We start from the raw sequence: 57,671 nt of genomic DNA on the forward strand, positions 1-57,671 counted from the left end.
CGACTGAAAAAATTTAGGAGTCGCTTCAATCAATAATGCTATTCCTTCCTGAGTAGATTCATTTGCATTGTTTCCGATCCAAAATTTAATAAAATCCTCATTATTGTATTCTATCAAGCCAAAAGCAGGATCGGAAATATAGTAAGTCTTTTTTTTAATTTTATAGAGTACTACATAGTGATTTTTGTTCCAGTGCAGAACACAAGGCAATGGAGCCTCTTCTAGTCTTTCCAGATTTAATTTTACACCTAAAGTTCTAAAACCAATTTTCTCTGCCGCATCACTCAAAAAAAGCAAGTTACTTCCTTCACGAGTTGTTTCGCTGATGTCTCTCAACTCCTGGATGTTGATCGTTTTACCGTAATGTTTCGCTATTATTTTTAAACATGTTGGGCCACAATCTTTATAATCGGCCTGCTTATAATTGGTGAATTTTTTCAATTTAATTTAGAGTTAATCATTTTATGCACAAATAACCTTGTCATTCTTCCTCTTACAAAAATATAATATTTATACACCAAAAATTCGTAATTAATTGTTTTTCCTTTTGATTTATAGTTAAAAAAACTCAATCCGCTTTAAAAGATGAGATTAGTAAAATCATTCGTACCAGATCTAAAACTACTCCTCCCAATCTATCTTCTCAATTTACAAATAGGAGTGTAACAACATTTGCTCCGGTTGCATCATAAAAAAATGATCTGTTTTTGTTACTTTCTCCTTCACTTTTTTTTTCGAACAACCATCCTTTATCAATATTAAACCAATTAAATCATTAAAAGCTTTTCTTTTCCATTTTTTTCAATCTACGTCAATAACTATCAATTCTAAATTTCAGTTAATCAGATCTCTATTTTTTACTCCCTCCGTTGGTTATAGGAATACATTTAAAATACTGAAACAGAAAATAAACTTAACATACTATGGTCAACCAAAAAAAAACAGAGAAGAAATTAATCTTCTCTGTTAGAGTATTTAAAAACATATTTATTAGAAATACAATTTCTTTAGGACATGGCACTGGTTAACCCTAACCAATTAAAATCAACTCAGTGACCAATTTCCTAAGAATCCCTACACCAATCATCAATGTGGGGAAATTTGCTCAATGTTCCACGATCGAGCGCCTACAAATTAAAAAAAACATGACTAAATTCTAAAAAAGGCTATTTCGTACTTCTATTAAAACGCTAAAAATTAATATCAAAAGTGACTTACGTCATTTTTTATTCTTCTTTACTACAATTTCAGGCATTCTATAAACCGGAGTTTGTTTCTATCTCCTTATTACCAAACGCTCTTCAACGAAGTAAGAACTACAAACAATCCGGAAGTACTGCCGGTATTGTACCATTTGAACAAAACGAATCACACGCTACAAGAGTTGTCGAGCCTTTACCCGGGCAAACACAACATTTCTTTGGCGAATTAATCGGTTGGCCTCCCACCATACCTTTTTGCTCGTAAGCACTTAGCTTTTGAGCACCTTCTAAGTTTAAAATAATTTTTAACATAACTAAAGGTTTTTATTTTTGAATTCGCACCTCAGTCATTTTAAGACAGCTGAAGTTTCTGTCTGTTGTCACTATTTTTTAAATATCACGCCGTTTTTTCCAAAACAATCGTTTCTTTCTCTTCAATATAATCGTTCAGAAAATATTTTAGTTCACCCAGTTCATATTCTGCCGGAAAAACTTTATCGTTCACAATCTTAACAGGTGTATAATTAAAATCATTTTTAGAACACCATTCATATTGTTTGTTTATTTCCTGGCTTATCATCATACTTACGGAATCGACATGCCATTTTTTCAACCATTTTTTAAGACTCATATTTTTAATATGCCAGTCTGAGATAGCTTCAACTGTTTTTCCCGGTGTAGATCTGTTTATTGTTAAAAGTCTTTCGACAACCGCTTTATATGGATTTTCGATATTTTCCGGGTTCACGTTGAACAATACATTCAGATATATTTTATCCGGAAACCTCAACACTAAATCAAATGCTTCCTGAAATGTTTTATGACAATGTGCACAACTAGGACTAATAATTACTGATAATCTAACGGCCGCATTTCTATTTCCAAAATTCAATCCTCTTAAGTCGTCAAGTCCATTTATGTGAGGTACTTTTTTAGACAAGAAATTCAATAAAGAATAATTTCTTTTAAACTTCTTCATCTCCTTAAGCGAGTTTTCAGTTCCCAAAACATTAGTTATAATTGTTTTCAAAACCATCCAAATAGGAACTAAAAGTACCAGTGAGAACACGAATGGAAAGATTTCAGCAAAACTAAAACTCAACGTAAACAGATCTGAAGCAAACCATATAACACTTTGTACAAAAATCAAAGAAGACACCATTAAACACATTACACACCATCTTTGAATCTCAAATTTTTGAATCCAAATCGAGGATACTATAACCGGTATGGCCAGTAAGCTTAAAAAACCAACAAAAATTGATGACTCTACTGGTTTAACCAAAATTGCAATCAAGCTGGCTCCAAAGAACATTAATGGCAGGTCTGGAAAGCTAATCCATTTACTTTCATTTCCTTCCTTGTTATTGAGAACAGAACTACAGGAAGAGTTTGAACTCAAATTGCAAAGTTTCGAGACAACACTATTCTTGAATCCTAATTTTTCCTGAACAATAAAAACACTTACAATAAACCCTAAAATTGATGTCACTAAAAAAACAACACTAAATAAACTGTAAGTATTATAAAAAAATGACAATCCAACTAGCAATAAAAGTGGCAAACCATATTTCAACCAACTGAATTCAACTTTTAAATTTTCTTTTGCAACAACATTGTTTGGTTCGATTGCAACGATAACTCCATTCCAGTCTAATAAAAACTTTTCATACGCCATTTTATGACTTCCTTTTTTCACTGTATTGATACGAACAAAATTTTTTGCCTTTTCAACCAATATTAACTCTTCTTTGAAATAAGCCAAAAAATTTGAAGGCAAATCTACTATTTGCTCTTTCGGAACTCTTATCGCAGCATTCTCTACAGACAGTAAATCCAGAGAATCTGTTATCGCAAATAAACTAGGATAATTTGGATGAGAAAGAAACAAATCTTTAAACTCATTTTTAATCTCCGAGTACTTGTTTATTTGTAGAAATTTTTGGACAAGTTTTAACATCTTTTCGAGTCTTTAAAATCATAATTACACTGCAAATATTGTTGTTTTTATTGAGAAAAAAACGCTAGTAGTACACATTTTATTAATTATACTACATACAATTTATAAATTATATCAGTCTGAATAAAACAAACAAGTCCTTTATTATCAATACATTAAACAAAAAATGCTTTGTCAAAAACCCAAAAAACCCCATTCTCGATTAAGCGTTTTCCTTTTTGTCTAGTTTTGATATATCAATAATCCTAATACAAACAATCATGACAAATCAAGCACAAAAATTCGAAGATTTTCAATTAGAAAAACTATCCAATAAAGAGCAAAAAACTATTCAGGGAGGAGATGAATCTAATGTTCTTAGTGACACAATTAGAGGGAATGGAAAAGGGTCTAATTAATAAATTAAATCTAACAAAATGGCAAATAAAAAATTAAATATCGAAGATTTTACAAATAACACTCTTTCAAAAAAAGAACAAAAAACTGTTAGAGGAGGAGGAGACGAATCTTGTACTCCTGGTGACACAATCAGAGGAAATGGTAAAGGATCTAATTAATCATTAAAAATCTCATAAAAATGGAAACTAAAAAATTAAATATCGAAGATTTCAAAAGTAATACACTTTCAAAAAAAGAACAGAAAACTGTTCATGGAGGGGATGAACCTAATATTCCCGAAGACATAATTACTGGTATTGCTGGTGATACAATTAGAGGAAATGGTAAAGGATCTAATTAACCTTTAAGAATCCGGTAAAAATGAAAAACAAAAAATTAAATTTAGACGATTTTACGAGCACTGCACTTTCAGAAAAAGAACAAAAAACTATTCAAGGAGGTGATGGCGACACAATCAGAGGAAATGGTAAAGGATCTACACAACCAATAAATATTTAAAAAATGAAAACTAAAAAAATGGAATTAGAAAATTTTGGAAACGAAAAATTATCAAAAAAAGAGCAACAAACAATTTGTGGAGGTGACGGTGACACCATCAGAGGAAATGGTAAAGGAAGTAACGCTGAGAATCCTTGATCAACTTGTTTTCTAGATATTATTCGCAAACTGAGCTGGAGACACTCCAGTTCTTTTGCGAAATGATTTAGCAAAAGACACTGCGTTTTTAAAGCCTACACTTTCTGCAATTGCCTGAGTTGAATATTTGCGGTACATATGATTCGTAATCATTTCATTAATGACGTAATTAATTTTCAACTCATTTGAGTATTCTCCAAAAGATTTACCAAATCGCTTGTTTACAACATAAGATAAATAAGTGGTATTGGTTTTTATCTTCTTAGCCACATAAGGTAAAGTAAAATCGGCATGTAAATATTCCTGTTTACTTTCTAAGGCCAACAATTTTTCTACGATTTTGTTCTCTTTTGCCTCATCAATACTTAAATTGACATTCTCTTTCTTAAGTTGTACTTCTTCAGAGTCAAGAACAGTCTCCCGTTCTGGTTCCGGTTCATTTTTCTTCTCTAAGTTAGCTTTGAATTCTTCTATTAAAGCATTCATTTTTTTATGCGCTTTATTCTTATCCCGTATGTTCTTTATCAGCAAAAAGACAATCCCTATAAACAAAACAACATAAAATACTTTCAGCGCTTTGTTTAGAAAAACATCATACTTATATTTCTCCTGAATGGTAATCATCTCGTTGGTCAGATCTCCTACTCCAAGTTTATAATTTACCTCTAAAACCTCATCATTTAATTTTGATTCCGATTTTTCATAATTATCCAGGTAAATTTTTGAATGCTTATAAGCCAGTTCAGGCTCTTTACGTATGTTGTAAATTTTTGCCTGATAGTAATTGGACTTCAAATTGTCAACCTGATTCGTTTTCGTTATATCGCCAATCGAGTCTGATTTTTTAAAAAATACCAGTGCTTTATCATACTTCTTAATATTATAATATAAGTCACCCAAGTTATAATTAGTGGTACATAAAATATCGAGCATACTGTTTTGATTGGCCAGATAAATTATATCATAATAGGTTTTCTCAGCATCTTTGTACTCTTTTAGTTCATTATAAATGTTCCCTAAACTTAATTTTGCTACAATTTTATTATCGGGGAAGTTCTGAGAATAACTAATCGTTTTTTGATAAAAATATTTGGCAGAATCAAGTAAAACCTTCTTTTTAGGATCTTTCATATAAAAGCTTTCATATGATCCTGCTAAGCTAAGATTAATGTTACTCTTATTATTTAGATATTGCTGCTTGTTATAAACACTTTGATTCTTATCAACAAATTCATTAAGACTCCTCAAATCCTTTATCGCCAAACGATAATTACCTACAGCAACATTTATAGACGCGATATTACTCTTAAATTTTACAATTTGAATAATATCATCAATTTTTATAGAAAGCTTTATGCCTTGCTGATAATTTTCGATTGCGTCGCTATAGTTCTCTCTTTTCCATTCTGATAGTCCGGCATAATTATACAAATAAGACCTAAGCTGTATTTTTTCCTGACCATCCGGTATTTTATCTAAGAATTTTAATGCTAACTGATATTTCTCTTTAGATTTTGCTGTATTTCCTTTTAACTGACTCAAATAAGACAATGCTGCATTTGCAAAAGCCAAATGCTTATTATTATTGGATCTCGCCAGCTGATTGGCGTATACGATCGCACTGTCAACATTGGCATTTGCCGTTAGTCGAATTTTGTCTTGCAAGATTAAGTACTCTTGTTCTGTAAAAACCCTTTTCTCTTGAGAAACAGCAATATTTAGAACAAAAAAGAGTATAAAAGAGATGATCAGCCTCATTCATTTTGTTTTTGGAATCTCAAAAATAGCTTATAAATTTTCAATAAACTAAAATTAATTCGTGTTTATACTATTTTTCTTCTCTAGTATTTATAAAAATATAACAATTTAACAGTATTTTGTTATATTTTTATTGCGTAGATTTGTATTATAAAACTATCAAAAATGAAACCAGACCTATTTCAAGCCCCAGATTATTATAACCTAGATGACTTATTGACAGACGAACACAAATTAGTTCGAGAATCAGCACGAGCCTGGGTCAAGAGAGAAGTTTCTCCTATTATAGAAGAATATGCTCAAAAAGCAGAATTTCCAACACAAATTATAAAAGGACTCGGAGAAATTGGCGGTTTCGGACCTTATATTCCGGTAGAATACGGAGGTGCGGGTCTGGATCAGATTTCTTATGGTTTGATTATGCAGGAAATAGAACGTGGAGACTCAGGTGTTCGATCTACTTCATCTGTACAGTCTTCGTTAGTAATGTATCCTATTTGGAAGTATGGAAACGAAGAGCAACGAATGAAATACTTACCAAAACTGGCTACAGGAGAATTCATGGGATGCTTTGGTTTAACTGAACCAGATCACGGTTCTGACCCCGGAAGTATGATCACTAATTTTAAAGATATGGGAGATCACTATCTTTTAAATGGTGCTAAAATGTGGATTTCAAACGCTCCTTTCGCAGATATAGCGGTAGTTTGGGCAAAGAATGAAGAAGGAAGGATTCACGGTCTTATCGTTGAACGCGGAATGGAAGGTTTTACAACTCCTGAAACACATAATAAATGGTCACTTCGTGCCTCTTCAACCGGAGAATTAATCTTTGACAATGTAAAGGTTCCTAAAGAGAATCTATTACCTAACAAATCTGGTCTTGGCGCACCTCTTGGATGCTTAGATTCAGCACGATACGGAATCGCCTGGGGAGCAATTGGGGCAGCAATGGATTGTTACGATACTGCTTTGCGTTATGCTAAAGAAAGAATTCAATTTGGAAAACCAATTGGAGGAACGCAATTACAACAGAAAAAATTAGCCGAAATGATTACCGAAATCACAAAAGCACAATTATTAACCTGGCGTTTAGGTGTTTTACGTAACGAAGGAAAAGCTACCACTGCGCAAATATCTATGGCCAAACGTAATAATGTCGATATGGCAATACATATTGCACGTGAAGCAAGACAAATGTTGGGCGGAATGGGTATTACGGGAGAATACTCGATTATGCGTCACATGATGAATCTTGAAAGTGTTATTACTTATGAAGGAACTCACGACATTCATCTCTTAATAACAGGTATGGATGTAACTGGAATTCCAGCATTTAAATAATAAACAACTATTAAAATATATACAAAACCAATACAAAAAGCTTCTTCTTAACGGGAAGCTTTTTATATTTGCAGAAAAAATACGAAAATGAATATTGAAACTATAAACAATAGCATTCAACCCCAAAAAGATCAACTATTACAACATTCATTATACAATAAAATCCAAAGCATTGATGATTTACATCGTTTTTTAGAAACTCATGTTTTTGCCGTTTGGGATTTCATGTCATTATTAAAAGCATTACAATCGAAACTTACCTGTACTTCTACCCCTTGGTTTGCTACAAAAAATCCGGAAACAAGATACTTAATCAACGAAATTGTTCTGGCAGAAGAAACAGATTTAAGTATTGATGGAAAAAGACAAAGTCATTATGAAATGTATCTTGAAGCAATGGAAGATTGTGGTGCCGATACAAGCGGAATCAATACCTTTTTAGCTGAAGTAAATTCATTGCATAATATTTTTGTTGCCATAAAACAAAGCTCCTTACATCCTAATACAAAAGCTTTCTTAGATTTTACTTTTAGAGTGATTGAAGAAGGGAAACCGCATCAAATTGCAGCCGCGTTTACTTTTGGAAGAGAAGATTTAATTCCAAGTATGTTTACGGCAATCCTAAAGAACTTTCAGAAAAATCTTCCTGAAATAGATTTAAGTAAGCTTTTATACTATTTTGAAAGACATATAGAATTGGATGCTGATGAGCATGGACCAATGGCCATGCAAATGATTTCTGATTTATGTGAAGATGACGCCCAAAAATGGAAAGAAGTGGAAGAAATTTCGATTCTGGCATTAGAAAAACGTATCGGACTTTGGAACGCTATTGAAGAAGAAATTCTAATGAAAACGGAGATGGTCTAAAAACCAAAACAAGTTATTTAACGTAACTATTTGTTTAAAATGAGCCGAAACTTAATTTATCTAAGTTATGAAACAATTCAAACAAATAGTTATTGTTATCCTTTCTATATTCCTCTTAAGCTGTAGTTCTGACGAAACAGCTTCAGAAATTCCTGCCGCTCCAATTACTCCACTTACCGGTTCCATAAAATATTTGGCTTTAGGAGACAGCTATACCGTTGGGCAAAGTGTCTGCGAAACCTGCGGATTTCCTGAACAGCTAAAATCAAGTTTAAAGGCAATTTATCCGCAAGCCAGCTTTTCTTTAAAAATCATTGCAACCACCGGATGGACGACGACTAATCTAATTTCGGCAATAAATACTCAAAATCCCGATCCTGTATACGATATCGTTACCCTTCTTATTGGAGTTAACAATCAGTATCAGGGAAAAAGCTTTTCGATCTATGAGAAAGAATTCCCAGAACTCGTAAACAAAGCAATTATTTTAGCAAAAGGGAATAAAAAAAGAGTAGTTGTTATCTCCATTCCTGATTATGCCTATACTCGTTTCGGTAAAGTACAAATGGAAGGAGAAGGCGAGAGAATTTCAAGCGAAATCAACCAATACAACTCCTTTGCCGAAAACTACTGTAAACTCAACAATATTGTTTTTGTTTCGATAACCGATATTTCTCGTCAAGGTCTTGACAATCCTGATTTGGTGGCCACAGATGGCTTACATCCTTCAGCCAAAGCTTATACTTTATATGCAGAGCGTATTTTACCTAAGATAAGAGTCGCTTTAGAAGATTAATTATTTTGAGCTCTTCTGCAAAAAAATAACTCGGGCGGAGTATTCACCACATAATGCATCACTATGGAAAAGAACATCTACAAAGAGTCCGGAAAACTGTAATTGAAAAAATATCCTTAATTTTATCAAAAGTTATTTTCTTACCAATCAAAAATGATCTCCTAAAATTGACTCTAATTGATTGCACTCAATCAACTGTTTAAACCATGCAGATTTCGCCATCAGAAGAATTAGCGCCTTATATTAAACATTATCTCTTTTTAGATCATAATGAAATGGCTGTACAAAAACTTCGTTTGTTTTCTGATGGTAATACCGGTATCGTATTTTCCTTAAAAGGTAAACTCAGTTCTGATTTTAATGATTCCAAGATAAAAAATCATTTACCTGATTCTTTTCTCTACGGACAGCTTAGCGGATTTAAAGACATTTATTCGAACAGTGCAATCACTTTAGTTATTGTTGTTTTTCAGCCAAACGGAATCCACCAACTGCTAGGAATTCCGGCTCATGAGTTTCTGGATTCTATTGTTTCTATTGACGACATTTTTGACAAAAACGGTTTGATTCTTCAGGAGAAATTATCTGAAAATTATACGATCCCAAAGAAAGTCAATCTTCTCAATCATTTTTTCAGTACTCACATTTCCAATAAAGGGGTTTCTCACCAATTAATCGTAGAAAGTGCGATTCATTTCATTACTGCCCACAAAGGAAGTTTTAATGTAAACCAACTGGCTAAATATACTGGCTATACGGAAAGGCATCTGGAAAGGAAGTTTCAGGAATCTATCGGATTAAATCCAAAGAAATTTGGGAACATTATAAAACTGCATCATTTTTTAAAATTATTAAAAGATAAAACTGCCGACACCAATCTCACAAGTATTTGCTACAATGCCGGATTTTCAGATCAGTCTCATCTGATCAAAGAATTCAGAAAACATACGGGAATAACCCCAAAAGAATACCTAAACAATACCGGAAAGCTAACCAATAATCTTCTCAGAACCGCTCCGCCTATTGTTCTTTAAAATGTCGGTTTTATACAATTTTCAAAATAGGACTAGGGCTACTTTTGTCTCAAATCAATAGTATGCCTTATGAAAAATCTAAAAATAGCCACCGCACAGTTTGAGAACAAAAGCGGTAACAAAAACTATAATTTAGCTGTAATTGAAAAACTTTCTCAACAGGCAGCAAGCCAGGGTTGTGATGTTATTTCGTTTCACGAGTGCTCTGTAACCGGCTATACCTTTGCGCGACATTTATCTAAAGAACAAATGTTAGACTTAGCAGAATTAATTCCGAGTGGAGAAAGCATCTTAAAATTGACTGAAATTGCCCGAAACAATAATATTGTGATTCTGGCGGGGCTTTTTGAAAAAGACGAGAACAATAACTTATTCAAAGCTTATGTGTGTGTAGACCAAAACGGTTTAGTCGCCAAATACCGAAAATTGCATCCGTTTATAAATCCGTACCTTACTCCGGGAGATCGTTACTGCATTTTTGAGATTAAAGGCTGGAAATGTGGAATCTTAATTTGTTACGACAACAATATTGTTGAGAATGTTCGTGCCACAGCTCTTTTAGGAGCAAAGATCATTTTCATGCCGCATGTTACGATGTGTACTCCTTCTACCCGACCGGGTGCTGGTTTTGTTTCTCCGCAACTGTGGGAAAACCGTGAAGCCGATCCTACTTCTCTACGACTAGAATTTGACGGAATGAAAGGCAGAGACTGGTTAATGAAATGGTTGCCTGCAAGAGCCTACGACAATGCTATTTATGCCGTATTTTCGAACCCAATCGGTATGGATGATGATCAGCTGAAAAATGGCTGTTCGATGATTATTGATCCTTTTGGAGATATTCTGGCCGAATGCCGCTCTTTTGATGACTCTTTTACAACCGCGATACTAACTTCTGAAAAATGTACTCAGGCTGGTGGCAATCGTTACATAAAAGCAAGAAGACCAGAATTGTATCGGGATATTATTGGTCAGGAGCATCAATCCGAACAAAATGTGGTATGGCTGGACGCTAATAAAAAAAGTTAAAACTGATGTTTCATGGGACTTTACGCTCCTTAAAGATTTATCTTTGAAGCATTCATTAATCTACAGCATACAACCTAAGAATGGAATTTTTTAAAACTACAAATGAAGATATCGATGCCGTTTTCGATCTTTACAATGCCGCTACATCTTATCAAAAAACAGTCAACAATAAAAGCTGGAGAGGTTTTGAAAGGACTCTTATCGAAAAAGAAATTGCCGAGAATCGTCATTTCGTCATCAAAGAAGGAGATGAAGTTGCCTGTACATTTGTGCTAACTTTTAACGATTTGATTATCTGGAAAGAAGCCAGTGCCGATCCTGCAGTTTATCTTCATCGTATTGCAACGAATCCAAAATTCAGAGGGCAATCGTATGTCAAAAAAATCATTGCCTGGACCAAAGAATACGCCAAAGAGAACAACAAAGAATATATTCGTCTTGACACCCACAGCGGAAACGAAAGGATAAACAACTATTACACCAGCTGTGGTTTCGAATACAAGGGTATCAGCTCCATCGAATGGACAAGCGAATTACCGGAGCATTATAAAGAAGGTTCTTTTAGTTTGTTTGAGATTAAGCTTTAGTTTACTTACCTTCATTCATAAAATAAAATCTCAAGAAATGGACAAGCATAGTTTTTTAATTAAAAATGTCTTTATCGGGCTTGAAAATCTTAACAATGGTTTTGATTCTGAATCAATATATTATTTCTCTGAAAATGATTTTGAAATAGTTCTCGATAGAGTAGAAAAACTTGGTGTTGAAATTTTAGGAATAGAACCTTGGAAAAATGGAGCATTTTATGATGTCATAACAAACGAGGACTTTAACTCTGATTTAAAATGGTATCGAAAAGCATTTATTAAATTTAAAGAAAGTGGAGAAAATCTCCAGTATGCTGCAAGTTATAAAATACCATCTGAATTATTAGTATAGATACAATAACTTAAATAAACTCCTTGTAAACAACATTACAAGGGGTTATCAATTTGTTTAATATTAAGCTTTAGTTTAAGTTTACTTTTACTTTTTAGATTTCCAGATAAAGCCGTCTAAAATATAGTGTGTAAATTGAGGCACACTCAGAAGCGGCACTAATAGAAACTGCCATCCTGAAAAATCGAAACGGCTCAACGTTATATTTTCATTCCAGACAAAAAACTCCCAGAGAAACTCTTCTGAAAAAGCAATTAACACTAATATGCCAATATAAATTAAAACGCCATTGTATCTCTTTAAATAAGTCAAAGCACCTATTTCTTTTCTACTCTTCCCATCAATTTCTTTAAAATACACTAAAGCCATATAAGGAATTCCGTGTGAAACCACATTTAGCAAAGTAAAAATAAGATCGTCGTTGAAATAAACAATTCCGAAATACCACGAAAGCACAGTTCCTAAAATAATGCTGTTTTTAGGGATATTAAAGAATTTAGTTTTAACCGAAACGATTATAGTGCGAATAACATAAAGAGATAGAATGGCAATATAAACCCAAAACAAAATTTCTAAGACGGTTTTATTTTCAAAACGAAAGAATTCATTTTCAACAAACCAATTGAACTTTCTTTCAGAAGAAAGAAACCAAAATAGCATTGGGTAAACTGTAGCAGCATAAATTGCCAGATTATTCATCCACACAGAAACTTTCGTTTTCTCCTCCTTACGCGCATACAATCGCATGAAACCATATTGCTGTCGAATAAAATGAAAAACAGCCACATAAGCCAGAAAAGACCAAAAAACTAAGCTCCCGAAAGAGAATAAAACTAAGCCGGTAAGAAAACAAATAACAGGCAAAAGAATCAATCTTTTCCTGTCTTTTTGAAATTCACTTTTTACAAAATAGGTTTTAAATAAGGTGGCATAAACGTGTGCGACATCAATAAAAACAATTAGAAAAAGCCAGGTATAAAAAGAATAATTATTTTCGATCGAAGTGATATAGTTCTGAAAAACAAAAATAACTGCCAACACAAAAAATGAAGGGCCAATGATAAACAATGAGTCTGTTTTTGCTTTATGAATCCAGGGTTGTTCCATCTAAAATTTTATTTACGGCATTAATTCCCTGATGAAAAGCTTCTTCAAAAATTGAAATTCCCGACAAATCGGAGTGAGCAAAATAGATTCGATTTTCGATACTCTGTGAAGCCTTCTCTTTTGCTTCTCCAAAAATAAAATCAGGCACCGGAGAAATCATTCCGTGCCCTAATAAAAAAACTTCCATTTCTTCGGTATCATTTTCAATATCCGGATGGGCAATTTTCAAATCATTAAAGACAACCTGTTTCCAATATCCTTTGTCTTTTTTATAAATTTCTTTGCGCATTTTCCTTAAATCTCCGGATGAAAAACTGTAATAATACGTAACCACTTTTTTGTCCTGAATCTGATTTAACGTCTGATGTTGTGCGTAAACATAACCTAAGCCTTTTGCTTCATAAATTACGTTATCCCACGAAAGCGGGAAACTTAAATTGTCAGTCAAATTGTTTACAACTAAAGTCGCCAAAAGCCAAGGCGTGTAATGAAACTGTTTTGTAAATTGTTTTCGGTCTTTGATGAGATATTGGTTTACAAACTGCGGTGTTGCCATAATAACTTTATCTGCTATTATTTCTATTGTTGTCTTTTTGACATCATCAAAAGCTTTAACAATAACTTTTTCTTTTTCAATTTTCACCTCGTAAACCAAATGGTTTTTCAGTGCTTTTTGCTCTGTATATTTCTTAAGATGCTGTGTCAATCTTGCATTTCCTTCCGGCCATGTCAAAACACTATCCATTTTTTCTACAGCTGCATCTTGCTTTCTTCCGGCAAAGTAATGAATTCCTGCCCAGGCCGAAACAAAGGCAATTCCTAATCCAAAATCGTCCTTACAGCAATAATCAATATAATTAAACAAAGGTTCTGATTTGAAATTGTTCTCTTCAAACCATTGCTGCATTGTAATTTTATCCAATACTCTTGTTTTTTCATTTTTAGAAGAAAGAGAAAGAGGAATATCGAATAAGTACTTCTGATCTTCTCCTTTTGCAATTCGAAAGGCATCCATTTCTTTAAAGAAACGCAAAAATTCTTTATTTTCTTCCGGAGAGTTTCCTTCCTTTGGAACAACGCCTTCCTGCCAATTATTTTTATAAAACAACCGTTCATCCGGTGCAAAAGTCAGTTGTAATTCATCAAAAACAGGAAGTCCATTTTTATCGTAATCAAGAATAATTTTTTCTTCTTCAAGAAAACCGAGAAGTTCTTTATCATTAAAATTTGGAAGCGGCAGATAATGCGCGCCCAAAGGGTATTTAGAATATTTATTCTCCCCATTAGAAGAGTTCCCTCCCAAATGATCTGCCATTTCAATCAATAAAAAATCTGAGATTCCTTTTTTATGAAACTGACGTGCAGCGCTCAAACCTGAGATTCCACCACCAATAATTAAATAAGGGATTTTTACTTGTTGCTGTGGTTTCGGAAAGTCCTTTATCCACAAACGATGTCCTAAAAGATGATTTGTTCCTGATAACCGAATCATCAGAACTGCTATTTTATCGGAGCAAAATTGTAAAAAAGGGATTAAAAGCAAAGATGCCGTAATTCCTTTTACGAAATTTCGTCTTCCTCTATTGCAATTTTCCCCATTCTTCATCAAAATAGCGTACTAAAATCTGGTTATCTAAACGATTGATTTCTACTTGACTAGAAATCATATCGTTAGTAAAATAATTAAATCTGTCAAATTGATAATTGTAGAATTTCAATCCCGGGCTTTTTCGGTTTACTTCATTAAAAGTAGTTCCAAAACCATTGATTGCGATGGTATATCCCCATTCTCCAAACGAAGGAACATATGCATGATAAGCATCAACCTGCGGAAAAACCTGCATCACAGTTTTATTAATACACCAAAATGATTTTGGAGCAAAATAGGGTGAAGTAGTCTGAATCACAACTGCCGCATCCGGTTTTAAGATGTTTTTCATAGTTTGATAGAAATTCAGAGAATATAGCTTTCCTAAACTATAATTTGAAGGGTCAGGAAAATCTATAATCGCAACGTCAAACTTTTCGGTACAGCTTTTTGCCCAGATATAGGCATCGGTATTTACAACCGTAACTTTTGGATTGTTTAATGAATTTTGATTGAATTTTGTCAGAACCTTATTGATTTTAAAAAGTTTGGTCATTCCTTCATCCAAATCGACTAAGGTCACTTTTTGGACTTCTTTGTATTTCAGTATTTCCCTAACCGCTAATCCGTCACCTCCTCCTAAAACTAGAACGTTTTTTACCTCTTTAGCTATTGACATTACTGGATGAACTAAGGCTTCATGGTAACGATATTCGTCTACAGAACTAAACTGGAGATTGTTATTTAAATACAATCTGTAATCACTTTTATTGTGTGTTAAAACAATTCGCTGATAAGGAGTTGTACTAGTGTAAATTATATTTTCTCCATATAATTTTCCTTCTGAATAAGATAAAATAACATCTGAAAAAATAAAAACCGTAAGTAAGACTAAAAATGAAAAAATAGCTTTTACCTTTAAGAAGTAAGGCTTTTTTAATTCTTTAGTAAGCAAAAAGCACAACACAATGGCTATGCTAACATTGATCATTCCAAAGAAAAGAGACGTTCCCATTATCCCTAATTTTGGAACTAAAACCAAAGGAAAAAGTATTGACGCCAACAGAGCCCCGATATAATCGAATGTAAATACATTAGAGACCAAATCTCTGAATTCGACTTTGTCTTTTAAAATATTCATCAAAAGTGGGATCTCTAATCCGACCAAAAAACCTGTTACAAAAACAAACAGATACAATATGAATTGAAAGGATTCGACACTTTCGAACAATAGAAATAAAACTACCGAACTCAAACCGCCTATCAAACCAACCAAAATCTCGATTTCGACAAATGTATTGAGCAGGTTTTTGTGAAAAAACTTTGAAAAAAAGGAGCCAATACCCATCGAAAACAGGTAAACTCCAATTATAAATGAAAATTGTTTTACGGAATCGCCTAATAAATAACTTGCTAATGTTCCTGCGACAAGCTCATAAATAAGCCCGCAGGTCGCAATAATAAATACGGCAAACAGCAAAAGAAATTCAAACCTAAGAAACTTTTTACCCATGAATTGCCGCACTAATGATCATCGAAATCCCGATGATGAATGCAGCCAGAACAATTGCAACGGCAACATTATTTTTCTCCCCAACTTCTTTCCAGGTGTTTTCAGGAGTGATTTTTTCGATAATTAAGTAAGCTGCCAATAAAATGATAATTCCTAAAAAAGAAAAAATGACTGAATTAACTACTGGTTGAACATGTATTAAATCCATAGTAAAATGTTATTTGTGATAAAAACGGTTATAAGAAGTACGGCTTCCCGTTGACTTGTAATTTTCTGTGCTTTCACAGTCGCAAATTCGATTTCCTGCCATTGCAAAATAAAGATAAACTCCAAAGCAAAAAAGTCCTATTGCTAGTGAAGCGGCATTATTAAATATAAAATCCAAAAATTTTTTCATAACTGTTTATTCCTCATAGCGAGAATAAGAACTGTCTGCCCATCTCCCTTTTTCAAAATTATAATTAAAAAACCATATTATTAAGTAAATGATAATCATGCCAATAACAACCATCCATACATTTCTGCTTGAAGGCTCATTCCAGACCACATTTACACGCATTTCGCTATTAATAACATCTTCTGGCGCTTTCATTGGTGTTATTAAAAGATGGTATTTGCCTGCTTTTACACCGCAAATATTAAATTCTTCAGAATTATTCCCTTCTGTCCAGGACTCTCCGTCCGTATAGCCGTGATAATATTCGATGTCTTTGTTTGCATAAATTTCATCATTGGTCACTTCATTTACTAAAGCGACATTCAGATTGGCCCATGAATTATCAACATCTGTAGAAACTTTAATGGTCAATGGTGCCGAACCTCCGTTCAGAATAAAAGCATCACTTGTAACTTCTTTATTATCAAATTCGGTAAACTTTATTGATTTAGAAAAAACATTCTGTTCGAATTGATCCTTATAGATATACCAGTTGGCCGTAATGATCAATAAAGCAATAAAGCAGAAAATAATTCCGGTATTTCTGAGATCAAATCCATAAGGCTGAACCATATTTGTACCAGACTGATACGGTAAAGTAATCTTCTTAAAAGCCTTTTTTATTTCTCCTTTTTTAATGTATTCTCCGTAAAAAGCGGTTTCAACACCATTCATTCTTTCCACCGAAATCATATACGGTGGTCTTATGTACTCCACTAAATGAATATTCCTGTTCTGAGGCAATTCGAAATCGAAAAACCCCTGAGCATTTATAATTGCGGCATCTGAATATTCAAAAATATTATAGTCTTCCTTATTATGCTCCAAAATCAGAGGATGTTTTTTTACCTCAAAAACCTCTTCCATTTGAGTTAATAAAATCCAATGCCCTTGAGAAAGTGAAAGATAGACAAATTCATTTTTATGGTTTTGGAGTATAAACTCGGTCCATCTATAATCAGGATGAACCTTCTTTACCAAAATGCCTGTAACTTTATATTCGCTTCCTTTTAAAAAACCAACATCACCTATCGCTAAAGGAAAATCATTGATTGTCGTTTTATACTGAGTTTTTTTGCGAAACATCCCTTCTTTGTCCCGAGCATATAAACTCTGACAATTAGGACAGACAAAATTCACAACGTCAAAACCAACCTGTAATTCGGTTTCTATATTACAATCGTAACAATGAATTTTCATATACTATCGGTTAATTTCAAAATCTTTAATAATCTTTCCTTCAAAATAGCTGATATAATCTGCCATTACGTCTTTGACCTTTTGCGAGTTATCCTGAAGATAGTTACACAAATAAACATCCAGTGTTAATTGATTGTATTCTGGCCAGGTGTGTATGCAAATATGAGATTCTTTTAAACAGAATGAAATTGTAAAGCTATCGTTGTCAAAATTGTGTACAACCGCACCAACCTTCTCCAATTCATACTTTTCTAAAATTATATGGGTTGCATCAACAAAACCCTGACTATTGGTTAGTTTTTGAATTTCATCGACATGTAAAGTAACCAGTTTATGCAGTCCTGGCGAATAAGGAGGTAAATCCATTCTAGTTTTTTAGGTAACAAAAGGAGCCAAATATATAATAATTTATCTAATAAATTTAACTTAAAAATAAGATTTGAAAGCCTTCATCAAATTTCTGTTTTCAATGTATTTTTTAATATTACTACTACTGAAAATCTGATCAATTGCTTTTAATTTTTGATTAATTTATTGTAGACGAATCCGAATAACAGACTTGTACCAGAGTAGAAAAACCGTATTTTTGCATCAATAATGAAATCCGTATCTTACAAAAAAGAATCTGTTTTTTACTAAAATCTATTTTCTCTAAAATTTTTAAATATCTTTGATTTATGAGCACAGCAACAAAACCATATCATATAGGGCGAAAAATCAGCCGTATTCGTGAACTTAAAGACATGAAGCAAGAAGCATTGGCACAAGCTTTAGGTATATCTCAACAATCGGTTTCTGCTATAGAAAACAGCGAAACTATTGATGATGAAAAATTGAAAGAAGTGGCAAAAGTACTTGGAATGACTGTTGAAGCCATTAAGAACTTTTCTGAAGAAGCCGTAATCAATTATTTTAATAATATTTATGATCATGGAGCTTTTAACAAGCATTATAATGATTGTACTTTTAATCCTTTAGATAAATTGGTTGAAGTTTATGAAGAAAAAGAAAAGCTATACGAACGTTTATTACAGTCTGAAAAGGATAAAAATGAGTATTTGGAGAAATTGTTAAAAGAGAAATAAATTCTTAATACATACACGATCCTTTTTTGTATCACTATTTCAAAACGAGACATAAGTTCAAAATCATGATTAAAATAAATTATAAAATTCAATTTGTCTTATTTGTTATTTGCTTATTCTTTATTGGTATAGGCATATTTAAAACATTAGACGAAGGCTTAAAAACTGGAATTGGTCTTTTTGGGCAAATTTCACATTTTGTTCCATTTTTAATGGCTGCGATTATTTTTGGCAATAACATCTATTCTAAACGAATTGAAAAATTCAAAAAATAAAAGTACTTACAGAATTCGTCTACAATAAAATTTGAGTTGGTTTTTCTAATACGCAAATGACACATTCAAAATTAAAAGAAGTCAGTTTCTAGAATATCTAAAATCCAACAAAAAAGAGAATCAAAACTTTATCAAATTCAAAAGGGGCTGTCATATTGAGACAGCCCCTTTTTATTTCAGAGAGCACGAGATTCGAACCCTCGATACAGTCAACCCTTATACTAGCTTTCCAAGTTAAATCCTTCAACTATTCTAAGCTTATGCTTAGCGCTAAAATTTATTTATTGGCAACTGGTTTGGTTTTCATTGGATAATTAAAGAAGGTACTTGTTAGTATCGGTACAAAAAATACGGCAGCGGTAAGGACCGAGATTCCTATATCTGCGGCATGGCTTGCTAAGAATTTACTGAATGCTGTTTCGGGATAAAAATGTTCATATAAAGATAACGCCAGTTTAATCCCTAAAATGGCAATTACTACAAAAGCTGCGGTTTCCAGAAAATTGTATTTTTGCATAAGCCCCACAAACCACTGTGCTATAAAACGCATCGCCAAAATACCTATAAATACACCAATGCATACTAATATGATATTTGGCGTAAAGGCTACAGCTGCAAATACATTATCAATCGAAAAGGCCATATCCATAAGCTCCACAAGGCAAACAGTAGCCCAAAAATGGCCTATTGAGCCTACTGTTACACGGTATAACCAATTACCTTCCTTATTTACTTTTTCTTCTTCGCCTCCTTCTTTTTGCTTGTCTTTGTACCATGAATACACCAGATAGAGCAGGTAAAGCCCACCAATAGGTTTAAGCCACCAAATGGCAATAAGTGCCGAAGCAAATATCATGGCAACACCCCTAAAGAAATAAGCCCCCCAGATACCATACTTAAGCGCACGATCACGCTGATTTTCGGGCAAATCCATTACCATTGTAGCCAGTACAGCTGCATTATCAACAGAGAGCAAGCTCTCGATAAGAATAAGGTTTCCAATAATTGCCAGTGATGTACCGGGATGTGCAATAATATCTTGCCAAAGGCTATTAATAGTCGTAAGTAATTCAGTCATTTTGTATTATTTTAAAGAATGATGCCATAATGGCTTGTTTATTTATTTTGATATGGAAAGATCTATTTCGGGGTTTGGCTCAAAGTCTTTTTCATATTTAGAAATGATTATAACCGCTACACCATTGCCTATAAAATTAGTTATGGTACGGGCTTCGTTCATGAACTTATCAATACTGAAAAGCAGTGCCAATCCTTCTAAAGGAAATTTATTAAGTGTTGTAAACGTTATGGTAAGCGCTATAAAACCAGAACCAGGTATTCCCGATGCTACTTTTGATGTAACCATGATAACCAGCCCTATAGTTATGATATCGTGAAGCGTAAGTGGGATGTCAAACAACTGAGCAACAAACAATGTACATACTGGCAAAAATATAGACGCACCCGCAAGGTTAAAAGAATAGCCCAACGGTATTGAAAGCCCCACTACAGCTTTACTACACCCCGCTTTTTCAAGCTTTGCAACAATTAAAGGAAACGCTGTTCTGGATGACGATGTACTAAAAACAATAAGCAGTTCTTCTTTAATATAATTCAGAAACTTCCAGAGACTTATATTGTAATAACGCAGCAAAAGTCCCAGTACAACAAATACAAAGAGAGCCATTGTTATATAAGTAGTCGCTAGCAATTTGCCTAAAGGCAACAGGCTATGTATACCAAATCGCGATACTGCGTAAGCCATTCCGCCAAAAGCAGCAACCGGTATAAGCAAAAACAGGTACATCAGTATCTTATACAAAAAGGTCATAATTTTTTGCAGCGTGGTTACGTACTTTGCCCGGCCCGGAGAGAGGCTAAGCAAAACACCTGTTATAACTGCCAACAGAACCAATACCAGCGGTCGGTTAAGTATTATAAAGTTAAACCAGCCGTCATTAAGTGATTCGGTAGCTGTAAAATGTTTGGGTAAGGCCGCATCGATAAAGCTTTTTTCTATCTTGCCCGGTTCTATAAATAATGCTGCCATTATACCCATTATCATGGCAAGAGTAGTTATTATTTCAAAATAAACGAGCGCCTTGAACCCGACACGACTCACTTTTTTAAGATTATCAATACTACTTACACCTATAATTATCGTTAAAAATATTATGGGCTGTATAAGCGGTTCAATAAGATATAAAAATCCACTGCCTAAAAAATCCAGCTGAATACCCTGTTCAGGATAATAGTGACCCACAGCAATTCCCAACAGCAACGCTATGGTAACATAAGCTGCTAAATTTTTCAAATACTTTTGCGGTATTCCAGTACTTTCCGGATGTTGTTGTGTGGTATCCATTTTTTAAACCTTATTCATTAAATTGCTCCGTAAAGGTAATTTTAAAAAGTTATTAACCCGATAAGCAAGGCCGCAATAAGCATAGCAAGTGATGAGCCCAAAGCCCATTTTATAGTAAACTTTACGTGGTCAGAAAACTCAACACCTGCCAAACCTACTAAAAGATAAGTTGAGGGTACAAGCGGACTTAACAGATGAACGCCCTGACCAATAAGCGATGCCGCTCCTATTTCTAACTTTGTAGCGCCCAAGTGTAATCCCGTTTCTGTAATTAATGGCAGTATGCCAAAATAATAAGCATCGTTGCTTAAAAAAAATGTTAGCGGTGCACTGCTTACGGCTGTTAGTACAGGAAAAGCACTCCCCCAAGTATCTGGTACCACTGATATCATAGAAGCTGCCATAGCATCCATCATTCCAGTACCAGAAAGTATGCCTGTAAAAATACCTGCCGCAAATATCATCGATGCTACAGAAAGAGCATTGCCCGCATGCAGCCTCATTACTTTTTGCTGTTGCTCTACTTTTGGATAATTAATAATAAGCCCGATGCAGAATGCTATCATAAAGGAAACGGCCAATGGCAACACATCAAACATCATTGAGGCCAACAGTAGTATTGTAAGCAGAAGGTTGAACCATATCAGACCTGGTCTTCTGAGTTCACGCTCTATAACAACTTCTTCCTCATTTATAAGGTGCTTGTTCATGTCGCCTTCGCGTGCAATCCTTCTTTTTTCGCGAAGCCCAAGCCAGAATGCTGCAAATAGTACCCATAGTATACCACCAATCATGACCGGTATCATAGGCATAAACAATTCTGATGCATCCATTTTAAGAGTCGTCATCGCACGTGCTGTAGGTCCGCCCCAAGGTAGTATATTCATTACCCCGCCACCAAGCATTATAATGCACGCGAGAACAAGCGGATTCATGCCCAGTTTTTTATATAATGGCAACATTGCGGCTACAACTATCATATATGTAGTGGCACCATCACCATCAAGCGAAACCAATATGGTAAGCAAGGCAGTACCCACGGCTATTTTTAAAGGGTCGCCTTTTACAAACTTTAATATTAGGTTTACCAACGGGTCAAATAATCCCGCATCAATCATTATACTAAAGAAGAGTATCCCAAAAATAAGCATGATTCCGGTGGGAGCAATATTCTTTACACCTTCCATGATTATTGAACCAAGATCGGCAGTAAAACCACCTAAAATAGCAAAAAGAATAGGGATAAGTATTAGCGCCGTTAACGGAAACAAGCGTTTTGTCATGATCAGGTACATAAATACAATGATCATTGAAAATCCTAAGATTGTAAGCATGACTCTATATTTTTAAGTTTAATTATTTTCTGTTTTAGCCGACCAGTCAAATGAGTTTCTAAACCCCGCCAACACATAATTGCTTGTATCATCAGGGCTTACCTGATTGACAAATGAAAGTTCTATTGCTGATTGTTTACCAAGATTGATACCCAATCCAGCTGTAATCCGGTTGCTGTCAAATTGTTCCTCCTTTACCACATTCATCCTGATTTCATTTTTTAGAATGCCATACAAGAGGTTATTTCCCTTTTCTTTACCCAATGGGATTTTTAACGATATGAGATAACGCAGCCTCAAAACAAAATCATCAGGATTGGTTAAAAAACGTTCTTCGACACGATAACGGTGTAATAATGTAGTACGCCCAAGTTTACTTTTAATCGTTAACTGTTGAAACGGCCTGTTTTCATAACGTATCTTTTTATCGGTAAAACTTGTGTACGGTTGTAGCACCAAAAACATGAAACCCACAGCCGGATACAGGTCGTTGTCTAGCTTTCTTTCAAGATAGGTCGAAACTAAAAAAAGACGTGAATCTTTTACCAAATCGTATGCGCGATATTGAGAAAGGGCTGTAAAGCTGTACTTTTCGCTCAGTTTTGCCGACATTGTATATTGCAGCCACATGTTAAGATTATCTTGTTGTGCTGATGCTTTCGTAGAAAAAAGCATTAAAAAAAACATGATTGATATATATATTCTATACATTCTGATAAATTGTTAATTTATTTGTGTGAGGTAAAAGTATAGGATTGATTTTTTCAAAAAATTAATTTTCAACGAACGACTCATTTAATAAACAAACAACGCAAAGTGCCTATTATAAAATAATGATATTTGTATTTTAAATGATATAATTTTAACGGGTGAATAATTTTTAACACAAAAAAGTATGGTTTTACTAATAAACATCATTATCCTCCTTGTAGCTTTTAGATTACTGTTTGAACAAAAGATTATAGGCAGCCTCATGAAAAAACAATGGACGAACCTTATCAGGTTTCAACATGTTTTATTTTTTGTTATATATACCTCCTTTCTGATAATTTCAATGTTTTATTTTACCGACATGCCTTTTGCGCTGTATAGGATACTATTTATTATGACGATCAATACTGCCTTGTATATCGTTTGTTATGCCTATTTAGTTCCTGCCTATTATCAAACCAATAAGTATCCTGAATACCTGTTGTATGCCCTGATATTATTTATATCAACAACATTGCTACGACTGCTCGCTGAGCCTGAATTTTCAAAAGGAAGTGGTGTAGCACAAGACCAAACGCTTTTTTTGATAAGTGTATACAGTTCGCAAAGTATCGTGATTTTAGTAGCTTCCTTTTTAGGAATATCAAAACATAAGTTTTTAATAGAATATGACTATCTCGACCTTGAGGTAAAAAAAAATGAGACCGACCTCAACCTTATGAAGTCAAAGATAAATCCGCACTTTTTACTCAATACTCTTAATAATATCTATGCGGGCAGTTACAGCCAGCATGCTAATACGACCGAAGCAATACTACAGCTAAGTCAGTTGCTACAATATGTCATATATGAAACCGACAAAAAAACTATTGCCATACACAAAGAGTTTGAAATGATGAAAGCACTTGCTGGCTTATATCAGCTCAAATACAACAATACACTCCATATAGTATTTGAACTAAATGATAGTGAAGTGCAGGAACAGGTAGAGATTCCTCCTTCTATATATTTTACTCTTTTTGAGAATGCACTCAAGCATTCAGACATTGGAACAGACATGGATGCCTATATTTCTGTGAGGTTTGATAAGGAAGACGATAACTTGTTGTTCAGAATAGAAAACTCTGTACCAGAACACGCTCAAATTAGTAATAACAAAGGATATAACGGAATGGGACTGGTTGCATTGAAAAAAATATTAGCAATGGAATACGCAGAAAATTATGAATTGTTTGATGAATTATCAAATAAGACGTACTTTTCTACTCTCAAAATAAAGTTATGAACCAATTGCAGGTTGTAGGCGTAGATGATGAATACCTTGCGCTGGAACTGATAAAAAAGTATTGTACCAAAACGGATGACATAAAGTTGCTGGCTACCTACAGCAACCCAAAGGAAGCCATGGTTTTTTTGCAGCACAATGAAGTTGACCTGCTGATACTGGATATTAATATGCCCGGCATCAACGGGATAGAATTACTACAAAACACACACAACAAGCCGCTCTGTATTTTTATAACTGCCGAAGAGCAACATGCCGCCAAAGCATTTGAACTTGATGTTGTAGATTATCTTATAAAACCCATAAGTTTTGAGCGTTTTGAAAAGGCCATCACAAAAGCCAAAGAATACCACCGCTTTATAAAATCTAAAGACATTGTTGAAGATTACATTATGTTTAAATCAGACAACATTGTAAACAAAGTAAAACTGGATGATATTTTTTGGATAGAAGGTTTTGGAGAATACCTCAAAATTGTATCCCGCTATAAAAAATACATGGTCCTGGAACGTATGGCAAAGTTTGAAGAAATGCACCGTCCTCTGGGATTTATTAGAATACATAAGTCATACCTGATTTTGAAAAACCACATCGTATCATTCAATTCACGTATGGTACAGCTCAGAGACGGCAAGGAGTTGCCCATAGGCCGTACTTACAAGGACAACCTTAAGGAAATCTAAGATATAAGGTACTGGTGCAAAAAAAGAAAACCGGCAAGTTTATAACTTGCCGGTTTTTTTTAGCTTTTAATAAAATTTAAGCAAAATACATTGCTTGTTTTTTTGCAGAGAGGAAGGGATTCGAACCCTCGATACAGTTACCCATATACTAGCTTTCCAGGCTAGCTCCTTCAACCACTCGGACACCTCTCTAAATTGGTCTGCAAATAACATAAAAAAAAATGACTTAGAAAAACAAAATCGGATATTACTTTACATACTTTTTCTAAATTCTTCCATAAATAGTTTGACAGCCTTTTTTTGATAGCCTCCAATAGTCAGCATAAACGAGTCTCTCTTCGTGGGAACTCCTGTAATCTGAATCGCTTTGAGGTCATCCCAACCTTTTAGAGCTTTTTCAGCAACTATTGTAGCCCAATCACTATCCTGAACCATTTGCAACAAGGCATGAATTGAGTTTAGTTCAATCGAAATCTTGGGTCTCATTTTGTTCTTGGCAAATAAATCTTCTACAAATTCCCTCGAATTCGAACCTTTTCCAGGTAAAACAAGCGGAATTTCCTCTATCTTCTTAAACGCAATTTTGTCTAAAGCTGCCAGAGAATGTGTTTTCGAAACCACCATTACCATTTGCGAAGTAAACAAAGGCACTTTCTCAACGGGAATATTTATCTCATGTGATGAAATCACCAGAACCAAGTCTAACTCGTTCGTCAGTAATTTTTGTTCTAAAGCCTCTGTTGTACCGTATTCGACCACAATTTTCAGGTTCGGATATTGTTTGGCGAACGTATTGATAACGGGCAGAATCAAAAGTCCGAAAATATAGGTTACTCCGATTCGCAGTTCACCACCAATCATTTCGTTTAAATCTTCAATAGCCTGCTTCCCGTTTTCTACATTTTCAATGACTTTTTTGGCGTGAATCAGGAAAACGGCACCGGCTTCTGTAAGCTGCACTTTTTTCCCTATCCTTTTAAACAAAGGCATTTCCAGTTCTTCTTCCAGTTTTTTTATCTGTTGTGATAATCCGGATTGCGTTACAAAACACAACTCGGCCGCTTTTGTAAAATGCAGCACCTCTGCTGTTTTGATAAAATATTCTAACTGATAAATTTCCATATTGATAAGTTTAATTACTTATTACAAGTAAAATTATTAATTTTTCTAATGAAATCATAATCCCGAACTTTGTAAAAAAATATCAGGCATCATGTTTCAAGCGTTAAAATCAAAAAACTTCAAGTTATTCTTTTACGGACAATCTGTTTCTGTAATTGGAACCTGGCTTCAAAAAACAGCCGTAAGCTGGATGGTTTATAGCGTTACGGGGTCGGTTTTTTTACTGGGATTAGCAACTTTTTTAAGTATGATCCCGTCTTTATTTCTGGCTCCTTTAGCCGGAAGTATTATTGGCCGCTACGACAGACACCGTGCTATGATTTTATTACAATCTTTGGCCATGCTTCAGGCAGGTGCTTTGGCGCTGTTGATTTACCTGAAAATATATAACATCAACTTTATTCTGGCTTTAAGTCTGATTCAGGGTATCATCAATTCTTTTGACATGACCTGCAGACAAACGATGATGATTGATATTGTCGACAACAAAGAAGATTTACCCAATGCAGTCGCCTTAAACTCTACCCTGAATAATTTTGCCAGAATTGCAGGCCCTGCTCTGGCGGGAATTATTCTGCACAATTATGGAGAGGATATTTGTTTTATTGGGAACTTCTTAAGCTACATTCCGGTTTTGATTTCGCTGTTAATGATGAAAATTACGCCACATATTAAAGCCACTGACAAGATGAAAATGGTAGATGATTTTCTCGAAGGTCTGGATTATGTAAAAAAAGAAACCGAAATGGCCAAAATGCTTCTGATGTTAATGTGCAGCAGCTTATTTGTAATTTCTTTCAACACTTTAATGCCTGTTTTTGCCAAGGATATTTTTAACGGAAATGCGCAGACTTTCAGCTGGTTTGAAAGTGCTGCCGGGATTGGATCAATACTATCCGCTATTTACTTAGCTAACCTTAAAAAAGCCGACAATATGGGCAAAATAATGATCTCTGCAAGCTTATTGTTAGGTTTTAGCATTATCATATTGGCCTATTCAAATAGCTTAACAGTAGCGCTTATTTGCATGGCTTTGAGCGGTATAGGAATGATGGCGCAAACCTCATCAATCAACATTTACATTCAGACGCAAAGTACGGTAAATATGCGTTCGAGAAGTATTAGTTATTATTTAATGGCGTATCAGGGAATGATTCCTGTGGGAAGTTTGATTATTGGTTATGTCTCACACATTATCGGAACCCGAGAAACTGTCGCCATTCAGGGTGTTATCAGTATTATCTCGGTCATTGTTTATGTGCACTACAAAAAACAGAGTTCTGAAGAAGAGTTTGGAACTTGTGAGGTTCGTTATAAAGATTAAAATTTAAATTCCAATCTTTTTAAATCCCAAATTCCAATCTTGTAAAGCTGCAAATCCCAAACTTTTAAAATTCCAAAATAGAAATTCCAAATTCCAAAACGGAGATAATAACCAACGTAAAGTTTGGAATTTGGAATTTAAACAATTTGGAATTTTACAAAGAAATCTCCCCGCGTAAAGCCGTTTCGAAGATCGTTTTAAACTCGGACTGAGGAATATTCTGTCCTAACAAATACATTAATTTTGTTATGGCTGCTTCTGTAGTAATGTCTTTTCCTGAGATCACTCCAAGAGATTTTAAGGCAGTACTGGTTTCATATTGTCCCATATTGACACTTCCTCCAGAACATTGCGTAACGTTAACGATGTGCAATCCGGATTGAATTGCTTTCTCAATCAAATTTAAAAACCAATCTTCTGTTGGGGCATTTCCCGAACCGTAGGTTTCCAGAACAATTCCTTTTAAATCTTTAATAGCCAGAATGGACGCCAAAACCACTTCGCTCATTCCAGGGAACATTTTGATAATCGCAACGTGACTGTCTAAATTTTTATGAACGATTAGTTTTCCTTCTGTATTTACAGGAAGAAACAAGTGTGTGTTCAGCTTTAAATGAACTCCTGATTCTACCAATTCAGGATAATTTGGTGCTGTAAATGCTTTAAAATGTTCTGCATTTACTTTTGAAGTTCGGTTACCACGGTACAGTTTATATTCGAAATACAAACAAACCTCGTTGATTACCGGTCTTCCATTTTCCTGAAGTGAGGCAATCTGAATGGCTGTAATCAGATTTTCTTTGGCATCGGTACGTAAATCTCCTATCGGAAGCTGAGAACCTGTAAACACTACCGGTTTTGCTAAATTCTCGAGCATAAAACTCAATGCCGAAGCAGAATACGACATGGTATCTGAACCATGAAGCACTACAAATCCGTCGTAAGCAGCGTAATTTTCCTCAATAATAGTAGCAATCTTTGTCCACTCCTCAGGATTCATATTCGAAGAATCAATGGGAGTTTCAAATGAAACCGTTTCAATCTCACAATCTAATTGTTTGATTTCGGGTATCTTTTGCAATAATTTACCAAAATTGAACGCCTTAAGTGCGCCCGTCTCAAAATCTTTACTCATACCGATAGTTCCTCCGGTATAAATTAGCAGTATTTTAGGTTTAGATGACATCCTGATATTTTAATTTATTGACAACAGGATTGGCATACATTGCCAAAAATCCTTGTCTTGTCACTGGGTTATCACTTCCGATACGCATTTCTAAACGACGCTCAAACAATGATTTTTCACTTTCTTTGTACAAGTGAGCAAACCTATTTGTCTCATTTAAAATATCATAAGCAATAAAATTCGTTGGCCATAATTGATAATTTTTCAAAACCGAATCATCAATAACCTGTGCCAAAGCCTGCACTTGTTTGTTGGCATTGTCATTCTCAGCTACAATCTGATCGATCTCTGTATCTAAAACGTCTCCAACAGAAATATGTATTCTTTTTTTAGTTCCCATGACACCACTTATGATGGTCATGAAATCTTCATTTTTTTCTTTAATATAAACCTCATTATTGGCTTCTGCCATTAACTGTGGCATCTTCAGAACATCTGTTGGATCGTATTCGTATGAAATAGAAACCGGAACAATTTTTAATTTCTTAAAATAATCCATCAAATTAGGCTCATCAGACCCCATTCCGATCATTTTTAGGACTCCCGGATTGGTTTCGTCATTTCCGTCTTTTGTACGACCTTCTCTTTGTGCAATCCAAACCGAACGATTTTCGCGAAGTAATAATTGCCCGATATACTCAGATAATAATTTAGAGCTTTGCAACATTTCTCTTGGCGTTAAACCTCTTAAAACCAAAAAGTTTCGATTTAGTTTTGCCAGCGTACTCAGGAATGCTTTTTTAACCAGATTGTCTCCAATTGCAGATGCCGTCATGACTAAACCATGCTCGAAAAGACAAACATTTAATAAGGTTGTATCCAATAAAATATCTCTGTGATTGGAGATAAATAAGTAAGAAGTATTTTTTTCTAATTTCTCAAATCCTGAAGTGGTAAGTCCTTCTGAACTTTTCTCTAAAACCTTTTGTATGGTATTGTAAATAAAGTTGCATTGAAAATCACGAATCGAATGTGTTTTTTTAAGCTGCTCTTTCCAAACCTCATCTGCTACTTCCGGAAAAGTAAAGTTCATCATGGTTTTCATCATCGGATGATTGACAACATCATGAAGTGCTTCATTTATTTCAGAATCATAAAACGGTCGAATGGCATCAAATCTCTGCATTATTTATATTGGTTTTAAGTGGGCAAAAGAACAAAAAAAAAATTAAACTATTGTAAGGTATGGGTTAAATCCCAAAAACGTCTTTTGAATTTTGAGTTGTTCGCGCTGCAATTTCTTCTTCAGAAACATTATATATATCGGCTAATTTCGCAATAACATTTACTAAGTAACTGCTTTCATTTCGCTTTCCACGGTACGGAATTGGCGCTAAATAAGGAGAATCAGTCTCTAAAACAATGTGTTTCAAATCGATTTGATTTAAAAACTGATCAATCTTTCCGTTTTTAAATGTTACCACTCCGCCGATTCCCAACTTCATATTATAAGAGAGCGCCTGAAGTGCTTGTTCGTATGTTCCTGAAAAGCAATGAAAAATTCCAAATAAATCAGCTGATTTTTCCTCTTCCAGTACTTCAAATATTTCATCAAAAGCTTCACGGCAATGAATCACAATAGGCAATTTATATTGTTTCGCTAGTTGAATTTGTCTTTTAAAGGCAATTTGCTGCTCCTTAAGATGTGTTTTATCCCAATACAAATCGATCCCAATTTCACCAACAGCGTAAAACTTTCGTTTGGCTAACTCCTTTTCCACATGTTTTAATTCTTCTTCGTAATTATCTTTCACATAGGTAGGATGCAATCCCATCATCAGGTATACATAATCGGGATAATTTTGCTCCAAATCGTACATAGAAGGTGTTGCAGCAGCATCAATAGCAGGAATAAAAAAACGGGTTACTCCGGCATCTATCGCTCTTTGCATCATCTCGTCGCGATCCTGATCAAATTCTTCAGAATATAAATGTGTATGTGTATCGGTAATTATGGGCTTCAAATTCAATTGTTGTAATTTTTAATGGCCCAAAATTACGATAATATTAAAAACTTTCCCAATTTGAATGAAATGAGGAAAAATGGGACGCGAATTTTTACGGATTCACTTCGTGAAAACGCGGATAAAAACGGATTTTTTAAACACTGTCAGACTGAATGAAATCGAAGTCTATGAAGCTATGGTTATTATTTAAATAGTAAACCCGACAGGTTTTAGAAACCTGTCGGGTTTGAATCGGTACACGATACTAAATTATTTCCCTGTTTTAACAAACACTATGGCGCGATCTAAAACCTCATCTCTTCCTTCCTGAATTCCTTTAATGGTTGGTTTCACTTCAATGTCTGGAACAATTCCAATTCTTTGCGTTTCGCGTTTATCCGTATAATAAACTCCAATTCCGGTATATCGGGTATGAAATCCTTTAAATTCAAGATCGAATACATTACCGTCTGTCCCGGCAGTCTGGCTTCCGATTATAGTGGTATTCCCCGCGGCTTGAAAACACATTGCTGTCCATTCGGATTGACTTATGGATTTCTCATTAAGCAGCACTACAACTTTCCCTTTATAATTGTCTTTGTTTTCAAATCCGACCTTTATCCCTTCTTTCCACTTATAACGTCCCGGATAATTTAAATAAGGTATAGTGTAATCACAGAATTTCTTTTGCTGAGGGTTCAAAAAATTTGCGATGAGTTCAAAGGTTTCATTTGGATAGTTTCGCATATCAAAAACAATCGCCTGTGTAGATTTCAGAGCTTCAATCATATCGGGAATATGTCTGTTCTTTATGACCCCCATATCGACATAACCGATATTATTGTCTAACAGTTTAAATTTCTCCTTCTTTTTAATAGCTCCTTTTTTATATTCATTCCGATGAGAATCATGGTAATTAAACCAAATCATTGATTTCGTTTCGTATTTCCCCTCTTTTAAAAATTCTACCTCAACATTTTCGTCGTAACTTTTCAAAATAGGCAACGTAACTTTATCTAAAAGCTTAGCCTCGTTGGAAGCACTTATTAAGTCCCGATTCTCCTGAATTAGCTCTTTTATCGTTTTGCCTTTTATTTTTGTAATTACATCTCCAACTTTTATATTGTCTGCCTGAGCCAGACTATCCCCTACTATCTCTGTAACAACCAGCTTTTCTTCTATTATTCTACCCGTTGCAGGAAAGTAAACCGGCTTTTTCCCGGCAGCTCCCGCTCTATATGCTGTCGTTTCTACATGACTGTCGTTAAGTTTGGCTGTCAATTTTTTAAGTGCAATGAAAAAATCTGTTTCATTTTTAGCATCAAGAACAGATGGTAACGCCTGTTCTAAACTCAAATCCCACTTTTGATCCATTACATATTTATACGGAAAATAATATTCTATCACATTCCAATAGGCAAACAACATTAGTATTCGGGAGTTTTTACTAGTGTAATCAAGATCGAAATAGTTTTTTAGATTCTTAAAACTATCAAAATCATGGCCAAATTCCTGATCACTCTGAAACCTGTTTGCCTCTATAAATTTCAGTTTCTTTGAAAGTTTTTTAGAAAACAACTTACTATTAAACCAGCTTAAGTCAAAATTTTTATCGAAGAATTCAACCTCTTTTGGAATTACAATTGGCGCAACCATTTTAATTTCTCCTAAATCATTAATCCAATTTTCGAGAATTAAAGAAAACTCTTCTTTAGTTTGCGCTTTTTCTATTAATGGTAATTTTTCTAAAAGCTGATGGTCCCAATTCACTTGTCCACTGCCAATTTTTGGATGATAATATTTTAAAAATCCCCAAACTTTGCAGGTCGCAGCAAGCTTTTCGGTTTCTGTGATTTTGGTATAGCCAAAGATCGTCTGAGTGCATACAATAAGAAAAACTAAAGTAATTTTGTTCATGTAAATAACTGGTTAGGTTGAAATTGTTTTTTGGTAAATTTTTCTAAAAAAAAAATCAGCCGAATGTAAAACTAAAAATCCGGATTCGTTTACGACTTTACGTAAAAACCTTTTTTATATAAATAAACCGGACAGGTTTTAAAAAACTGTCCGGTTTGAATAAGTATAAAAATTCTTAGCGATTTTGATGTTCTAACAAGCAATTAATCCAAATCGTCCAGCAGCTCCTGAACATCGTCGTAGTTTTCATAATCCTGAGAAATGGTCTGCAGGATTTCTCTACAGCCATTGTAATCTTTTTGTTTTAATTTAGACAATGCCAGATACCATTTGGCTTTCTCTTTATAAGCAGAAGTACCTGATTTTAATTCATTAAAAATCGCTTCTGCCTGTTTATAATGGTCTTCTTCCAATAAAGAAATTCCGTAAAAATATTGCATTTCAGCGGTTTTATTTTCTGTTAACAGTTCTTCAAAAAACGGAATTGCCAATACATATTTTCCTTCATTGAAAGCCTTTTCAGCCTGTTTTAAGGTTTCGTCTGTATCGCCTCGTTCGACAAAAGAAGCTGTTTCCGGATGATTAAAATCCTCAAATTCAGGAGTCTGATTGTAATCAAAAAAGAACAGTCCGAATAAAATAATAATCGATGCCGCTGCCGCGAAATACCAAGGTCGCATTCGGACCACTTTGGGCTTGTTGGCATTGAAATGTTTCTCCGAAACCTTTGTCAAGTTTGCTGCAAAGGCTTCTCTCTCTTCTTCATGTTCAAATTTGTTCCTAAGCTGTGACTGTACTTCTTTAAAAGTTTCAAACTCCGAAGCCAGTTCATGATCCTCAGACAATTGTTTCTCAAAACTATCCCGTTCCTCAGCAGTCATTTCTTCCTGAAGATATTGATCGAATACTATATAGCGTTCTTCATCCATGACTATTTATTTTTTAGCGAATTAAAATTTTTAGCTTCCTGAATCCACTGTGTCAACTGCCCCACACACAACGATTTTTTCTTACGGACATACCCATAAGTTACATTGAGTTTAGCCGCTACTTCTTCCATCGTTTTAGTGGCAAAACTAAGTTTTAACAACTCCTGGCATTTGTCTCCCAATTTCTGAAACATGGCATCAAAGAGCTGTTGTTTTTCATCAAATTCTTCTGTTTGACCAATTAATTCCAGTGCAGATTCATTCATAGATACTGCATCTTCATTAATTGTTACCCCTCTGTTTGCTGTTTTTTTAAGTTCGTTAAGCCACTTCCTTTTACACAATAAAAAAAAGTAAGCATCAAAAGGACAAGTCAGCTGTAGTGTTTTCGCCTTGGCCTGATTAAAAAGCAAAATCATGACTTCCTGAACCACATCCTGTGCATGTTCCTTGTCTCCGGAATTATTCATGACGAACATCACCACTTTAGGAACGAATTTCTTGTAAATGATTTGAATGATTACAGAGTTGTTTGCAGCAATGCCATCAATATACATTTGATCGGGATGAGTTTTTGCCTTAGCCATAAAAAACCTTTTTGAAGCTAATTTAAAAAACAATTGGAAATAAATTTCATGCAAGGGGGTAACAATTAACAAATCAAGTTGATATAACACCAAAGGACTCATAAAAATTGTTTAAAAAAATGTTCCTACAACCATCAAAAATCAATAAGAATGGAAACCTGTCAATTTGTAAGCGAGAAGAATTTAGATCAATTTCACCAAATGATTTCTACCAAAACACGAAATGGTTTTGTGATTGTGGAGCATAACGAGAAACTTCCGTACGTCGTTTTATCCAAAAAACAAAAAGCAATCAATCATCCTTTACATCTCTTTCTTACCTGCATCACATTTGGGCTGTGGTTAATGGTATGGCTTTATTTTATTGTGACGCTTTCGCGAAAAACAAGTATTCTCGTTGCGGTAGACGAAGACGGCAATCTCTTTGAAGACAAGTGCCTATCTGCATAAATTCTGAAATACAAAAGCAGAGGTAACAATTGTTTAAAGGAATTGATATAACGACATCTCTGCAAATTCAAAAATAAACTTCAACAGTAAGGGTAACAATATCAAACCCAAATTGATATAAGTATAATTAACAACCGAAATCTGAAAACCACCTGATCATCAGGACAGATTTATAAAAACTAGAAATCATGAACACAAACTTAAAAAAAATCGGGCTTTTATTTTTACTAACAATCAGTTTTGCAAGCTGCGACAATGGCGACAGTGATGATAATCTTATTTTACCACCTTCTCCTGCAGCTTTTAAAAGCATAAGCACCAAAGGAGTAAAGTCCGCTACGCAAAAATTTACGATTACAGCCGGAACCGGTGTGGTTACTGTAACTTCAGTAAAAGGAGTAAAATTAAGTATCAATGGAAACTGTCTGACTAAAAACGGTGCAGCGGTAACGGGCGCAGTGGATATCGAATACATTGAACTTTTTGACAAAGGGAATATGCTAATTACGAACAAACCTACGATGGGAGTTATGCCAGACGGAAAGAAAAGTCTATTGATTTCAGGTGGAGAATTCTTCATCAAAGCCACGCAGGGCGGAGTAGAACTTAAAACTTCCTGCTCTATGAATTTAATTGTTCCCGCTGCTTTAACAGATGGTGTAGATAATGCGATGACTTTATGGACCGGTGTAATAGATCAAAATGACGAATTGACCTGGGAAGTACCTAAACCAAATGCAGACGGAACAGGTGGCAAAGGCGGTGTTCAGGGAGAAGGAACCAATTACTTTGTGACATTTGGAAACTTTGGATGGACAAACGTAGACCGTTTTTACAGCGACCCTAGACCTAAAACTACGCTGTTGGTTGATGCTCCCGATGGCTACAACAATACAAATAGTGCCGTTTACCTGTCATACGATGGTGAAGGAAATGCACTTGCGAAATTAGACACTTACACCGCAGCAGGATTATTCAGCGAGCACTACGGACAAATTCCGATTGGCTTAAAATGTCATGTGATTTTTGCAACCGAAGATAATGGTCAATGGCGATACGCAATCAAGGCCGTAACCGTTGCTGCAAATGATGTGTACACCTTTACACTTGCCGAAACAGTTGTAGGTACCGAAGCCCAACTGGTAGCCGCAATCAATGCTATTCAGTAACTTACAAAATTCTTTTTAAGAAAAAGTGGTGATTTGCTCATCACTTTTTTTTACATTTAATCCAGTTTTCAAATTAATTCTGATGCTTTTCAGAAGCTAATCCTGCTGTCCGCTGTATCTTTTGTTCCGAACCCCGGCACAAAAGGATGCCGCTCCCATCAGGGCTAAAACCCTCTAGTTATGAAACCACTATCGTCTATTTTATTGATGCTGCTTTCTGTTTTCGCAATGGGACAAACGAAGGTAAAAGACACCATAACGCGAAGAGCCAATATTGTTTTCATTCAGAACGGAAATGCGGTTACGTATAAACCCGAAACTCCGCCTTTAATTCCGATTGCGGGAGCTCCAAAACCAAGTTATTCTTATTTATGGGAGCTTGGCGACGGACATTACAGCAAAGAAGCAGAACCCAAACATGTCTACAAAAACAAGGGAACCTATACCACCAAACTTGCCGTGACCAACAATTACGACAACGGAAAACCTCCCGCAACACGCCCAAAAAAAGTGGCTATAAACGATATTACCGATACCAACTATAAAGACATTGCTTCTATAGCCGATCAAAACGGATTTGCAATCTTAAAAAATTGCGACCCTATTCCCGAACAGGAAATGGTAGTTGTAGTAAGTTATCAAAATCTTGAGAATTATGTCTCAAGCGGAAAACTGTATTTATTTTATAATGAAAAACAATTTAAGGATAACAATTTCGAACTGGTCGATTTTCGCACCTATGCCAATGAACGTGAAGTAAAAGAGAAAGCGGTAGCTCTTATTGACGATCTGGATGATTCTAAAAATTATGTGGCTTCGGCTGAAAACACTTTCAAAACCAAAAAATACAGAAATACAACCAGCGAAGAAGATCTGGATGCATCGTTGCTGGATGCCAATAAAATCTATCATAATGTTTCGGTTATAGAATTTGATGATGCCAATCCAAATGAGACCCGAAATGTTTTTTACACTTTTAAAACAACTCCCGAAATGATCAAAGACACCAGCGCAACGGTTACAATGCGTGGTATTTTTATTCCAAACCGAAGTTATAAAAACCATAAAATAAAGAATCTCGAAATGGAGATCGTAACGTCCCACGACCCCAATAAAATGGGTTCTAACGGAAGTTTTATGAATTACAGACTAGTTCGGTTTAAAAGGGTAAATTTTAAAACGCGCTTTCAGAACAACGGTGAAGGTCCTGCACGAATGATCAGACTTGAAACGGATGTCCCTGATATGTTTGACAAAAAAACTTTCCAGATTGAAGACATGTATCCTAAATGTCCCATCTGTCCAAAAGATGAAGTTCCAACGACAAGCTGTCTGGATACCATTATCAAAAAGAATCAAATCTTTTTTACCTTCAAAAACATTTACTTACCCGGGAGCGAACAGAAAAATGTACATGAAAAAGACAGTACAAAAGGCTTTGTAAAATATTCGATGAAGTTTGGTGAAGACTTTCACAAAGTGAAAACCCGAAGCCGAACGGCTATTATTTTTGATAAAAATGAACCTATAATCACCAACTATGCCACAACCCGATTCCTTCCCGGAATTTCGATTGGGGCAAAAGCAGGTTATAATTTATATCCTGATCTTGAAAAATCGACAAGTTATTTTGTAGGTGCCACTATTTCGCCTTTTAAATCCTATCGCTTTTACTGGCAGGCAGAATGGCTTAATGCACTGAACAAATACGAAAGCGGACTAACCGTGATTGATCAAACCGTAGTAAATGCAAATGGTGTAAAGCAATTTCAGCGCACGACCAGCACAACCGAAAACAAAAATGTAAACTGGGAAATTCCGGTATTGATTCGGTATAACCTTAACAATTATATTGGAATCGGAGTTGGGATTCAGGCCAATTTTGATGTTTCGTCAGAACAAAACCAAACTCAGAAATTTGAAACTTTTGAAGGCGGAACAGACCAATTTTTGATTAATACCCGAACGCAGTCAAACTCCGTAAAGAACAGTTTTGTGAATTTAAGAACTGGTGTTTTGTTTGATTTAACCGCTGGTTTTGCCAGAATCGGGCCCAGTTTTGGAGCGCGCTATGTGATTAATTTTGAACAGAATTTCAACTATTTTCAGCTTTATGGAATCTGGAAGTTTTAGGAGTTATCCCGCGGAGATTCACAGAGGGTTTTCACGAAGATACACAAAGATTTTTCACCGAGATACGTTAATTTTTTTGCCACGAATTCACGAATTTTCAAGTTTTTTGTATTTATTACTCCCTTTGTGCTACGTTATGCATTTGTAAAAATTCGTGAATTCGTGGCAAACGCCCTTTGTGAATCTCTGCGAGAAAACTTTGTGAATCTTTGTGAAACAAAAAAGCTATGAAAAAAATATATTGCTCTATATTATTCTTGACAACAATGATTCTATTAGGACAGAATCAGGAAGATCAAATATATACCGCAATTGACATCTTTATTGCTCACCCTTCAGCCAAAGCGCTACAAGATCTCACTAATACAGAATCTGCTTTCTGGAAAAATCCGAAGTCAAAAACCAAAGAAGAATTACTCGCAATTGTGGTTTTAAACTGCAATAAAGCCTACTACGAAAATCAATTTGGTAAAACGGAAAACGCTATTACGAGTTATGAAAACGCCTGGCAAATTTATCAGAAAAACAAACTTGGCGGTTATGACATTATCGAATACTGCCTGAAACCTCTGGGAAACCTATACACCGTTTTAGGCGATTACGACAGTGCTGAGAATACGATAAAGCAGTATTTTTTTATTGTAAATACGACTCCCGGTTATCCCGATTCCCAAAAACAAAAATTTGCTGCAATCCTGAATTTATCCAATGTATATCAGAGCTTGGGCAAGTTTAATCCGGCCATTGATTTATTAGAACAAATACTAAGAACCGAAAAACTGTCAAATGTTCAGAAAGGAATCGTACTCAATAATCTGGGAAACAATTATCTGTTGAGCTCGACCGAAGGTTTAATGCGTCCTGAGATTTATCAAAAAATCGAAAACAGCTTTGAGTCGTCTGTAAATTATCTGAAAAACGAAAAGAAACAATCGGAAACTTTGTCTAATTCGTATCGGAATCTGGCCGTGCTTAAGAGACAAAGGAATCAATTTAAAGCAGCAGATTCTTATTTAACAAAAGCTGAAAAACTTTTACTGGAAACGCCGCACGTACAAGTCCGAAAAATGGCGAAACTGTATTATGAAAAGGCTTTATTGCTTTTTGATGAAGGAAAATATGCTGAAAGCGCGCAACAGATTGAAGGCGTTTTTAAAATTTTAATCCCGAATTACAAAACCAAAGAGGTGCTTCCGAATCTAAATCAATTGTATGCTGAAACGGTTTTAATTGATGCCCTTGATTTGCGAGCGCAGATTTTTCTAAACCAAAATCAGCCTAAAAAAGCATTGGAGTCTTACCGGCTTTCTCTTCATATCGAAGATCTGCTGATGAATATTACACTGTATGAAAACTCCAAAATAATTACACAACTACGCTCCCGAAATCGTACCGAAAAATGTCTCTTGATTTATGATCGCTTGTTTCAAAAAGAAAATAAAACGGAATATCTGGAGGAAGCTTTTCAATTGGCAGAACGAACAAAATCAGGGGTTTTAAAAAGTTATCAATCGAATATTAAAAAGGCAACAACACAAGAAAAATCACTTCTACAGCAACTTCAAAGTTTAAACAATGCGATTGTAAAAGAACAGCAAAAAGGTCCTTCAGCCAATATTCCCAACCTCAACAACGCCATTAAAAAGCAGAATGAACTGATGCTTTCCCTAAAGCAAATTCAATCTAAGAATCCGAATTCGCTTCCTGACAATTGTGATTTAAAGAGGCTATTTTCAAAATTAGAAAAAGACAAGGCGGTCCTGGTTTACTATTTTATGGGTGCCGAAAACCTGTATTATTTCACCTTGCAAAATAACCGAATCAGTCTTAATCATCTCTATAATGCTCATACGGCGATGTCCAATATTCTAAAATTCATCAATTATTTTAATACTGCGGCAGCCATTACAAATGATATTTCCGGATACAATTATTACGGTAAAAAAGTATACGATTTATTGCGATTGCCTCAAAATGTCGTTTACAAAAACCTAATCATTATTCCTGACGGTATTTTGAACTTCCTGCCTTTTGAGGCGCTAATTACAAGTGCATCAAAAACGACAAATTTTGCCAAAATGCATTACTTATTAAATGATTTAAGGATCGCTTACAATACTTCGGCAAACCAGTATCTTAATGCCAAACCGATTTTACATTACGGAAATACAATTTTGGGCGTTTTCCCTGTTTTCAAAAATACTTCCTTTGAACTGCGCTACTCGAGGAAAGAACTCGAAGTCATCCGAAATAATTTCAAAGGAAAATATTTAGAAAATTCCGAAGCCAATTTCTCCAATTTCAAAAACAACGCTAACCACTACTCCATTTTACATTTAAGTACTCACGCCTCTTCGGGTGATGTCGAAACGCCGGCAAGCATCAGGTTTTACGACCAGGAAATCTTATATTCAGAACTGTACAATCTCAACATCAATCCCGATTTGGTAGTTCTGAGTGCTTGCGAAACCGGAATCGGGAAATTGTATAAAGGTGAAGGTGCAATGAGTGTAGCAAGGGGTTTTCAATTTGCGGGAGCTCAAAATTTACTGTTCTCGTTGTGGAAAGTGAATGATTACACTACGGCTGTTTTTATGGCTGATTTTTATAAAAACATCAAAAAGGGGCAATCTTATTTTGAAGCAAATGCAAACGCTAAACTTGCTTTTTTACAGGACAAGTCCATTTCGAATGCCAAAAAATCTCCTTATTACTGGAGTTCTTTTGCATACTACGGCGCTGTTTCGGCCGAAGAGAAATCCTCAAATTATATCTTTTATATCATTAGTTTATTGGCAGTAATTGGTTTATTTTTGGTTTTCAATCATTACCGAAAATGGAAAATCTTCACGAGATTCTCAAAAAAGAGAAATACAAAAAAATAAAATTCAAAGTCACCAAAACGCAGCATTTGCTAATTAAAGCAAAAATCAATGGTGTTTCGGGAAACTTCATTTTAGATACCGGAGCCTCTAATTCCTGTGTAGGATTTGAGAGTATTGAACGTTTTGAACTGACGGCAAAAAAGTCTAAAACCAAAGCCTCGGGAGCCGGAGGAACGGGAATGCGAACACAAATTTCGAAACACAATCACTTACAACTTGGCAGCTGGAAAAACCCTGATTTTGGTCTGGTAATTTTTGATCTTTCACACGTCAATGAGGCTTTAGAATCTTATAAAACAAAACCAGTTCAGGGCATTATAGGAGCCGACGTTTTGCTTGAAGGTAAAGCAATTATCGATTATTACAATCATTATTTGTACCTTAAATAATAAACTCCAAATTTTAAAATTCCAAATTCCAATACCAGAGTTTTAATACGCTTTTTATATATATTTGCTTGGCTATTTTAACAAACCTATACGTATGAAAAAAACTCTACTTTTTTTTATTTTACTGTTTTCTAATTATTTTTATGCTCAGGTCAATGATATAGAGCATTGTTATGGGGATACCCGATTTAATTTAACGCTCAATCAGTCCGCTTTACTTGGTAATTTAAATCCGGTAGAAACTACGATTAGCTATCACGTAAGCGCTCAGGAAGCTACTGCAAATACAAACGCAATTGCACAGCCTGCCTCCTACAATAGTACCGCACCGTCTACCACTATTTATGCCAGAATAGACAATAAAGGAACTGTTACAACAAACTATTTTAATTTAAAAATATACAATCAGATCAATGCTATACCCCTTACAACACCTGTAAGATGTAAAGGAGAAAACAATGGTATTTTAACTGTAGCTCCATCAGGAGGCAAAACACCTTATGCTTATAGTCTGGATGGAGGCTCTTTTACCGTTCATATCGGTAACCCCATAGGTACTTTTACTAACTTGTCAGCAGGCACACATACCATTGCTGTAAAAGATGCCTTAGGTTGTCAATCGATGCTTCAGACGTTTCAGATTACCGAACCTTCTGCTTTGACAGTAAAGCTATTTACTGAAAATCAAACGGTAGTGGTTAATGCCTCAGGAGGAACATCTCCTTATCAATATTCTTTGGATGGAATCAATTATCAAACGAGCTATGTTTTTTCAAATATGCCTGTCGGATCATACACTTTTAGGGTAAAAGATGCTCAGGGTTGTATAACATCAGAATCGGTGAATGTTTATTATCCACTGGCTGTAGGAACCCAGATATTAAAACCTATTGACTGTATTGAGAAGGCTAGAGTTAGTGTCTTTGCAGCAGGAGGAAGTGCTCCGTACCTTTACGCAGTCAACAAAGGTCCTTATCAACCTATAAATGTTTTTTCGAACCTTGCCGCAGGAGATTATGTTTTTGAAGTAAAGGATGTCCAAAATGTAGTACGTTATGCTAATGTCACGATAGCCGAATTTGTTCCTCTTTCAATAGCAACAGCAAAAACAGACGCTACAACTAACGATGACAATGACGGTACTATAACCGTTACCGCCAATGGAGCCCTTAAACCTTATACGTATACCCTAACCGATAACGCAGGTAATCCTCTTAAACCTTCTCAGCCATCAAATAGTTTTACAGGTTTGAAATCGGGAACTTATGGTGTTCTGGTGAACGATGCCACTAATTGTATCGCATCACAAACCAACATTTCTATTCTTAAAAAGCCCGCCGTATTAGCTGCTACTGTAAATATATCACCAATAACCTGCTCTATTCCAACAGGAACAATAACAGTGGTTGCGTCGGGAGGTAAAGCTCCTTACAAATTTTCGGCGGACAACGGAAATACGTTTGTTACTTTGAATATTTTTAGCGGATTGGCCGCCGGAATTTATACGGTAAAAGTACGTGACGCAGAAAACACCGAAATCCAGTTTATTCTCGAAATTTCTCCTCTAAATCGTCCATTGGTTAATGTAACTACTTTTTCAAATGTTCGCTGTAAAGGAGACAACACCGGTTCAGCATCGGTGGAAACAACCGGTGGAAAAGCTCCTTATAAATATGCCATCGATGGAGGTCCATTCAGTTCAGCTTCCACTTTTACGAATCTGCGTACCGGAACTTATAACATTACCGTACAGGATGCCAATGGCTGTACAGCATTAGCCAGCGTTCATATTTCAGAACCAACAGAAGGTTTGTCAGCAACAGCAATCCCGATAAATGATCAGGGTATCATTGTTAATGCAAAAGGAGGAACTGCTCCTTATCTGTATTCTTTACAAAACAATTTAGGAGTTGTAATCGCAGGCCCAAAAGATAACGGAGTTTTTACCAAATTACCACTTGGTGTTTATACGGCACAGGTTACAGATGTTTACGGTTGCGGTTATATGCAAGGAGGAATAAATGTGATTCCCGCTCCGCCTCTTTCGGCTACCACTGAAGTTATCCCTGCAACTTGTAGTTCTTTAGGAAAAGTAACGGTTACGGCTAACGGAGGAATTGCTCCTTACAACTATTCACTAGATAATGAAGCTGCAAAGACTTCAAATGTGTTTTCTAATTTAGCTCCTGGAAATTACTCGATAACCGTTCGCGACGCTAACAATGCTACCTACGCTCTTACTTTTAAAATAGCACCTTTAGATTCGTTTGTTGCGACTGTAGCGATTGTATCTCAGGTAACCTGCTTCTCAAAAGGAATAGCACAAGTTATCGCTAATGGTGGCAAAGCCCCTTATCTGTATTCGATAAACGGAGGTTCTTTTCAAAATGCCTTTCAGTCTACCACAACTTTTACGGGGCTAAATCCCGGTGATCATGTTATAACCATAAAAGATGCTAACGATTGTAAGCAGACTATCGCTATTCATTTGGCTCCGCCTGTACCTGTAACCGCGGTTGCAACTGTAAACAATCAAACCATAACCGTTACTGCTGCCGGTGGTTCTGGTAATTATCAATTTTCAATAGATGGAGCCGTTTTTCAATCCAGTAACATTTTTACCATCGCTACTTATGGAGTATATCGCATAGTTGTAAGGGATCAAAATGGCTGTGTGGAATCTATTTCGATTGTAGTAAATCCTCCAGCTCCTTTAATTAATGGCAAAAAAGAAATCGCGGTCGCATTTAAAACAGGGCAGACTTTAGGTGATTTGATCATTGAAGGTCAGAATATAAAATGGTACAGCACTAAAGGTATTTCAACTGGCAAAACGAGTAAAACTTCAGAAACTCCTTTACCTCCGACCACTCTTTTGGTAGATGGAGTTACCTATTATGCTTCTCAAACCATTGACGGAATCGAAAGTACAGAACGTCTTGCGGTTACTGCAAAAGTAAACGGATCGCTTGCTACATCAGATTTTGTTTTACCTGATTTTAAATTTTATCCAAACCCTGTTCACCATACTTTATCAATACATAATACTTCTGCTATTGATGAAATTGAGCTAATATCAGTATCCGGAAAATCTGTTTTAGCGAAGAAAATAAACGATACTCATTCTGAAATTGATTTGTCGAATGTTACCGCTGGATTTTATTTCTTAAAAGTAAAAGCAGAAGGGCAGCTTAAAACAATTAAAATTGTTAAGAAATAAAACCATTAAGTACTACAAACTTTCTATTAAAAATAAAAGGGACCGTCTGAATTCAGACGGTCCCTTTTTTAATTAAACGAACCTATCGTTAAGAATTTGCTCCTGGATTAGGAATAATACATCCTGCCCAATTGAAGGCACCGTTTGCAATATTGTTGTATGTTACATAAAAGAAACCGCTGCGTCCCCAACCTGATCCCCAAGAGTTTTGTACTTTAAAGAGTCCGGTCGCATCGTCATATCCTACGATACAAACACAGTGACCTCCCTGTCTGCTGCCGTAAAGACTGGACCAAACATGGTTGTTGTTACGGATATCATAAAAACTCTGATTCACGTCAAAACATACTGCAACAGCATAATTTTGGTTTAGATAATACTTAATATCTGCCGTACTTCTAGGATTTACGTTAAACCAGCCTCCTGATTTTCTGGCAGCCGCCCAGTTTTTCTGCTGTGTAGAAGGTTGTGTAAAACAGCCTCCGGCAACATATGGCATTTGAACATCTGAACATTCTCCCTGATTTTTGATCAAATTCATGGCGTCATTCGGATAAGAACCCGCTCCGCAATTGCCTAATTTTATTTGATTGTAAACATATGCCGCACTTCTCGAAGCACCACTCCAATTACTTTGATGAACAGTGTTATTAAGGTATCGGGCAATACTGTGTGCTGCGTATCCTACTCCCCAGCCTACACAGGAACCTTCGCTTCCCTGATCTCCAACCGGTGGCGTTGGTAAGTTTTTGGCTGCCGCAACTTTAGCCGTCAAAGACATTTTCTGAGTACTTGTAATTAAATCCGGTCTTAACTCAGCGATTCTGGCACGGTAATCAACAGGAGTTAAAAATTCGATACTCTTTAAATAAGCATCCGGCATCTGAGCAAGTCCGTATCTTCCTTTGTCCAAAAGATTGACATCACCGTCCATTAATTTTTCCTGAACATCGGCTTCAGCCTGATCATTACCTTTATCACAAGAGTACAAAGCAAGTAATGCAAACAGTACAAGAGCGATTTTTCTAATTGAGAATTTAATAAGTGGTTTTTTCATAATTATTGGTTTTTTGTTGTTAATTTTCAGCCTGTTAAATTATTTAACAAATTTATTAGTAATTTTGGCATAACATTAACAATAAAAAGATCACAACAATAACTTATCTTACACACAAATCTATAACCGGGATTTAACTAGCTGGAATTGTATTTAATTATCTTGAAAAAGAACCTCAATTATTAAAAAAATTCGCCCATGGAAATCATTATAGAAAAATTAATAAAAGGCATACAATCACACCCAATTATACAAAACAGCACCTTGTCTGGTGTTCAGGAGTGGAAAAGAGCACATTATATCATCCTGTCGGAAATAATTTCTGATGTTTTAGAGAAATCAGAATTTATGCAGGGAGCTAAAAGAAACGAACTTGGATGCTCTATCTCGAGTATGACCTTACAAAGGATTTTTACAAATGATTCTTCTAAAACCAAAAACTCTGATTTGCGTTTTTTAAAAAGTCTCGACAAACTGGCTATTTTTATTGGATATCCTTCTTTAAACCATTTTCTAAATGAGGAAGCCACAGATGCTGTTAAAGTGGAGAACAAAATTGAATCCGCCTCCTTTTTTGAAAAACTGGTTGCCGACTATTGTCAGGAAGAGTTTTATTCATTACAAAAATTACCACTGATTAATATTGAAAGCTTGTCTGATTTTGTGTTCAAAGAAGGACCTTTTGCAAAAAGGATTATGGATCTTTTCGAGAATTATTCAACCTTAAAATATCATCTCAACTGCGAGAACAACCGCTCTAATTTTGAGATTTTTGATTTTAAGATTTCAAGTATTACAGAGAGCATCGCTATTATCACAGCAAAAGAATTTTGGAATCTGGAGTGGAAGGACGAAAATGAAGTTACTTCAATAGTTCTGAATAAAGTAAACAGGCAAACGTATTTCATCAAAAAAAGAGACGATGTCTGGAAAATATGGGACAACTACAATCCTGATTATAACGAAATCTCAACAAGAATACACTCGGCTATAGAAAACCAACACATCAAAAAAGTTCTCATTTAATCATGCATACTAATAATCTATTAAGAGTAGTTATTTTTTACACATAGAGACATAGATGCTATATTAATTACACCCAAAAGATTCTCTAAATTTAAACCATAAAAAAATCCCAAACTCCTTTCGGAATTTGGGATTTTTTTTACCATTTCCTCCCGAAGTGTCGGGATTAGAATTTGGAATTTCTTTATTAAGATTTTAAATCTTAATGGGTATGTTTAGGATTAAAACCATCCTCGCTTACTTCTGTTGGCGTATAATCGGCCACCATTTCAGCTTCATAGTCGATTTTTTCTCCTTTAGAGAATTTATGAATAATTTTCTCCATGATATTATAAATCACCGGAACTACAATTAAGGTAAGGAATAAAGAAGAAATCAATCCTCCGATAATTACCCATGCTAAACCGTTTTTCCACTCAGCTCCTGCCCCTGATGCCAATGCAATTGGGAACATACCAAATACCATCGCAATAGTTGTCATCAAAATTGGACGCAAACGAGCGTGATTGGCCTGAATTAATGCTGTTCTTATTGATTCACCTGCAGCTCTTCTCTGGTTGGTGTAATCGACCAGCATGATCGCATTCTTACACACCAGACCGATCAACATGATGATCCCCAGAATTGTAAAGATGTTCAATGAGTTGTTGGTCAAAGCCAAGGCTAACATCGCACCGATAAACGAAAGCGGGATAGCAAACAATACCACAAACGGGTGAACGAAACTGTCATAAAGTCCAACCATTACCAGGTAAACCAAAATAATAGCAGCCAATAAAGCGATTCCTAAGGTACCAAATCCTTCCGATTGGTTCTCCTGATCTCCACCCCAGATGTAGTTTACACCAGCAGGTTTTTTCAGTTTGTCTAACTTCACTTGCCATTGTTGAACGATTGTTCCTGACGGTACTCCAACGTTTTGTCCTTTTACCGTTACCGAAGCCGATTTATCTCTTCGCTCTAACTGGCTAGGTCCTGATCCTTCTGTAATGTCTGCAAACTGAGACAATTTAATTTGTTGACCAGCTGCATTTACAAAAATCAAATTACTAACGTCTGTAATACTTTTTCTGTCAAAAGCATTGTATCTGATATTGATGTCATATTCGTATTCACCAGCTCTGTATTTACCATCGGTATTTCCACTAAAAGCAGTCTGCATGGTCAAACCAACTGTTTGAAGTGTTAAACCTAATGCTGCCATTTTATCACGATCTACCTTAACGTTGATCTCCGGGTTTCCGTCCTCAACCGTTAATTTAATCTCTGTTGTTCCCGGAATAGTACGTAATTCTGCCTCTGCCAATTTAGCAAATGCCATCGCACTTTCTGTTGACGGACCTGTTACGATCAATCCCAATGTAGCATCTTCAGCTGTTCCTAAGATACCTACCGGAACTGTTTTTACTTTAGCTCCAACCAGTACTTTCTCTAACTTACGTTTGATTTTTGCTGCATAGACGTTAGCATCATCTGTACGGTCTTTTTGCTCGATCATTTTTACGTCAATCTCTGCTTTGTAAGCTGTAGCCTGCGATGCTCCAAAACCTTCACTAGTTTGTCCCACGGTTGTAATCTGACTGTGTACATATTCCTGTGCTTTCAAATACGCTTCTGCTTTTTGGGTCATGAAGTTGGTTTGCTCTAACGAAGCGTCTTTCGGCATTTCGATTTGAACTAAAAACTCCCCACTATCAGAAGAAGCGAAGAACTCCCCTCCAATGAAACCTCCGGCCATTAAACCTATGGTTGAAGCAAAAAACAATACAATTACTACCGCAAATGTTTTAATATAATGATCCAGACACCATGTTAACAAGTGAGAAACCCAGTCTGTAAAACGTGTTAAATAACTTTCGAAACCAAGAATGATTCTTCCAAATAAATTCTTTCCTTCAATATGCTCTAATTTACCATAACGAGATGATAACCAAGGAATAATAGTAAATGAAGCCAAAAGCGACAACAAAGTCGAAATAATTACCGTAACACAGAATTGTGTAATGATATTAGATACTAATCCGGAACTCATAGCAATAGGCAAGAATACTACCACAATTACTAAAGTAATCGAAGTTACCGTTCCACCAATTTCTGCTGTTCCGTCGTACGAAGCACGAATTCGGCTTTTCCCCATCTCCATGTGTCTGTAGATGTTTTCCAGTACCACAATCGCATCATCGACCAGAATACCTACTACAAGAGATAATCCTAATAAACTCATTAAGTTCAGGGTATATCCCATTAAATATATACCGATAAAAGTAGCAATCAAAGATGCCGGAATCGATACCATTACAATCAATGAGTTTCTGATACTATGCAGGAAGAACAACATTACAAAAGCTACCAGTACTACTGCAATCAATAAATCGTGTACTACAGAATCTGCCGCTTCTAATGTAAAAACGGTACTGTCTTTTGCAACTTCCAGTTTTAACTGGTTTACTTTATAATCTTTTTCAAGAATTGCAATTGTTTTTAATAAATGCTCACTTACTGCAACCGCATTTGCATCTGATTGTTTTACAATTTGCAAAACGATCGCACTTTTCTGATCTACACGTGATATTTTTTCAGCAATTTTTTGCGTATCCTGAACATCTGCAATATCACTTAAACGAACCTGAATTCCGTTTTGAGAAGAAACCACTAAGTTTCTTAATTCTTCAACACTTTTGTATTTACCCGCTAAACGGATTAATATTTTTTGATCACGTGTCTGAATGTTACCCGTTGGGAAATCCAGATTCGAGGTCAGAATATTTTGTTGCACCTGCGGAACAGATAGTCCGTAACCCTGCATTTTTAATGCATCAAGGTTTACCTGAATTTCACGCTCTGAACCACCAATAATATTTACCTGAGCCACACCTTGTACACGGGATAAAATAGGTGCAATTTTTTTGTCAATTAAGTCATAAAATGCTGCTTCGTCCATTTTTCCGTTGGCACCAAGCGTCATGATTGGTAAATCACTCAGCGAGAACTTGGTTAGTGCCGGTGTTTTCACATCATCGGGTAAATCACTGATAATCGCGTTTATTTTTCGTTGTGCATCATTCAAAGAGAAATCGACTTTTGCATTTGATGTCAATGTAATTGAAACAATAGACAAACTTTCGTACGATTTTGAGTCAATTTTCTTGACATTCTCTAAGGATGCGATCGCATCTTCAATTTTCTTGGTCACTGTATTTTCTACCTCACTAGGAGAAGCTCCCGGATATATGGTAGAAATGGTAATAACGTTTTGTTCAAATTTCGGGATCAGCTCATAACCTAACTGGCTGTAGCTAAACAGTCCACCTAGTGTTAGAATTGTAAACAGTACAATTACTAACGACGGACGTTTTATGGATATTTCGGCTAATTTCATATTTGTTGCTTTAGGCTTTAGGCTTTAGGCAATAAGCTTAATGCTTACAGCCTATAGCTTAATGCTTTAATTTATTTAATAATTTCTACTGTGTTACCGTCTTGCAGGTTAATTTGACCTGTAATTACTACAGTTTCTCCATCAGTTAATCCGTTGATGATTTCTACTTTATCACCCAAAATTCTTCCAGCAGTTACTTTTCTTAATTTTGCAACACCTTTTTCTACTACAAAAATCTGGTTACTGCTCACACTACCTACGAATGCATTTCTAGGTACCACCATAAGGTGTTGTTTTTGTTGTTTCGATGCAAAGTTTGCAGTTCCGTACATACCTGCTTTCAAGTCGTTATTGGTATTGTTTGTAATTTCAATTTCAACCGGAAAGTTCAAAGATTCATCTGCTTTTGCAGCAATGAAAGTAATTTTTCCTGAAAACGTTTTGTCCGGGTAAACACTCGCTGATACATTAATGTGATCTCCAACTTTTAAACTCGCAACCTGATTTTCGTTTACCGTAACTACCAATTTCAACTTTGAAACGTTTACGATATCAAACAATGCTGTTGCTGGCATTCCTGTTAAGATAGATCCTGGTTCAATGTATTTTTTATTGATAAAACCATTGATTGGTGCTTTTACTCTGGTATCACCAACATTAATTTTAGCCTGTGTATAATGAGACTGAGCATTTGTCAAAGCCAGTTTTGCCTGGTCTAATTGCTGCTTGGTAACACCTCCGGTTTTAAAGGCATTTTCGTATCTGTTATAATCTGATTTTGCATTTTGATATGCTGCCTCTGCATTCTGAGCATCTACATTAATAATGTCTCCTCTCATCGTCAATAAAGTTTGACCTACTCTTACGTAGTCTCCTTCTTTAGCCAGAACCGTAATTACTTTTCCAGATTTCTCAGCAGAAAATGTCAATTGTTGAATTGGTTGAAAATTTCCGTTTGCTACGAAATCCAATGAAACTTCTTCTGTTTTTACAGGAGCTACTTTTACAGAAACGGCAGCATTCTTTTCTGCTACGATATCTGTTTTCTCTTTGTTCTCTTTCTTATTATTATTTAAGACATATCCAATCACACCCAGGGCTGCAATTATGATTACGATTGTTATAATAGTTTTCTTCATTGTAATTAGTTATTTAATAAGAGTTTTAAGTTGACCTTTTGATTTGATTAGTGCTACTTCGGCAATTTTGTAATTCAAAACCGCTCTGGTATAATTATTTTGTGCTTCAAGTGATGCGTTTTCTGCATCTAATAAGTCTGTTAAAGACGCCAATCCCTGAAGGTAATTGTTTTTTGTATTGCTTAAGATCTCAGTCGCTAAGCGCATGTTTTCTTTTTGATTATTAATGGTCACAAGGTTATTATCGATTTGCGCCATTGCATTTCTATAATCTAAATCAAGCGAAAGTTTGGTATCCTTGATGTCTTCCTCAAGCGATCTTAGTTCAACATCTGCCTGTCTTACTTTTGCACGAGTTCCAAATCCTGTAAAAATTGGCACATGCAGGTTTAATGCAATTGCAGAGAAATCTGACCAGTACACTCCCTGAGAAGGTTTGGCAAACCATGGCATTTGAGGCCCCTGACCAATATAGTTATACCCCGCAGTTAATGAAAGTGTTGGATAATATCCTGCTTCAACTGCTTTTTTGTTGAATACTAAAAGTTCTTGTTGTTTTTTCAAAAGCAGATACTCAGTTCTGTTTTCTATATTTGGTACTTCTGTTAAGGCAGCCGGTACCACTTCAAATTCTTCTTTTGGAATCTCTATTACAGTTTCAATAGGCATTCCCATGTAAAACTTTAAAGCGTTTTCCTGTAAGGTAATTTGATTTTTAATTTGTTGACGTTCTGTATCAATATTTGACATTTTTACGATGATACGATCTAAGTCAATTTTCTTAGCCAGTCCATTGTCAAATTGTCCTTTTACGATATCACGAACTTTAGTAGTATTCACATAATTGCTGTCTAATAAAGTCAATCTTTCGCGTTGCACGTAAACAGAATAATAGTTATTTGCAACTCTTTCGATTACTTGTTCTTCTGTTAACTGATCGTTTATTTGATAAAACTCACGAGTAGATCTTGCTGCTCTTAATCCTGTAAAAACAGACTGATCAAAGATAGCCTGAGTTAAAGAAACTCCGGCAGTTGAAACCCATTTTTGACCAAATGCTGCCTGAATTGTAGTTCCCGGTGCACCAAATCCTGCTCCATCGATTACGGTTGTCTGAATTATCGGATTGTGAGTTAGATTTCCGTTAGCAGAAATTTGAGGTAACGCTCTGGAGCGTATTTCCTGAATTTTATACTCACTGTTTTCAACCTGTAATTTTGCTTTTTTCGCGTCGGCTTTGTTTTCAAGCGCATACGTAAGAGCTTCTTTCAAGGTTAGGTTTTTGACTTGTGCGCTGGCAGACAAGCCAATAGAACACAAAAATATAAGAATTATTCGTTTCATAGATTGATGATTAAATAGTAATTTTTTTAAGTTGTTTTTCCAATTCCGGTATTCCTTTTTCTGTTGCCATAGCTCTGGTGTGATATTCCAGTGCCTCCAATTCTATTTTTTGTGCTTCCCGTTCTGAAACAGTCGTTTCATTGATGTGAAAAATAAGTGTATAATAAAATTTCACATAGATGTCTATATTCAGATCTTTACGATAAAGTCCCTCACGAATTCCTTTTTCAATATTCTCTTTGAACCAATGACTACACAAATCGATCTCCTGACTCAATATATTTTGATAAATTTCCGGATAGTGTTTTTTCAATTGATAAATGGGAGAAGTATCCATATTATTTTTAAACATATCTCTAAACATTTCTCTAATTTCAAAATTCTCATGAATCGCATTATAACCTTTCGCTACAATCGTATTAATTATTTCATGTACCTGTTTATGAACTAATGATGTGCTTTCTTCAATCAAAACTTCTTTATTGCAAAAGTATTTGTAAATGGTTTTTTTCGAAATACACATTTCTCCTGCAATATCATCCATTGTAACACTTTTAAAACCAAGTTTTAAAAACAACTCACTTGCTTTTGATATAATTTTCTCTTTCATTTTAATTTTCAAATTTCATTACAAATATACTTAGGAAACTAAAATCAAAAAAAACAGTTTCCATGATTTTTGTAATAATTTTACATTAATTTATTCATTAGGTATAATTTATATGCTAAACTCTAAATTTGCGATAAGCTTAATATCTTTTCCTAAAGCCAAACCTCCATTATGATTGAATGAATTATAATCTAAACCAAAATCCTGACGCTTAATATCTCCTTTGATTTCAAAAGCAACTTTCTTCTCGCCATTGTAGGTATTGACCCCTATAAACTCAGCATCAAGTTCTACTACCTTAGTAACGTCCTTAATGGTTAAGTCACCTTTGAAAAAATTTATATTGTTGTTTACTTTCTGAAAAGAAGTCGATTTAAAACTAATGATTGGGTGTTCGTTTACATCAAACAGATCCTGAAGCTGTAAATACGTATCGATTTGCTGAAAATTATCAATTTTGTTATTGATGTCAAGTGAAAACTCAACCGATGCATCTTCAATTTCATTGTCTTCAATGTTCACATAACCACCAAATTTATTTGTAGTTCCTCCCATATAAGCAATGATCGAATGTCTCATTTTGATTAAAACATCTGATTGGCTAGAATCTAAGGTCCATGTTGTTTTCATAAATTACTGATTTTACTGAGGTTATAAATTACTCAACTTTTCACGGAAACTATTACAGTGTTCTAAGTTTCCGTTTAACGGTGCAAATATAGACAGGAAACTCTGAATACCAAAAAAGTTTCCAAGTTTTTTTAAAAATAATTTTAACATCTTACAAATTAGAAGATTTAAAGCCCATTCTAAACCCTGTTAAATCATTTCAATTTTTAAAAAAGGAATAATTGATTAATGAATTGTATCTTTGGGCTTCGCAAATCAGAATTTCATTTTATGCACGATATTAGTCAGTACCAGGATTTTTTTATTAGTTATTTAAAAAAACAAAGCATACAGAAAGAACCCCAAAATCTTTACGCTCCTATTGAATACATTCTCGGCCTTGGCGGAAAACGAATACGTCCCGTACTTACTTTGATGGCCGCAGAAGTTTTTAACACTTCTTATACAAAAGCACTTCCGGCTGCGATGGCTGTTGAAGTTTTTCATAATTTCTCGCTTGTACATGATGACATTATGGATGATGCACCTTTGCGCAGAGGACAGGAAACGGTTCATGAAAAATGGGACCTCAACACTGGTATTCTTTCCGGCGATGCGATGCTTATTCTGGCTTATCAGTATTTTGAACAATATGAACCAAATGTTTTCAGAAATCTGGCAAAACTGTTCAGCAAAACTGCTCTTGAAGTTTGTGAAGGGCAACAATGGGATGTTGATTTTGAAAAAAGAAACGATGTTACGATTCCGGAATATCTTAAAATGATCGAATATAAAACAGCTGTTCTGGTTGCTGCAGCCATGAAAATGGGAGCTATTGTAGCCGAAACATCTGAAAAAGAAGGCGATTTAATTTATGATTTCGGATTGAATTTAGGGCTTGCTTTCCAGCTTCAGGACGATTATCTGGATGCTTTTGGAGATCCGGAAACCTTCGGAAAACAAGTTGGAGGAGATATTATCGAAAACAAAAAAACATATTTATACCTCAAAGCAAGAGAATTTTCTTCTCCTGAAAAGGCTTCAGAATTAGAGCAATTATTCAGCCTACAATTAGAAGACAATACCGATAAAATAGCGACTGCAAAAACCATTTTTAATGAATCAGGAGCTTCAAAAGCAACGCAGGATGCTATAGAGATGTATACTTTTAAAGCTTTTGAAACTTTAGAAAAAATGGATATTAATGCCGAAAAGAAAGATATTCTTAGAACTTTTGGCGAGAATTTAATGGGTAGAAAAGTTTAATTTTTTTGCCACGAATTACACTAATTTTCACCTATTTAATTATGATGGATTCGTGGAAATTAATGTGTTTTGACAAAATAGTAAACCCAACAGGTTTTGAAACCTGTCGGGTCTGTCATTTTAGAACATTAAAAAAGTGTATCAGGATCAACCAAATCCGATAATTTTTGTTTTAAATCTTCTTCCAAAATGGTTAAACCGTACTGGTACGAAGCGTTCATCCATCCAAAACCTTCTTCGGTTATAAAATCAAATTCGGTGCCTACGTTTCCGTATTCTGCAAAAATCTTGTGCGAACTGATCGATAAATCAAACTTCTCCGGAATGGTTCCGTTATAATCAACCGCATTTCTGGTAATCAGCCAAAGCCAGCGATATATCATTTCCTGCGCTTCTTCATTAAAATTATAATTCAGCAAACCTTCCCATAAAAGCATTTGATGCGGCGCCCATCCAAACGGATAATCCCATTGTCGAATTGGTGCGTTTTCGTCTATATCTGCAATAGATTCTTTGGTACTTCCTGCAATTCCACCTTTCATTTTAAATCTCGGAAGCGTCTTTTTTACCAGAATTTCGGCCTGTTCCGGTGTGCTTATTTTTGCCCACAGTGGGTAAAATGTCGGAGCTGCTTCAAAAAAATGCTGCTCCTCGTTTACAAAATTATAATCCAGATAACAGCCGTATTCTGAATTCCAACACAACTGATTGATTTTTTCTTTTCTGGAAGCTGCTTTTGAAAGCCAATATTCGCTTGAGAAAGATTTGTCTTCAAAATATTGAAATTCATCTTTAAAATACTTTTTAATCAAAAACGCAATATCCGTTTCGTATTTATAAAGCAAACTATTAATGGCAACCGTATTTAAGTTTGCACAAACTCCAACCAGTCTGTTTGTGGTATCATGGCCGCTTTCACGCATACTTCGATCGTGAATAAAATACTTATCCAATTCGGCATCAACAACTTCACGCTCCAGGTATTTTTTCTCGAATTCCCGAGTAGACAAATTGTACTTCAGCGCATATTGCTCCAGAATATCATCAAAATGACCTTCTTCTACTTCAAATGGCAAGCCAATACCTTCCGCCTTATAACGATTCAGTCCATTGGCCGTAAGCCTTTTGCCTTCCTCCATCCAAACCGTTCTGTATTCTTTAATCGCGGTTTTCAAATGCCTTTCGATCCAGAAAATATCAGGATTCGACTTTTCTAAAACATCTCTGATCAATGACGTATAAAGCGGTGGCTGGGTACGGGTTAAATAATAACTGCGGTTGGCATTTAGTATTTTTCCGTAGTGATCAATTTGGTATTTAAAGTTCTCGGCAATACCCATGGCAAGCTCTATTTTATCATCGATTAAAAGTCCTTTGGCAATAAAATAACTGTCCCAACCATACATTTCATTAAACCTTCCACCCGGAACGACAAACGGAACTCCCGAAATTTCATTGTTTTTAATTTGAAGTGCCAAAGCCAGAATACCCGGCTTTTGGTTCAGTGACAATACATACTCCGGTGAGATATGTTTCGGCAGCTGTACCACTTTTAACTTTGGCGTTATGGCTTCTAACTTTTTGAAATAATCAAAAACAATTTCATCACCAAAAGGCACATACAGATACGAAATAGCATTTTCTATTTTATTGTCTTCTAGTATTTTTTTGACACCATTGGTATCGATCGTACGTGTCAGCCCTTTCCAATACAGGTTTTTTATTTTTCCTGATATTCTTTTTACAGGATCTTCAATGATTTGATCCAGACTGATTTCAGCAAATTCAACATTATCTTTTTTAGCCAAAGCCAGTTCCTGCAATAAGTTTGAAAGTTGATAGGTTCCTTCAATAACAGTCGAATTTCCTTCCTCACCGTTCAGTAAAAATCTCTTTGGACCCTGATCATCAATCGTTATTTTTTTATCACCATCAGTATCTTCCTGAGCCAATAGTTTTTCGATAGTTTGGGATATATGTAGTTTAAATTTCATCTTTTGCAGTTATTTTTTTAAGAATAAAAAAGGATATTAATAATAAAGACATTGGAATCAAAGTAAAGTAAAATGCCTTTTCAGGCCCTTCATTTTTAAACAGCCAACCTGTTATTCTGGAGCCTAATGTTCCGCCAAGAGCCGAGAAAATCACGATTAATCCCGTCATTGAACTTTGCAGGTTTTTGGGCAGCGCACTCAATACAATCGAATTTAACAGAGGATAAATGGGAGCAATAAACAATCCGATTAAAGGAAATGCGAAACCTATTAAGGGGATATCTGAGAGCGTATTGATGTTCTTCACTTCCAGCCCAACAGTTTTTGGGAGTACAAAAATCACAATCAGCATGGCCGAAAGAATACAGAAACTCAACACCCAGATCCAATTTACTTTTTTGGTCACAATCCCCGCAATCAATCTTCCTACTGCCAATGAAA

Annotated in this window: 54 protein-coding genes, 1 tRNA gene and 1 pseudogene (1 of these 56 running past the window's edge); 25 read left to right on the plus strand and 31 right to left on the minus strand. The window is 35.3% G+C overall.

Going from position 1 to position 57,671, the window contains the following annotated elements:
* The 3 genes from FLA105534_RS06830 to FLA105534_RS06840 all read right to left on the minus strand — a co-directional run.
* A partial coding sequence (locus FLA105534_RS06830) for a cysteine peptidase family C39 domain-containing protein (protein ID WP_246253186.1) occupies positions 1 to 441 on the minus strand: 441 nt, incomplete at its 3' end.
* A gap of 875 nt (positions 442 to 1,316) precedes the next feature.
* Positions 1,317 to 1,514, minus strand: coding sequence for a hypothetical protein (locus FLA105534_RS06835; protein WP_173965286.1), 198 nt, complete (start codon positions 1,512 to 1,514; stop codon positions 1,317 to 1,319).
* An 85-nt stretch (positions 1,515 to 1,599) separates the two neighbouring features.
* On the minus strand, positions 1,600 to 3,162 hold the full coding sequence (locus FLA105534_RS06840) for a vitamin K epoxide reductase family protein (RefSeq protein WP_173965287.1): 1,563 nt from the start codon (positions 3,160 to 3,162) through the stop codon (positions 1,600 to 1,602).
* A 260-nt stretch (positions 3,163 to 3,422) separates the two neighbouring features.
* Between FLA105534_RS06840 and FLA105534_RS06845 the strand changes: the two genes are divergently transcribed.
* Genes FLA105534_RS06845 through FLA105534_RS06865 form a run of 5 tightly spaced genes read left to right on the plus strand, consistent with a single transcriptional unit; the run spans position 3,423 to position 4,197 of the window.
* A complete protein-coding gene (locus tag FLA105534_RS06845) occupies positions 3,423 to 3,560 on the plus strand; it encodes an rSAM-modified peptide (protein WP_173965288.1) in 138 nt (45 codons plus the stop codon).
* An 18-nt stretch (positions 3,561 to 3,578) separates the two neighbouring features.
* Positions 3,579 to 3,719 carry an rSAM-modified peptide gene (locus tag FLA105534_RS06850; RefSeq protein WP_173965289.1) on the plus strand — a complete coding sequence of 47 codons (141 nt, stop codon included), beginning with the start codon at positions 3,579 to 3,581 and terminating at the stop codon, positions 3,717 to 3,719.
* Between the two features lie 20 nt (positions 3,720 to 3,739).
* Complete coding sequence (locus FLA105534_RS06855; protein ID WP_173965290.1) at positions 3,740 to 3,901, plus strand: rSAM-modified peptide; 162 nt, start codon at positions 3,740 to 3,742, stop codon at positions 3,899 to 3,901.
* A gap of 20 nt (positions 3,902 to 3,921) precedes the next feature.
* A complete protein-coding gene (locus FLA105534_RS06860; protein ID WP_173965291.1) occupies positions 3,922 to 4,059 on the plus strand; it encodes an rSAM-modified peptide in 138 nt (45 codons plus the stop codon).
* 3 nt (positions 4,060 to 4,062) lie between these two features.
* Positions 4,063 to 4,197, plus strand: coding sequence for an rSAM-modified peptide (locus tag FLA105534_RS06865; protein ID WP_173965292.1), 135 nt, complete (start codon positions 4,063 to 4,065; stop codon positions 4,195 to 4,197).
* Positions 4,198 to 4,209: 12 nt separating this feature from the next.
* Here the strand turns inward: FLA105534_RS06865 and FLA105534_RS24010 are convergent, their stop codons facing one another.
* Both FLA105534_RS24010 and FLA105534_RS24015 read right to left on the minus strand, forming a co-directional pair.
* Positions 4,210 to 4,467, minus strand: a complete 258-nt coding sequence (locus tag FLA105534_RS24010; RefSeq protein WP_369769999.1) for a helix-turn-helix domain-containing protein — start codon at positions 4,465 to 4,467, stop codon at positions 4,210 to 4,212.
* A 573-nt stretch (positions 4,468 to 5,040) separates the two neighbouring features.
* Positions 5,041 to 5,955: pseudogene (locus FLA105534_RS24015) on the minus strand (tetratricopeptide repeat protein); the annotation flags it as partial.
* A 165-nt stretch (positions 5,956 to 6,120) separates the two neighbouring features.
* On the opposite strand from FLA105534_RS24015, the gene FLA105534_RS06875 reads away from it, so the two are divergent.
* The 7 genes from FLA105534_RS06875 to FLA105534_RS06905 all read left to right on the plus strand — a co-directional run bounded on the left by FLA105534_RS06875 (position 6,121) and on the right by FLA105534_RS06905 (position 11,967).
* Positions 6,121 to 7,299, plus strand: a complete 1,179-nt coding sequence (locus tag FLA105534_RS06875) for an acyl-CoA dehydrogenase family protein (RefSeq protein WP_173965294.1) — start codon at positions 6,121 to 6,123, stop codon at positions 7,297 to 7,299.
* An 87-nt stretch (positions 7,300 to 7,386) separates the two neighbouring features.
* Positions 7,387 to 8,169 carry a DUF3050 domain-containing protein gene (locus FLA105534_RS06880; RefSeq protein ID WP_173965295.1) on the plus strand — a complete coding sequence of 261 codons (783 nt, stop codon included), beginning with the start codon at positions 7,387 to 7,389 and terminating at the stop codon, positions 8,167 to 8,169.
* A 67-nt stretch (positions 8,170 to 8,236) separates the two neighbouring features.
* Positions 8,237 to 8,965 carry an SGNH/GDSL hydrolase family protein gene (locus tag FLA105534_RS06885; RefSeq protein ID WP_173965296.1) on the plus strand — a complete coding sequence of 243 codons (729 nt, stop codon included), beginning with the start codon at positions 8,237 to 8,239 and terminating at the stop codon, positions 8,963 to 8,965.
* Positions 8,966 to 9,171: 206 nt separating this feature from the next.
* The gene (locus FLA105534_RS06890) at positions 9,172 to 9,999 is read left to right on the plus strand and encodes an AraC family transcriptional regulator (protein ID WP_173965297.1); all 828 of its coding nucleotides are present in this window, start codon (positions 9,172 to 9,174) and stop codon (positions 9,997 to 9,999) included.
* A 69-nt stretch (positions 10,000 to 10,068) separates the two neighbouring features.
* On the plus strand, positions 10,069 to 11,028 hold the full coding sequence (locus FLA105534_RS06895) for a nitrilase family protein (protein WP_173965298.1): 960 nt from the start codon (positions 10,069 to 10,071) through the stop codon (positions 11,026 to 11,028).
* An 80-nt stretch (positions 11,029 to 11,108) separates the two neighbouring features.
* Entirely contained in the window at positions 11,109 to 11,615 is a 507-nt protein-coding gene (locus tag FLA105534_RS06900) for a GNAT family N-acetyltransferase (RefSeq protein WP_173965299.1), read from the plus strand.
* Between the two features lie 37 nt (positions 11,616 to 11,652).
* Positions 11,653 to 11,967, plus strand: a complete 315-nt coding sequence (locus FLA105534_RS06905) for a hypothetical protein (protein ID WP_173965300.1) — start codon at positions 11,653 to 11,655, stop codon at positions 11,965 to 11,967.
* An 87-nt stretch (positions 11,968 to 12,054) separates the two neighbouring features.
* On the opposite strand, the gene FLA105534_RS06910 is transcribed toward FLA105534_RS06905, so the two are convergent.
* From FLA105534_RS06910 to FLA105534_RS06935, 6 genes are all read right to left on the minus strand, one after another.
* Positions 12,055 to 13,074: a hypothetical protein gene (locus FLA105534_RS06910; protein WP_173965301.1), complete on the minus strand. Its 1,020-nt coding sequence runs from the start codon at positions 13,072 to 13,074 to the stop codon at positions 12,055 to 12,057.
* Positions 13,052 to 14,680 (minus strand): NAD(P)/FAD-dependent oxidoreductase, encoded by a 1,629-nt coding sequence (locus tag FLA105534_RS06915; protein WP_173965302.1) that lies wholly within the window; start codon positions 14,678 to 14,680, stop codon positions 13,052 to 13,054. The genes FLA105534_RS06910 and FLA105534_RS06915 overlap by 23 nt, the downstream gene beginning before the upstream one ends.
* Positions 14,655 to 16,175 (minus strand): polyamine aminopropyltransferase, encoded by a 1,521-nt coding sequence (locus FLA105534_RS06920; protein WP_173965303.1) that lies wholly within the window; start codon positions 16,173 to 16,175, stop codon positions 14,655 to 14,657. Before FLA105534_RS06920 ends, FLA105534_RS06915 begins: the two co-directional genes overlap by 26 nt.
* Positions 16,168 to 16,383, minus strand: a complete 216-nt coding sequence (locus FLA105534_RS06925; protein ID WP_173965304.1) for a DUF350 domain-containing protein — start codon at positions 16,381 to 16,383, stop codon at positions 16,168 to 16,170. The genes FLA105534_RS06920 and FLA105534_RS06925 overlap by 8 nt, the downstream gene beginning before the upstream one ends.
* A 195-nt stretch (positions 16,384 to 16,578) precedes the next feature.
* Positions 16,579 to 17,811, minus strand: a complete 1,233-nt coding sequence (locus tag FLA105534_RS06930) for a DUF4178 domain-containing protein (protein ID WP_173965305.1) — start codon at positions 17,809 to 17,811, stop codon at positions 16,579 to 16,581.
* Positions 17,812 to 17,814: 3 nt separating this feature from the next.
* On the minus strand, positions 17,815 to 18,177 hold the full coding sequence (locus tag FLA105534_RS06935; RefSeq protein WP_173965306.1) for an S-adenosylmethionine decarboxylase family protein: 363 nt from the start codon (positions 18,175 to 18,177) through the stop codon (positions 17,815 to 17,817).
* 311 nt (positions 18,178 to 18,488) lie between these two features.
* Here FLA105534_RS06935 and FLA105534_RS06940 point away from each other — a divergent pair, with 311 nt between their 5' ends.
* Entirely contained in the window at positions 18,489 to 18,896 is a 408-nt protein-coding gene (locus FLA105534_RS06940; RefSeq protein ID WP_173965307.1) for a helix-turn-helix domain-containing protein, read from the plus strand.
* Between the two features lie 65 nt (positions 18,897 to 18,961).
* On the plus strand, positions 18,962 to 19,171 hold the full coding sequence (locus FLA105534_RS06945) for a hypothetical protein (protein ID WP_173965308.1): 210 nt from the start codon (positions 18,962 to 18,964) through the stop codon (positions 19,169 to 19,171).
* A gap of 277 nt (positions 19,172 to 19,448) precedes the next feature.
* Here the strand turns inward: FLA105534_RS06945 and FLA105534_RS06950 are convergent, their stop codons facing one another.
* The 4 genes from FLA105534_RS06950 to FLA105534_RS06965 are packed head-to-tail and all read right to left on the minus strand — an operon-like array spanning position 19,449 to position 23,581.
* The gene (locus FLA105534_RS06950; RefSeq protein WP_173965309.1) at positions 19,449 to 20,249 is read right to left on the minus strand and encodes a TerC family protein; all 801 of its coding nucleotides are present in this window, start codon (positions 20,247 to 20,249) and stop codon (positions 19,449 to 19,451) included.
* A gap of 42 nt (positions 20,250 to 20,291) precedes the next feature.
* Positions 20,292 to 21,536 carry a cation:dicarboxylate symporter family transporter gene (locus FLA105534_RS06955; RefSeq protein WP_173965310.1) on the minus strand — a complete coding sequence of 415 codons (1,245 nt, stop codon included), beginning with the start codon at positions 21,534 to 21,536 and terminating at the stop codon, positions 20,292 to 20,294.
* 41 nt (positions 21,537 to 21,577) lie between these two features.
* Positions 21,578 to 22,870 carry a CitMHS family transporter gene (locus FLA105534_RS06960; protein WP_173965311.1) on the minus strand — a complete coding sequence of 431 codons (1,293 nt, stop codon included), beginning with the start codon at positions 22,868 to 22,870 and terminating at the stop codon, positions 21,578 to 21,580.
* A gap of 18 nt (positions 22,871 to 22,888) precedes the next feature.
* On the minus strand, positions 22,889 to 23,581 hold the full coding sequence (locus FLA105534_RS06965) for a DUF2490 domain-containing protein (RefSeq protein ID WP_246253187.1): 693 nt from the start codon (positions 23,579 to 23,581) through the stop codon (positions 22,889 to 22,891).
* A 184-nt stretch (positions 23,582 to 23,765) separates the two neighbouring features.
* Here FLA105534_RS06965 and FLA105534_RS06970 point away from each other — a divergent pair, with 184 nt between their 5' ends.
* Together FLA105534_RS06970 and FLA105534_RS06975 are read left to right on the plus strand one after the other, a co-directional pair.
* Entirely contained in the window at positions 23,766 to 24,866 is a 1,101-nt protein-coding gene (locus FLA105534_RS06970; RefSeq protein WP_173965312.1) for a sensor histidine kinase, read from the plus strand.
* Positions 24,863 to 25,549, plus strand: a complete 687-nt coding sequence (locus tag FLA105534_RS06975; protein ID WP_173965313.1) for a LytR/AlgR family response regulator transcription factor — start codon at positions 24,863 to 24,865, stop codon at positions 25,547 to 25,549. Before FLA105534_RS06970 ends, FLA105534_RS06975 begins: the two co-directional genes overlap by 4 nt.
* Positions 25,550 to 25,654: 105 nt before the next feature.
* Here the strand turns inward: FLA105534_RS06975 and FLA105534_RS06980 are convergent.
* Together FLA105534_RS06980 and FLA105534_RS06985 are read right to left on the minus strand one after the other, a co-directional pair.
* Positions 25,655 to 25,741 (minus strand) — tRNA-Ser (locus tag FLA105534_RS06980).
* 60 nt (positions 25,742 to 25,801) lie between these two features.
* A complete protein-coding gene (locus FLA105534_RS06985) occupies positions 25,802 to 26,671 on the minus strand; it encodes a LysR substrate-binding domain-containing protein (protein WP_173965314.1) in 870 nt (289 codons plus the stop codon).
* 91 nt (positions 26,672 to 26,762) lie between these two features.
* On the opposite strand from FLA105534_RS06985, the gene FLA105534_RS06990 reads away from it, so the two are divergent.
* Positions 26,763 to 27,995, plus strand: a complete 1,233-nt coding sequence (locus FLA105534_RS06990) for an MFS transporter (protein WP_173965315.1) — start codon at positions 26,763 to 26,765, stop codon at positions 27,993 to 27,995.
* Positions 27,996 to 28,149: 154 nt separating this feature from the next.
* Here the strand turns inward: FLA105534_RS06990 and FLA105534_RS06995 are convergent, their stop codons facing one another.
* From FLA105534_RS06995 to FLA105534_RS07020, 6 genes are all read right to left on the minus strand, one after another.
* Positions 28,150 to 29,181, minus strand: coding sequence for an asparaginase (locus tag FLA105534_RS06995; RefSeq protein ID WP_173965316.1), 1,032 nt, complete (start codon positions 29,179 to 29,181; stop codon positions 28,150 to 28,152).
* Positions 29,171 to 30,307, minus strand: coding sequence for a 1-acyl-sn-glycerol-3-phosphate acyltransferase (locus FLA105534_RS07000; protein WP_173965317.1), 1,137 nt, complete (start codon positions 30,305 to 30,307; stop codon positions 29,171 to 29,173). Before FLA105534_RS07000 ends, FLA105534_RS06995 begins: the two co-directional genes overlap by 11 nt.
* Before the next feature lie 64 nt (positions 30,308 to 30,371).
* The gene (locus FLA105534_RS07005; protein ID WP_173965318.1) at positions 30,372 to 31,151 is read right to left on the minus strand and encodes a TatD family hydrolase; all 780 of its coding nucleotides are present in this window, start codon (positions 31,149 to 31,151) and stop codon (positions 30,372 to 30,374) included.
* Between the two features lie 246 nt (positions 31,152 to 31,397).
* The gene (locus FLA105534_RS07010; RefSeq protein WP_173965319.1) at positions 31,398 to 33,044 is read right to left on the minus strand and encodes a S41 family peptidase; all 1,647 of its coding nucleotides are present in this window, start codon (positions 33,042 to 33,044) and stop codon (positions 31,398 to 31,400) included.
* A 203-nt stretch (positions 33,045 to 33,247) separates the two neighbouring features.
* Complete coding sequence (locus FLA105534_RS07015; protein WP_173965320.1) at positions 33,248 to 33,973, minus strand: tetratricopeptide repeat protein; 726 nt, start codon at positions 33,971 to 33,973, stop codon at positions 33,248 to 33,250.
* 2 nt (positions 33,974 to 33,975) lie between these two features.
* Positions 33,976 to 34,560 (minus strand): RNA polymerase sigma factor, encoded by a 585-nt coding sequence (locus FLA105534_RS07020; protein ID WP_173965321.1) that lies wholly within the window; start codon positions 34,558 to 34,560, stop codon positions 33,976 to 33,978.
* Positions 34,561 to 34,710: 150 nt separating this feature from the next.
* Here FLA105534_RS07020 and FLA105534_RS07025 point away from each other — a divergent pair, with 150 nt between their 5' ends.
* The 6 genes from FLA105534_RS07025 to FLA105534_RS07050 all read left to right on the plus strand — a co-directional run bounded on the left by FLA105534_RS07025 (position 34,711) and on the right by FLA105534_RS07050 (position 44,806).
* The gene (locus FLA105534_RS07025) at positions 34,711 to 35,010 is read left to right on the plus strand and encodes a hypothetical protein (RefSeq protein ID WP_173965322.1); all 300 of its coding nucleotides are present in this window, start codon (positions 34,711 to 34,713) and stop codon (positions 35,008 to 35,010) included.
* Between the two features lie 188 nt (positions 35,011 to 35,198).
* Positions 35,199 to 36,179, plus strand: a complete 981-nt coding sequence (locus tag FLA105534_RS07030) for a hypothetical protein (RefSeq protein ID WP_173965323.1) — start codon at positions 35,199 to 35,201, stop codon at positions 36,177 to 36,179.
* 180 nt (positions 36,180 to 36,359) lie between these two features.
* Entirely contained in the window at positions 36,360 to 38,312 is a 1,953-nt protein-coding gene (locus FLA105534_RS07035) for a PKD domain-containing protein (RefSeq protein ID WP_173965324.1), read from the plus strand.
* Positions 38,313 to 38,539: 227 nt separating this feature from the next.
* Positions 38,540 to 41,197, plus strand: a complete 2,658-nt coding sequence (locus FLA105534_RS07040; RefSeq protein ID WP_173965325.1) for a CHAT domain-containing protein — start codon at positions 38,540 to 38,542, stop codon at positions 41,195 to 41,197.
* Positions 41,149 to 41,586 (plus strand): retropepsin-like aspartic protease, encoded by a 438-nt coding sequence (locus tag FLA105534_RS07045; protein WP_173965326.1) that lies wholly within the window; start codon positions 41,149 to 41,151, stop codon positions 41,584 to 41,586. Before FLA105534_RS07040 ends, FLA105534_RS07045 begins: the two co-directional genes overlap by 49 nt.
* Positions 41,587 to 41,680: 94 nt before the next feature.
* The gene (locus FLA105534_RS07050) at positions 41,681 to 44,806 is read left to right on the plus strand and encodes a T9SS type A sorting domain-containing protein (protein ID WP_173965327.1); all 3,126 of its coding nucleotides are present in this window, start codon (positions 41,681 to 41,683) and stop codon (positions 44,804 to 44,806) included.
* An 88-nt stretch (positions 44,807 to 44,894) separates the two neighbouring features.
* On the opposite strand, the gene FLA105534_RS07055 is transcribed toward FLA105534_RS07050, so the two are convergent.
* A complete protein-coding gene (locus tag FLA105534_RS07055; protein ID WP_173965328.1) occupies positions 44,895 to 45,863 on the minus strand; it encodes a C1 family peptidase in 969 nt (322 codons plus the stop codon).
* A 198-nt stretch (positions 45,864 to 46,061) separates the two neighbouring features.
* Between FLA105534_RS07055 and FLA105534_RS07060 the strand changes: the two genes are divergently transcribed.
* The gene (locus FLA105534_RS07060; protein ID WP_173965329.1) at positions 46,062 to 46,889 is read left to right on the plus strand and encodes a hypothetical protein; all 828 of its coding nucleotides are present in this window, start codon (positions 46,062 to 46,064) and stop codon (positions 46,887 to 46,889) included.
* A 202-nt stretch (positions 46,890 to 47,091) separates the two neighbouring features.
* On the opposite strand, the gene FLA105534_RS07065 is transcribed toward FLA105534_RS07060, so the two are convergent.
* The 5 genes from FLA105534_RS07065 to FLA105534_RS07085 form a co-directional block, all read right to left on the minus strand.
* Entirely contained in the window at positions 47,092 to 50,268 is a 3,177-nt protein-coding gene (locus FLA105534_RS07065) for an efflux RND transporter permease subunit (protein WP_173965330.1), read from the minus strand.
* 71 nt (positions 50,269 to 50,339) lie between these two features.
* A complete protein-coding gene (locus tag FLA105534_RS07070; protein ID WP_173965331.1) occupies positions 50,340 to 51,407 on the minus strand; it encodes an efflux RND transporter periplasmic adaptor subunit in 1,068 nt (355 codons plus the stop codon).
* Between the two features lie 9 nt (positions 51,408 to 51,416).
* Positions 51,417 to 52,751 (minus strand): TolC family protein, encoded by a 1,335-nt coding sequence (locus FLA105534_RS07075; protein WP_173965332.1) that lies wholly within the window; start codon positions 52,749 to 52,751, stop codon positions 51,417 to 51,419.
* Between the two features lie 10 nt (positions 52,752 to 52,761).
* Entirely contained in the window at positions 52,762 to 53,361 is a 600-nt protein-coding gene (locus FLA105534_RS07080; RefSeq protein ID WP_173965333.1) for a TetR/AcrR family transcriptional regulator, read from the minus strand.
* Positions 53,362 to 53,469: 108 nt separating this feature from the next.
* Positions 53,470 to 53,991, minus strand: coding sequence for a YceI family protein (locus FLA105534_RS07085; protein WP_173965334.1), 522 nt, complete (start codon positions 53,989 to 53,991; stop codon positions 53,470 to 53,472).
* Positions 53,992 to 54,261: 270 nt separating this feature from the next.
* On the opposite strand from FLA105534_RS07085, the gene FLA105534_RS07090 reads away from it, so the two are divergent.
* A complete protein-coding gene (locus FLA105534_RS07090) occupies positions 54,262 to 55,236 on the plus strand; it encodes a polyprenyl synthetase family protein (RefSeq protein WP_173965335.1) in 975 nt (324 codons plus the stop codon).
* Positions 55,237 to 55,364: 128 nt separating this feature from the next.
* Here the strand turns inward: FLA105534_RS07090 and FLA105534_RS07095 are convergent, their stop codons facing one another.
* Positions 55,365 to 57,230, minus strand: a complete 1,866-nt coding sequence (locus FLA105534_RS07095; RefSeq protein WP_173965336.1) for a trehalase family glycosidase — start codon at positions 57,228 to 57,230, stop codon at positions 55,365 to 55,367.
* On the minus strand, positions 57,220 to 57,671 hold the 3' portion of the coding sequence (locus tag FLA105534_RS07100) for an MFS transporter (protein WP_173965337.1). 769 nt of this gene lie beyond the right edge of the window; only the last 452 of its 1,221 coding nucleotides appear in the window; its start codon lies off the right edge, out of view — the gene reads right to left on this strand; the stop codon is at positions 57,220 to 57,222. The genes FLA105534_RS07095 and FLA105534_RS07100 overlap by 11 nt, the downstream gene beginning before the upstream one ends.

The organism is Flavobacterium collinsii (assembly GCF_902804485.1).
GTDB lineage: Bacteria > Bacteroidota > Bacteroidia > Flavobacteriales > Flavobacteriaceae > Flavobacterium > Flavobacterium collinsii.

Excerpts from the sequence above, each read along its gene's own strand:
- FLA105534_RS06835 (WP_173965286.1), bottom strand. The coding sequence starts at position 1,514 with ATGTTAAAAATTATTTTAAACTTAGAAGGTGCTCAAAAGCTAAGTGCT.
- FLA105534_RS06840 (WP_173965287.1), bottom strand. The coding sequence starts at position 3,162 with ATGTTAAAACTTGTCCAAAAATTTCTACAAATAAACAAGTACTCGGAG.
- FLA105534_RS06845 (WP_173965288.1), top strand. The coding sequence starts at position 3,423 with ATGACAAATCAAGCACAAAAATTCGAAGATTTTCAATTAGAAAAACTA.
- FLA105534_RS06850 (WP_173965289.1), top strand. The coding sequence starts at position 3,579 with ATGGCAAATAAAAAATTAAATATCGAAGATTTTACAAATAACACTCTT.
- FLA105534_RS06855 (WP_173965290.1), top strand. The coding sequence starts at position 3,740 with ATGGAAACTAAAAAATTAAATATCGAAGATTTCAAAAGTAATACACTT.
- FLA105534_RS06860 (WP_173965291.1), top strand. The coding sequence starts at position 3,922 with ATGAAAAACAAAAAATTAAATTTAGACGATTTTACGAGCACTGCACTT.
- FLA105534_RS06865 (WP_173965292.1), top strand. The coding sequence starts at position 4,063 with ATGAAAACTAAAAAAATGGAATTAGAAAATTTTGGAAACGAAAAATTA.
- FLA105534_RS06875 (WP_173965294.1), top strand. The coding sequence starts at position 6,121 with ATGAAACCAGACCTATTTCAAGCCCCAGATTATTATAACCTAGATGAC.
- FLA105534_RS06880 (WP_173965295.1), top strand. The coding sequence starts at position 7,387 with ATGAATATTGAAACTATAAACAATAGCATTCAACCCCAAAAAGATCAA.
- FLA105534_RS06885 (WP_173965296.1), top strand. The coding sequence starts at position 8,237 with ATGAAACAATTCAAACAAATAGTTATTGTTATCCTTTCTATATTCCTC.
- FLA105534_RS06890 (WP_173965297.1), top strand. The coding sequence starts at position 9,172 with ATGCAGATTTCGCCATCAGAAGAATTAGCGCCTTATATTAAACATTAT.
- FLA105534_RS06895 (WP_173965298.1), top strand. The coding sequence starts at position 10,069 with ATGAAAAATCTAAAAATAGCCACCGCACAGTTTGAGAACAAAAGCGGT.
- FLA105534_RS06900 (WP_173965299.1), top strand. The coding sequence starts at position 11,109 with ATGGAATTTTTTAAAACTACAAATGAAGATATCGATGCCGTTTTCGAT.
- FLA105534_RS06905 (WP_173965300.1), top strand. The coding sequence starts at position 11,653 with ATGGACAAGCATAGTTTTTTAATTAAAAATGTCTTTATCGGGCTTGAA.
- FLA105534_RS06910 (WP_173965301.1), bottom strand. The coding sequence starts at position 13,074 with ATGGAACAACCCTGGATTCATAAAGCAAAAACAGACTCATTGTTTATC.
- FLA105534_RS06915 (WP_173965302.1), bottom strand. The coding sequence starts at position 14,680 with ATGAAGAATGGGGAAAATTGCAATAGAGGAAGACGAAATTTCGTAAAA.
- FLA105534_RS06920 (WP_173965303.1), bottom strand. The coding sequence starts at position 16,175 with ATGGGTAAAAAGTTTCTTAGGTTTGAATTTCTTTTGCTGTTTGCCGTA.
- FLA105534_RS06925 (WP_173965304.1), bottom strand. The coding sequence starts at position 16,383 with ATGGATTTAATACATGTTCAACCAGTAGTTAATTCAGTCATTTTTTCT.
- FLA105534_RS06930 (WP_173965305.1), bottom strand. The coding sequence starts at position 17,811 with ATGAAAATTCATTGTTACGATTGTAATATAGAAACCGAATTACAGGTT.
- FLA105534_RS06935 (WP_173965306.1), bottom strand. The coding sequence starts at position 18,177 with ATGGATTTACCTCCTTATTCGCCAGGACTGCATAAACTGGTTACTTTA.
- FLA105534_RS06940 (WP_173965307.1), top strand. The coding sequence starts at position 18,489 with ATGAGCACAGCAACAAAACCATATCATATAGGGCGAAAAATCAGCCGT.
- FLA105534_RS06945 (WP_173965308.1), top strand. The coding sequence starts at position 18,962 with ATGATTAAAATAAATTATAAAATTCAATTTGTCTTATTTGTTATTTGC.
- FLA105534_RS06950 (WP_173965309.1), bottom strand. The coding sequence starts at position 20,249 with ATGACTGAATTACTTACGACTATTAATAGCCTTTGGCAAGATATTATT.
- FLA105534_RS06955 (WP_173965310.1), bottom strand. The coding sequence starts at position 21,536 with ATGGATACCACACAACAACATCCGGAAAGTACTGGAATACCGCAAAAG.
- FLA105534_RS06960 (WP_173965311.1), bottom strand. The coding sequence starts at position 22,870 with ATGCTTACAATCTTAGGATTTTCAATGATCATTGTATTTATGTACCTG.
- FLA105534_RS06965 (WP_246253187.1), bottom strand. The coding sequence starts at position 23,581 with ATGTATAGAATATATATATCAATCATGTTTTTTTTAATGCTTTTTTCT.
- FLA105534_RS06970 (WP_173965312.1), top strand. The coding sequence starts at position 23,766 with ATGGTTTTACTAATAAACATCATTATCCTCCTTGTAGCTTTTAGATTA.
- FLA105534_RS06975 (WP_173965313.1), top strand. The coding sequence starts at position 24,863 with ATGAACCAATTGCAGGTTGTAGGCGTAGATGATGAATACCTTGCGCTG.
- FLA105534_RS06985 (WP_173965314.1), bottom strand. The coding sequence starts at position 26,671 with ATGGAAATTTATCAGTTAGAATATTTTATCAAAACAGCAGAGGTGCTG.
- FLA105534_RS06990 (WP_173965315.1), top strand. The coding sequence starts at position 26,763 with ATGTTTCAAGCGTTAAAATCAAAAAACTTCAAGTTATTCTTTTACGGA.
- FLA105534_RS06995 (WP_173965316.1), bottom strand. The coding sequence starts at position 29,181 with ATGTCATCTAAACCTAAAATACTGCTAATTTATACCGGAGGAACTATC.
- FLA105534_RS07000 (WP_173965317.1), bottom strand. The coding sequence starts at position 30,307 with ATGCAGAGATTTGATGCCATTCGACCGTTTTATGATTCTGAAATAAAT.
- FLA105534_RS07010 (WP_173965319.1), bottom strand. The coding sequence starts at position 33,044 with ATGAACAAAATTACTTTAGTTTTTCTTATTGTATGCACTCAGACGATC.
- FLA105534_RS07015 (WP_173965320.1), bottom strand. The coding sequence starts at position 33,973 with ATGGATGAAGAACGCTATATAGTATTCGATCAATATCTTCAGGAAGAA.
- FLA105534_RS07020 (WP_173965321.1), bottom strand. The coding sequence starts at position 34,560 with ATGGCTAAGGCAAAAACTCATCCCGATCAAATGTATATTGATGGCATT.
- FLA105534_RS07025 (WP_173965322.1), top strand. The coding sequence starts at position 34,711 with ATGGAAACCTGTCAATTTGTAAGCGAGAAGAATTTAGATCAATTTCAC.
- FLA105534_RS07030 (WP_173965323.1), top strand. The coding sequence starts at position 35,199 with ATGAACACAAACTTAAAAAAAATCGGGCTTTTATTTTTACTAACAATC.
- FLA105534_RS07035 (WP_173965324.1), top strand. The coding sequence starts at position 36,360 with ATGAAACCACTATCGTCTATTTTATTGATGCTGCTTTCTGTTTTCGCA.
- FLA105534_RS07040 (WP_173965325.1), top strand. The coding sequence starts at position 38,540 with ATGAAAAAAATATATTGCTCTATATTATTCTTGACAACAATGATTCTA.
- FLA105534_RS07045 (WP_173965326.1), top strand. The coding sequence starts at position 41,149 with ATGGAAAATCTTCACGAGATTCTCAAAAAAGAGAAATACAAAAAAATA.
- FLA105534_RS07050 (WP_173965327.1), top strand. The coding sequence starts at position 41,681 with ATGAAAAAAACTCTACTTTTTTTTATTTTACTGTTTTCTAATTATTTT.
- FLA105534_RS07055 (WP_173965328.1), bottom strand. The coding sequence starts at position 45,863 with ATGAAAAAACCACTTATTAAATTCTCAATTAGAAAAATCGCTCTTGTA.
- FLA105534_RS07060 (WP_173965329.1), top strand. The coding sequence starts at position 46,062 with ATGGAAATCATTATAGAAAAATTAATAAAAGGCATACAATCACACCCA.
- FLA105534_RS07065 (WP_173965330.1), bottom strand. The coding sequence starts at position 50,268 with ATGAAATTAGCCGAAATATCCATAAAACGTCCGTCGTTAGTAATTGTA.
- FLA105534_RS07070 (WP_173965331.1), bottom strand. The coding sequence starts at position 51,407 with ATGAAGAAAACTATTATAACAATCGTAATCATAATTGCAGCCCTGGGT.
- FLA105534_RS07075 (WP_173965332.1), bottom strand. The coding sequence starts at position 52,751 with ATGAAACGAATAATTCTTATATTTTTGTGTTCTATTGGCTTGTCTGCC.
- FLA105534_RS07080 (WP_173965333.1), bottom strand. The coding sequence starts at position 53,361 with ATGAAAGAGAAAATTATATCAAAAGCAAGTGAGTTGTTTTTAAAACTT.
- FLA105534_RS07085 (WP_173965334.1), bottom strand. The coding sequence starts at position 53,991 with ATGAAAACAACATGGACCTTAGATTCTAGCCAATCAGATGTTTTAATC.
- FLA105534_RS07090 (WP_173965335.1), top strand. The coding sequence starts at position 54,262 with ATGCACGATATTAGTCAGTACCAGGATTTTTTTATTAGTTATTTAAAA.
- FLA105534_RS07095 (WP_173965336.1), bottom strand. The coding sequence starts at position 57,230 with ATGAAATTTAAACTACATATATCCCAAACTATCGAAAAACTATTGGCT.